This is a genomic window from Nocardia yamanashiensis NBRC 100130 (assembly GCF_001613325.1).
GTDB classification, from domain to species: Bacteria; Actinomycetota; Actinomycetes; order Mycobacteriales; family Mycobacteriaceae; genus Nocardia; species Nocardia yamanashiensis.
In genome coordinates, this window is the sequence record NZ_BDCD01000009.1 from 56,425 (window position 1) to 114,095 (window position 57,671).

Consider the following 57,671-nt stretch of genomic DNA (forward strand, 5'->3'; position numbering starts at 1 on the left):
GCTGAAACGCGACATCGAAAACGGCACCCTCTGAATGATCAGTCGGGCCAGACCGGCTGCCGCTTCTCCAGGAATGCCTGCATGCCCTCTTTCGCGCCCGGGAGTTGGGATGCGGCTGCCATGACTTCGATGGCTATGGCGTAGGCGTCTGCTTCGGGGCGGTCCAGTTGGGCGTAGAGGGTGCGTTTGCCGAGGGCTTTGCTGGCGCGGCTGCCTCGGGTGGCGCGGGCGAGGAGGTCGGTGACGGTCGTGTCCAGTTGGTCGTCGGGGGCGACGGCGTTGATCAGGCCCCAGTCGAGGGCGGTGGCGGCGGTGATGGGGTCGCCGGTGAGGGCGAGTTCCATGAGTTGTTTGCGGGGGATGGCGCGGGCGACGGGGACGGCGGGGGTGTGGCAGAACCAGCCGCCTTTGCCGCCGGGGAGGGCGAATCCGGCGGAGGCGGCGGCTACGGCCAGGTCGCAGGAGGCTACGAGTTGGCAGCCGGCGGCGGTGGCGAGGCCGTGGACGCGGGCTATCACCACCTGCGGCACGGATTGGATGGTGCGCATCAGGTCGGTGCACAGTTCGAGCAGTTCGCGGACCTGGTCGATATCCCGTGCGGCTACGTCGGCGAAGTCGTGGCCGGCGGAGAAGACCGGGCCCGCGCCGGCGAGCACGATGCCGGTCGCGTCGGTGTCGGCGGCGGCGCGGAATGCGGTGCGGAGTTCGCCGAGATGGCCGGCGGACAAGGCATTCCGGCGGTCGGGGCGGTTCATGGTGATGTGAATGGTGTCGCCGTCACGCACGGCGAGCACGTGCTCGTACAGTGCCATGTTCCGACGGTAGCCCGGGTGGGAACGTGCGGACCGGAAAAACGGGTGAGCGGCCTCGAACATCAAAAAATTTACTCATGCTAACGAGGTTGGGGGAGAATGTCGTGCCCCCGATTCCTGTGGCCTGCCCGGTCGCGGCCGGGGACCTCAAGATTGCCGTTCGGGCTGTCGGATTCGGACGGCCGGGGGGATCGATGAGAGGGAGATGGCTCGCGTGGGACTGTCGCTGCTGCCTGCGCTGGCGGCGGACGAGGAAGTCGCGCCCCGAACGGTAGCGCACCGTCCGTATCGAATCGGCCTGATCGGTGGAATCGCCGCCGCCGCAATTCTTTTCACGTTTGGCGGTTGGGAGCGGCGCTGGATCGCCGACGATGGTTTGACCGTGCTCCGTACGGTGCGGAATCTGCTGGCGGGCAACGGCCCGGTGTTCAATGCGGGTGAGCGCGTCGAAGTGAACACCAGCACGGCCTGGACGTACCTCATCTGGTTCGGCAGCTGGGTGACGCGGGCGCGACTGGAGTACGTGGCGGTGGGCAGCGGCCTGATCCTGTCGGTCGTGGCCATTGTCGCCGCCATGCTGGGCACTGCTCGGCTGTGGGGCGGCGCTCGCGCCGGATTGTTGCTTCCGGCAGGCGTTCTCGTCTATATCGCCCTGCCTCCCGCCCGCGACTACGTCACCTCTGGACTGGAATCCAGTCTGGTCGTCTGCTGGCTGGCAGTGCTGTGGCGCGGGCTCATCACCTGGAGTCGTTCGGAAAAGCCCGGGATGACAAGCTCTCTCGCGTTGGCATTCCTCGCGGGCCTGGCACCGCTGGTCAGACCGGAACTCGTACTTGTCGGCGCACCAGCGGTTTTCATGATCTGCTGTGCTCCGCTGCCGGAGAGCCGATCGCGGCCATGGCTATTCCGCGTAGCGACCGTGGTGGCGGCAGGTCTCGTGCCGGTGAGCTACCAGATCTGGCGGATGGGCTACTACGGACTGCCCTACCCGAACACCGCCGTAGCCAAGGACGTGAGCGGCTCGAAATGGCGGCAGGGACTCGTCTATCTCTGGAATTTCGTCGGCCCCTACTGGCTATGGGTGCCCCTGGTCATACTGGGCGTCGCCGCCCTGTTCGCACTCCGATCCTGGCTGTCGGACGTTGTTTCGCTGATCTTCGCAGACGTGAAACCGACTGCGCGCGAAGTGATTCGCGGAATCCGCACCTGGCTCCGAACACCGTCCGCCGTGGTCACGCTGATGCTCGGCGCAGGTCTGCTGCTGACCCTCTACGAACTTCGCGTCGGCGGCGATTTTATGCACGGCCGTATGCTGCTGCCCCCACTGTTCTGCCTGCTACTGCCGGTCATGGTGCTACCGCTGAAAGCAATTGCCGAGCATCAAAATTCGCGCCACGGCCGCCTGGCAGCAGCGGGAGCATTCTCCGCCATCGCAGGCTGGGCGCTGCTCGCCGCGGACGTGACCGCCATCGAAACCCCCAACGCGATAACCCCTTCCGGCATCGCCGACGAACGCCTCTACTACGCCCGCTCCACCGGCCACCCCCACCCGATCCGCGCCGAGGACTACCTGGACTACCCGCGCATCCGTCCCATGCTCCGCGAGGTCGCCCGCCACCCGGACGGCGGCCTGCTCATCAACACCCCCTCCTTCCAGGACTGGCGAACGGTCCCGCCCCACAACCCGGACGCCACCGCCCCCAACACCGTGTTCTACATGAATCTCGGCATGATCAGCATGAACCTCCCCCTGGAAGTCCGCGTCCTCGATCCGATGGGCCTGGCCTACCCGCTCGCCGCCCACACCTTCCGTTTCCCCGACGCCCGAATCGGCCACGACAAGAACCTCGACTCCGACTGGGCGGTCGTGGACGCCGGCATGGCGACCGAGCACCCCCGCCTGCCCTGGTATCTCGACGAAGGCTGGACGACCCGCATCCGAACAGCCCTGTCCTGCCCCGAAACCCGCGACCTGCTGGCCTCCACCCGAGCACCCCTGACCTTCGACCGCTTCCGCCGCAATATCCACCGATCACTGAGTTACGCCGGCTACCGCATCGACCGCGTCCCCGAGTTCGAGATAGAGCGCTGCCGCCTGCAGCCGGCTCGCACAGCATCGTGACCGGGCCGGATCACCCGCTGGGGAACGACGGCGGAAACAGTTCACCGACCGGTCGGCGCAGATAGTCGCGTTCGGAGTAGGCCGCCCGCATCCGGTCGAACAGCTCCTGCGCGCGCCGGGTCATCGCGGGCAGGTCGATGCCCGCGATCACGCCGTCCCGCAGCACGATCCGGCCGGCGATCATCGAGAAGTCGGCGGCGCGGGCGGTGCTGTTCATGCACAGCGTGCGGACGGGGTCGTCGAGCACGCCGTCCAGGGGATCATCCAGCCGGAAGGCGACCAGATCGGCGGTGGCGCCGACGGCGATGCGGCCGAGATCGGGTCGTCTCAGAGCTTCCGCACCGCCGAGCGTCGCCGCCGCGAAGTAGTCCGCGTAGCTGGCGGCATCGGTGCGGTGGGCGAGGACCTTGGCCACCGTGACGCCGATATCGATGCCGCGCACTAGATCCGGCGGGAACGAGTCGGTGCCGAGCGCCATCCGCACCCCGGCGGCCCGATACCGCGCGAAGCTGTCCAGCGCCGCACCGTGGCGGGCCATGGTGAGCGGGCAGTGGATGACGGTGACGCCCGCCGCCGCCAGCGTGGCGATATCGGTGTCCGTGTCCGCGTCCACGAGCGGATTCGAATCGACGTAGATGCCGTGCGGCACCAGCAGTTTCGGACCGAGCAGACCCGTCCGCTCCAGCACGGCCAGTGGCGGCGCACCGTATTCGCCGAGCACGAGTTCGCGTTCGAGCAGCCCTTGCAGCGCATGCAGCCGCACGAGCACGCCCGTCCGTTCGGCCAATGCGGCGGTGCGGCGCATGAGCTCCTCGCTCAATGTCTCGATGCGGCACGGCAGCAATGCACCGTGCACCAGATCGGACTCTTGCGTGGCCGCCCACTCCAGATACCGCTCGGCGTCCTCGAACCCCTCGCGCCCCAACGGTTCATTCCAATAGATGGAGCGCGTGCCGTCCGAATCCACCACATTGACCCCCGAGCGGTAACTCGGCCCGAGGTAGACGCGCAGCCCGAGCCGCCGCGCCGCCTCGGCCATGGCGACGGCGTCCTCGAAGGTCTCCGCCCAATCGCTGTGCACCTCGGACGCGATCGGCATGGCCGTCGTCACCCCGTGCAGCAGCAATTGCACGAAGCCGTACTCCCGGATGAAAGCGCGCTCCCCGGCGTCGAATACGGCCCGCCGCCGATGCTCGGCGTAATCCCGCGACCATTGCAACCCCAGCCCGAGCTCGCGGGATTGCCAGGAATCGAGGATGGTGTGGTCGATATCGGTGAGCGCGTCTAGATCCACCAGACCGGGCGTCAGCAACGCGGCGCCGAGTTCGATCACCTCCTCGGCCACCGCCGCACCGGCCGGCCCGACGGCCACGATCCGCGCCCCCTCGACCACCACCTCCGCGTCCGTGAGCAGCACGTGCCCACCGTCCGCGTACGCGAGCACGTGCGCGGCCCGAATACTGCGGCGCCCGTTCACCGCACCGCCCAGCGACCGGGAATCTCGAAGCCCGGCAATGCGGTATCCACGGTGACCACCCGCCCGTGATGGACCACGGTGCGCTCGGCGGGCCGGTCCATCACCGCCGCGGTGGGACTCACCGCATCCACGAGCACGAATTCGGCCGGATCGCCCGGCGCGAAACCGGGATGCGAGCCGAACCGCTCCAGCGGCCGCAATCCGCGATCCAGCACGCTCGCCCCACCCCAGGTGGCGACCCCCAGCGCATGCTCGATCTCCGGATCCGCGGCGAACCCCTGCACGAACGCGAGCTGCCAGGCCCGGTCCAGCATGTCGCCATTGCCGTACGGGGACCAGAAGTCGCGCTGACCGTCCATCCCGACCCCGACCCGCACCCCCGCGGCCGCCAGCTCCGCCAACGGCAGTTCCCAGCCGCGCCCACCGGCCGCATGCGTGATGGCCACCCCGGCGGCGGCCAGCCGGGCGATGGCGGCGGGCACCCCCGGCAGCCCGCTCGCCAGGCAGCGCGCATGCGAAATCGTCACGCGCCCCTGCATACTCAGCGCCTCCACCCGCTCCAGAATGAGCGAGAGCGTGAAGAGCCCGAGCTCGCCCGCCTCGTGCAGGTGAATATCGACCTCCACCTGATGCCGTTCGGCCAGCATGAAGACGGCGTCGAGATGCCGCACCGGGTCGCGGTCGATCTCGCACGGATCGATGCCGCCGATCAGGTCCGCGCCCGCGCGCAGGGCCGCGTCGAGCAGATCCACCACCCCCGGTTCGAGCAGAATCCCGACCTGCGGGAAGGCGACGATCTGCACATCGGCGGCATCGGCATAATGCTCGCGCGCCGCCAGCACGCCCTCCATCTTCTCCAGCCCCGAATCGGCGTCCACCTGGGCGTGCGTGCGAATCCGGGTGGCGCCGTTGGCGATCGCCACCGCCAGGGTGAAGGCGGCCCGTTCGGCGACCGGCCGATCGGCCGTCCGCCAATGCTTGCGATCGTTCATGATGCGCCCCCACCGCCCCGGCTCGCCCGTATAGGCGCGGAACGGCAGGCCGAGGCAGCTGGAATCCAGGTGCAGGTGCACATCCGACAGCGCGGGCAGAATCAGCTGCCCGCCTCCGTCCAGCCCGCCCGCCAATGAGGCATCGGCGGTTGTTTCGGAAACCGCTGCCACCACGCCGTTTTCGATGACGATATCGACGGCCTCGCCACCCCACGGCCGCACATTCGCGATACGAAGACTGTTCACCTGGTTCAGCTCCCGAAGCTCGCGGCGTCCACCGTGATCATCCCGTCGGCCCGCGGCGACCATTTCAGCTCGGGATCCACCGCGTAGTTGGTATCCGGCGTGTACAGCCCGATGAGCAGCGAGTGCGCGTCATTGAACCGGAACAGCTCGCTGTAGGCGTCGATCCGGCCCTGTCCGCCGACCGTGCGCGTCTTGGCGACCAGCGCCGCCGTGGCCGGGAGCATGGCGTAATCGTTCTGCTGCCCGCCGAACATGGACGCCACCGGTGCGTCACCGTCCATGGTGGAGGGGGCGTAGGTATTGAGATACAGCCCCTGCGCGGACTTCGTACCGTAAATGATCTGCGAGAAGCTGCCCTGATCGGTGCCGTTCAGCGTGACGGTGATGCCGACCTTGGCGAGATCGCCCTGAATCGCCTGTGCGATTTCGGAACTCAGCGGAATGCGCCCGTTCGTCGCGTACTGGAACGGAATCGCCTGCCCGGTGTATCCGGACTCCGCGACGAGCTGCTTGGCCTTCACCGGATCGTAAACCGCCTGTGGATAGGCAGGATTGAAGCCGCCGACGCTCTGCGCGATCAGCTGATTGTCGACCTTCGCCTTACCGGCGAGCACATTCTTCACGATGCTGTTCCGGTCGATCGCCAGCGCGATGGCCTCCCGCACCTTCTGGTTGGCCAGCGGCCCCGCCGACGAGTTCATCCCCAGGAACGTGACCCCGTTGGACACATTGGATTTCACCGTCACACTGGATGATCCGCTGACCGCCGACACCTGGTTGGGCGCGATCAACGCCACGTCCAGACTGCCGGACTGCACGCCGTTGAGGCGCGCGTCCGCGTCGGCCACCGTCTTGAAGGTCACCTTCTCCACCGCCGGTGCCGGACCCCAATAGTTCGGATTGCGTTTGACGACGTATTCGACCCCGCGCGTGTAGTGGTCGAACATGAACGGCCCGGAGCCGACCGGTGCGGCCGCGAAGCCGGCGGAACCCAGTGCGGTGTACACCTTTTCGGGCACGATCGAGACGCCGGTGACGATCGAGGGCCAGGCCGAGAACGGCGCGTTCAGCGTGAAGACGACGGTATTGCCCGCGCCGACCGCGGCCTTGTCGAACATCTCCATGTACGAGGCCGGGTCGCCGGAGGGCGTCGCCTTGATCGTGTTGTAGGTGAAGGCGACGTCGGAGGGCAGCACCGGATCGCCGTTCTGGAATTTGGCATTGTCGCGAATCGTGAACGTCCACTGGGTGAAGTCGGCATTGTGCTCCCATGCCGTGGCCAGCAGCGGATTCAGCTTGCCATCGGGATCGAAGCGCGCCAGCTGATCGAATTCGGCGAAGTAGTAGTTGTATCCGGCGAGCGACCCGTCGACGATCGGGTCCGCCACCTTCTCCGGTTCGGTGACCGCGCCGACCACGATCTCGTTGCCGGAGCCGCCGGAGCTGCCCGCCGGTGCGCACCCGGTCAAGGCCAGCGCGGCGGCGAGGACGGTGAATCCGGCTATGGCGGAATGGGTTCGGGATATCACGAGTTCTCCTGGTCGAGGGTGGGGAGGGGGAACAGGCACGCCACGGTGTGACCGTCGGCGCCGGTGGGTTCGAGGGCCGGTTCGCGTTGCGCGCATTCGGGTTTCGCGATCGGGCAGCGGGTGCGGAAGGAGCAGCCGCCGGGCGGGTTCGCGGCATCGGGCATCTCCCCGCGCACCAGCAGCGCGGCGTCGCGAATCCGCTTGTGCGGGTCCGGAATCGGCGCGGAGGCGATGAGCGCCCGGGTGTACGGGTGCCGGGGCCGGGTGAAGATCTCCTCGGTGTCGCCGATCTCGACCAGCTTCCCCAGATGCATGACGGCCACCCGGTCCGCGAGGTGCCGCACCACCGAAAGGTCGTGTGCGATGAACAGATACGACAGCCCCAGCCGCTCCTGCAGATCCTCCAGCAGATTGATCACCTGGGCTTGGACGGAGGCGTCGAGCGCGGAGACGGGTTCGTCGAGCACCAGCACCTCCGGTTCCAGTGCCAGCGCCCGCGCGATGCCGAGCCGCTGCCGCTGCCCGCCGGAGAATTCGGCGGGCCGGCGAGCCAGCGCGTCCTCGGTGAGCCCGACCTGGGCGAGCAGGCGCACCACCCGGTCGCGGGAGTAGCCGCCCGCGATCCGCAGCGGTTCGGCGACGATCTCGTGCGCGGTCATGCGGGGATCGAGCGAGGAGTAGGGATCCTGGAAGACCAGCTGCACCCGGTTCCGCAGCGCCCGCCGCTCCCGGGGACGCAACTGCCGCGGATCGTGCCCGAGCAGGCGGATCCGCCCGGCGCTCGGCTCGTTGATGCCGAAGAGCGTGCGCACCAGCGTGGACTTGCCGCCGCCGGATTCGCCCACCAGACCGAAGGTTTCGCCGCGGCGCACCCCGAAGCTGATGCCGTCCAGCGCGCGCAGGGTGCGCTTGGCCCGCAGGCCGCGGCGGCTGGTGAAGGTCACCGACAGGTCCTCGACGCGAATGACCTCCTCGACGGCTGCGGGGTTCATGACACGTCCTGTCGGATGGCGGTGGCGGCGAGCGCGGGCGGGCAGGCGACGGCGCGGTCCGTACCGAGCGGGATCAGGACCGGCGTGGTGATATCGCAGGCGCCGTCCTTGCCCGCGAAGTCGCAGCGCGGGGCGAATCCACAGCCGGCCGGACGGTCTACAGGCGCCGGGGGAGCGCCGGGAATCGCGTACGCGCGTTCCCGCTCGTCGCCCGCCGCGCCGAGCAGACTCCGTTGCAGCCCACGGGTATACGGATGGGCGGCCTCGTCGAACACCTGCCACACCGTGCCCGTTTCGACGACCCGCCCGGCGTACATGATCGCGACCCGGTCGGCGTGCTGCGCCACCAGGCCGAGATCGTGGGTGATCAGCACCATGCCCGCGCCGCTGCGTTCGCGGGCGGCGGCGAGCACCTCCATGAGCTGCGCCTGGATCGTCACATCGAGCGCGGTGGTCGGCTCGTCGGCGATCAGCACCGACGGGTCGTTCGCCATGGCCATGGCGATGACGGCGCGCTGGCGCATGCCGCCCGACCATTCGTGCGGATAGGCGCGGGAACGCTCCTCGGGCTGCGGAATGCCCACGCCCGCGAGCAGTTCGACCACCCGGCGCTTGCGGGCGCGGGCGTCCAGGCGCTGATGCACGGCCAGCGCCCGCTCGATCTGGACGCCGACCCGGCGCACCGGGTTGAGCGAGGTCATCGGATCCTGGAAGACCATGCCGAGTTCCGCGCCGCGCAATCGGCGCAGCGTCTCGTCGTCCGCGCCGACCAGCTCCCGGCCGCGGAATCGGACGCTGCCGGAGAAGACGGTCAGCGGCGGGGCGAGCAGGCCGAGCACCGCGAGCATGGTCACCGACTTGCCGGAACCGGATTCGCCCACCAGGCACAGCACTTCGCCCTCGTCGAGGGTCAGGCAGACGCCGTCGATCAGGATCACCCGCTCGCCGGCCGGGGTGAGGTATCCGACGGTGAGGTCGGTGACTTCGAGCAGGCGGGCGCGTGGGGTGCCGGTCATGCCGTCACCGCCTCGAGGCCGCGCCGGGACCGCCGCGGGGCGCGCACCGTGCGGCGCAGACCCTGTCCCGTCTCGGTGAACCGCGCGCCGACCAGCAGGGTGCCGGCGATGACCAGCAGCAGCGCCACCGCCGGGACGATGGTCAGGTACGGCGCCTGCCGGATGTACTTCTGGCCGTCGGTGATCATGAGACCCCAACTGGGCGTGGGCGGTTGGACGCCGAGCCCCAGGTAGTCGAACGACGAGATCATGATCATCACGTTGCCGAGGTCGGCGGTGGCCAGAATGCCCACCGGGACCAGCACGTGCGGCACGATGTGCTTGCGCATCACCCAGGTCGAGCGCGCACCGAGCAGACGCGGCGCGATGACGAAGTCGCGGGCGGACAGCCCCAGCGCCACCGACCGGCCGACCCGGGCGTACCCCACCCAGAACGTGAGGCCCAGAATGGTGGCCATCAGCCCGACGCTCGGACCGCGGATCGCCGACAGCGCCATGATGACCAGGCTCATCGGAACCGCCAGCTGCACATCGGCATAACCCATCAGCAGGCTGTCGAGCACACCCCGGAAATAGCCCGACACCGTGCCGATGACCACGCCGATCGCGGCGTTCACCAGCACGATGACCACCACCAGCCCGAGCGTGATGCGGCCCGCCAGCGCCAGGCGGCTGGCCAGATCCCGGCCCAGGGAATCGGTGCCGAGCGGGTAGTGCGCGGTGGTGAACGGCCGGACGAAGGCGTCCGAGAGTTCCTGTGCGTACGGGTCGTAACCCGGTGTGAACGGGTAGGCCAGGGCGAACAGTGCGACCGTGAGGATCATCGCCAGACCCAATCCGGCGGCGATATTTCGGGGTTTCATCGGACTCTCGCTCTCGGGTCGACGATGCCGTACAGCACGTCGACGCACAGGTTGACGACGACGAAAATGACCGCGATGACCACCAATCCGGATTGCACGACCGGAAAGTCGCGGCTGAACACCGAACCGAGCATCAACTGGCCCAAACCCGGCCAGGCGAACACGGTTTCGACGATCACCAGCCCGCCCAGCAGCGTGCCGAGCTGAATGCCGGACACGGTGAGCACGGGAAGTAGTGCGTTGGGCAGCATTTCGCGCAGGATGACGGTGGAGCGCCGCTCGCCCCGGGCGTACGCGGTGCGCACGTAATCCTGACCGGCCTCGGTGGTGAGCGAATTGTCCAGCAGCCGTGTGTAAACGACGAACTGCGCGGTGGCGATGGTGACCGCCGGCATGACGAGCGAGAGCGGATTCGCGCTCGCCAGCGACGGCAGCCAGCCCAGCGTCACCGAGAACACCAGCACCAGCAGCAGCCCGAAAAGGAAGTCCGGCACCGCGAGTCGCGCCGCGCCCAGCCCGAGCGCCAGCCCGCGCAGCGACCAGAACCCGCTCAGGTGGATGGCGAGCACTACCAGGAGCGCGAGCGCCACACCCACCAGGAATCCGGTGCCGCCGAGTTGCAGCGAGGCCGGCAGCCGTTGCAGCACCAGCGTCATCGACGACGTGCCCTGCTGCCGGTACGAATCCCCGAAGTCCCCGCTCAGCACCCCGCCCAGGTAGTCGAAGTACTGCGTCAGCGGCGGCTTGTCGAAGCCGAGCCGGGCGTTGAGCGCGGCGATATCCGCCTCGCTCGCGGTATCCGGCAGCAGCGACGCCGCCGGGCTGCCGGTCAACCGCCCGAGCACGAAGGCCAGCGTGACCACGACGAAGACGGTGACCACGGCCTGGATCAGACGTCGCAGTAGATAGACGGCCAAGCTCAACTCTCCTCGCTCTGTGCCATTCGGTATACAGAATCGAAGCGATGAGTGTCTCTGTCGTGATGATGATGTTTCTACCTAGTGAATTGCGCGGCGTGTCCCATCCGTCGATCAAAACGGTAGACAGAATCCGCTTCGTAGACTGAGCGGGTGCCCCCAGACCCCCGGTCGCCGCGCGCCGTCGACGACACCTCCCAGACGCGCCGCATCTACGACGACCTACGCCGCAGCATCATCACCGGCGTCTACCGCGAGGGCGAGAAACTCCCCGAGGCCCGCCTGGCCGACATGCTCGGCACCTCCCGCCTCCCCGTCCGGGAAGCCCTCACCCTGCTCGAATTCGACGGCATTGTCACCGCGCTACCCCGGCGCAGCGCCGTCGTCCGCCGGTGGGACCGCACCGCGGTGGAGGAACTTTTCGACGTCCGCATCGGCCTCGAACCCTTGGCCGCCCGCCTCGCCGCCGCCCGTATCCGCCAGGGCGCTGACATCACCCCCCTCCTGGCCGCGCTGCGAGAATCCCACGCCGCCATCACGTCTCACGACCCCCGCGACCCCCTGCGCATCGCCGAATCCAACGCCAAACTGCACGGCGAAATAGTCGAACTGGCCGGCAACACCCTCCTCACCCAGCTGATGCGCACCATCCTCGCCCGCATGGCCTGGCTCTTCTTCATCACCACCAGCCGCGACACCGCAGTCCAACTAGACGAACACCAGCACCTCATCGACGCCATCGCCTCCGGCGACGAACGCCTCGCCGAATACGCCATGCTCAGCCACACCGAAGCCGGCCGCGCCCCCACCCTCGCCATCGTCACCGCCCTGCGGCACACCGACTCTCCCGATTGAGAGGGCCGGTGCGCCGAGGGCATTCGCTATTCGACCAGCGATGCGCGGCGCACCTTGCCCGCATCGTCACGCAGCGGTGCGGTGGTGTAATCGAAGCTGCGGGGCACCTTGTAGCGCGCCAGCCGCGCCGCCGTGAAGTCGTGTAGTTCGGCATCGGTGAGGGCGGTCGCGGTCTCCACGATCGCGTGGACCCGCTGCCCGAGATCCTCGTCGGGCAGGCCCAGTACGACGACCCCGCGCACCGCCGGATGCTCGCTCAGGGCGGCTTCCACCTCGGCCGGATAGACGTTCGCGCCGCCGGTGACGATCAGGTCGGTGCGGCGATCCGCCAGGTAGAGGTAGCCGTCGGCATCCAGGGCGCCGAGGTCGCCCACGACCTCCCAGCCGTCCACGAACCGCGCCTCCGCGCCCACGTAACGGTATGTGGGAGTGCCGTTCTCGGGCCGGACCAGGATCTCGCCGATCTCGCCGGGCGCGAGGTCCGCGCCGTCGGGGCCGGCCACGCGGACCCGGCCCCACAGCGGACGGCCCACCGATCCGGGCCGGCGCAGCCATTCCGTGCCGTCGATATGGGTCATCATGGTGCCCTCGGTGGTGGCGTACATCTCGTGCACCGCCGGTGCGCCCAGCAGGTCGATCCAGGCCCGCTTGACCCAGTCCGGGCACGGCGCGGCGCCGTGCCACAGGGATCGCAACGAGGTGATGTCGTATTCCGCCGGGGCGCGCTGTAATTCGCGTGCCATCCGGCTCATCATGGTGGGTACCAGACTGATCCAGTTCACCCGATGACCGGCGACGGCGCGCAATGCGGTGACCGTGTCGAACTTCGGCAGCACCACCAGGTGCTGCCCGGCCAGCAGTCCGTAGACCGAGAAGTTGAACGGCGCATTGTGATACAGCGGTCCGCAGACCAGCTGGGTGTCGCCGTCGCGCTGGTCCAGGATCGTGGCGGTGCTGGTGACGTCGAGCTCTCCGCGCTGGGCCGGCACGATCAGTTTCGGCCGCCCGGTACTTCCGCCCGAGGTGGGGACCTTCCAGGCCGGGGCTATCTGCCCGGAGTCCAGAGCAGCATCCGAAGTGCCCGGGTCGGGTGCGAATCCGACCGGAACCCAGGGCAATCCCGGATCGCCGGGGCGCACCCCGACGACCAGAGCCGGTCGCGCCAGCGCCAGCACTGCCTCCTGCTCCGGTGCGGGCAGCAGCGCCGAAATCGGCTGCGGCACAGCGCCGAGCTTCCACAGCGCGAACAGCGCCGTATAGAACTCCGCCCCGTTCGGCAACGCGACGGTGACCAGATCTCCGGCCCGTACCCCGAGCTCCCGGTAGGCGCGAGCCAGGCGGTTCGCCGCCGCTTCCAGCTCGGCGCGGGTCCAGGTGCCCCGAGCGTCGGTGATCGCGGCCGCCGCGGGGGAGCGGGCGGCCAGCTCGGTCAGCAGCCGCCCCAGCGGCAGAGCCGCAGGTCCATGACCTGCGGCTCTTTGTTTGTTGGCAATGCGCGAACCCGCTAGGCGCCCTACGCAGCATCCGACGTTTTGTAGGCTAGGGCGAGGCATCTCTCTGGAGTCAGAGCAGGCTGCCCGGCTCAAGGCGGCTGTTCCGATTCGTCGAATGCGTTCTCTATCAGGTCTTCTGCCTCGTCCGTGAGCTCGTAAACGACGCTCCGCAGTTGACACTCGATCGTGAGCTCACGGGCTCGAGTATGTAACTCGGCCTCGCTGGCTGTGCCGAGTCGAACCATATGGATCAACTCCATAGCGTCATCGACAAACGGGTTGTAGCCGTGTTCCCGGCACCAATCAAGAGTCCACTTGATAGCAGCTTCCATGTCCACGTCCACATGTTCCGCGCTTCGGTTCGTCGGGACTGAGGAATGACCTTCGGAATGAGCACGGGAGTTGACGCCCCTCGGGCACGTGTTGCGCGACGCAGCCAAGCTCGTCGGCGACTAGCCTGATTACGCACAGATCCAGGCGGTACTGTTCGGCATGACTTCGGATTCCCCAATCGCCATACCGGTTCTGGCTGTTCGCGTCGGCGACACGATCTTCAAGGATCGCGAGACAAGACCGCTGACAGTAGACGAGATCGACTGGGTTCTTGAGCACGAGTACGGCCCGGTCGCGCGGTTCATCGGTGTAGCAGAGGGCCGTGTGCGGCGGACATGGGTGTATCGGCTGTCAGGTGTCATCGGGTGCTTCAACGCGCCAGATGACGAAGCGCTGGAGCTAAGAGAACCCACGCTCCGCAGCGTCGATTTGATAGGTGGCGACTCGTCTCGCGGAGTTGTGTCGCACTATGAAATCGCTGCAAAGGACCTGACCTGCGACCACCTGGGACTCTTCATCAGCGCCCATTCGGATGACGGCAAGTTCAATGTTCCGGCGCAGATCATCGAAATTCACCAGATTCCCAACCGTGCAACGCGCCCCGGCGCAGTCGTCAAGGTGAGAATTGGGGAGACTCCCAGCCAACCGGCCCGTGTTGGTGGCGGGTTGTATCCGCCGGATCAGGTATTCGAGATCATTGAGCTGTATCAAGAGGGTGATCCGAAATACCGTCACCCGCGTTGCTACGCGAATACCCGTGGGGGTTGCTCAGCCACAATCTCGGGTGAGCACTACATATCCCACGGGTTAATCAAACTGTTCACCTTCGATGACCCGAACGTCACGATCCAGCACAATCACGGAGCGGGGATCGTGCGCCCCGTCAAGCCCAAGAAGTTCGTCGCCAATGTGCTCTGCACCAGCCACAACCACGGACTTCACCCTGCGGATGACGCGGCTATCAGTTTTGCTCGGTTCATTCGGGACATCGCGCTTGAGTGGCGTGGTGGGGCGGGTGATTGGGGAGAAGAGGCCGAGGTGCATATCTCGGGCAACGATTTCCAGAGGTGGGTCTTGAAGCTCCTGTTGAACCACGCGGCCGCGAAGGCATTCACAGGAAACGGCGGCCGCGTGCCTACGCCGATACCCCCGGAGGCAGTAGATATCTTGCTTGGCCGTGCCGATTGGCCGGAGACATGGGGAGTGTGCGTGGCAAGTCAAGTAGACAGCCCACTCACCTTCGACCCTTTCAGCAACCCTGAGCGGGTACTTTCCGATTGGTGGTCGGCGCAGCCGTTCTTGGCCAACGGGACCAATGCGATTCGCGGAGGTACGGTTCGCCTTGCTGGCGCTGAATTCGGGATCACTCTGTTCAATCAAGGCCGGGAACTAGAGGAGTTCAACGCACCTGAGAATCCAATTCGGGGGTCGATTCAACGTCCCGGTTTCATGCGCTGGGAGTTTGAGGGAGTCGGCAAGACGGTCCACTTCTCGTGGAAGGACGGCTGGGAGCACAAGACCATCACCTACGCGATGCGGCGCTCGCCTATCGGCATGTGAGTCCCAGGGTTGGCGCTACGACGGGCCTGTGTGACCGTTGAACGGTATGGCGTAAGTGGGCCGACGCGCTCGCCGCACCAAACCGCGACAGCGAGCCACCAATGGGCCAAGACAGGCACGAACGCAATTCTATGGCCATACACTCTGGATATCGCCCTTCGACCGTCAGCGGGTTGGGTTGTGACATGGCGAATTGCGCACCAACCCAACCCAGCTCGCCACCCGCCGTGACCAACTCACCGCCACATTGGCGAACGAACCCACAGCCCGGAACCCGCGGCGCTGGATGGCGTCGCCGACCACATCGCTGACGTCATCACCACCGGCACCCGTACCCAGGCGAAGGCACTGATCGAGGCTCTCGTCGCCCAGGTCGGCATCACCGGCCCCGACCGCCTCGTCCCCACCTCTCGCATCCCCTAACCCGGAAACGACATTGGGGCTGGTACCGCTTCTGCGGTACCAGCCCCAATGGAGTCGGTTCGTGCAATGACACGATTGGTGGACCCGACGGACCAGCACACGAACCGCGCGGTGCTGGTCGACGGGCCGGACATCATGATCAGGGCGGTCGGCGCGCGGCGAACGGTCGGCGGTGATGCCCGATGAACGGCCATCACGACAACACGGCTGCGGATGGGGTGGCGTTTGGTGGCGCGGATGGGTCGTCGGATGCTCGGCGTCCTATAGCCGCCACCCCAAACGCCGAACACGGCTACCGCGTCCGCGCCGCTCAACACCTTGATCAGGGCTGTGGGTCGAAATCCCGACTCAATATCAATACTCATACAAACTCATACCTCCGGCGGCGTGGCGTCCGCGCCGTCCACTGTGGCGGGCACCCGGACGCGGGCCCGTGGTTCCGTCTGCTCAACCGTGACCGACGTCTGCTTGCGATTCTGGCCGAACACAAGGTGCTCACCACCGACCAGATCGCCGCCCTGGAATTCACCTCGACCCGCCGTGCACAAGACCGGCTGCGGAAGCTGCGTGAGATGGGCATGCTGTTCGCCTTCCGTGAATCGCTCTACGGCGGCGGCACCAGCCAAACCCGCCACGCCCTCGGCTATCTCGGAGTACGTCTCATCGCCGCCCAACGCGCCGAGAAACCACCCGCGCCAGGCGTACACGCCCTGATGCTCGAACGACTGGCTTGCTCGCCCACACTCGCCCACCGCCTCGGAGTCAACGACTTCTTCTGCGCCCTGGCTGCCCGTCGCAACCCCGCCCACCACCGCGACTCCGCTAGCCCGGAGCCGGTGGCCGGGTTGACCCACTGGTGGTCGGAGCGCCAGTGCACCGATTGCTTCCAACTGGATCTGTACTCCGGAGAAACCGTCGGACTGCGCCCCGACGGGTACGGCTGCTGGGAACAGCACGATCACACGGTGCGATTCTTCCTCGAATACGACACTGGCACAGAGTCATTGACCACCCTCACCGGCAAACTCGCCGCCTACCAGCGCTTCCCCACCGACGAGTTCGGCATCCTGCTGTTCTCGCTGCACTCGGCCCGACGCGAGACGGCATTCCGGGCAGCGCTGCACCGAGCGTTATCCGGCTATTACCCGGGCATCATGATCGCCACCACGGCCCGCGACCATGCGCATCCCGACGGCCCCGCCGGCCCGGTCTGGGCACTGTGGACACCCCAGAGCGGCACCGCCACCCAACGAATCCATCTTGCCGACTTACCAGAACGTGGCCCCCGCATCGCCCACCACACCGCCATCAATCAGCCCTACAACGAAGCCGCCTTCAACCCCGACGCTCCGGGCATCCGTGCCATTCTCGACTCGAACCGGGCGAGGGCTGGCATAACGGACCTGATCGCGGGTTCTGATCCGTCAGAGCCGATCATCATCTAGAACGACTCCTGAGCCTTCATGTCCCTGGAATCAATTCGGGTCCAGGATCCTATGCCCGTTCGCTCCGTCATCCGAGGGTGCCTACGCGATGTCACTCTCCATCGGCGGGGCCGGATTCTTGCCCTGCACTTTCGGTTTCGGCTTCCCCGTTCCCGAGTTGCCCTGCCGCCAACCACTCGTTCATCTGCTTTCGTTCGAGTGCAGACAACCGTTCCGAACGGATGACGCCGTCCGCTCGGATCAATGTGGGCTCGTAGACTCCGTAGTCGGCAAGCAGGTCCGCTGAGATCTTCATAGCGAGGGACTTCAGCTGGTCGATATCTGTTGTCAATGCCTCCAGGTAGCCGACGTGATGGCACGGTTCACTCGCGTCACTGGTGACCGGTACACCCGGTGTGTAGTCGGTGCTGCCGTTCGGCGGCGTACGGTCCAGATGGACCTGTGGTGACGATGTAGTGCTGGCCATGACGTCGACGTCGCCATAAGCTCCTGCCCACTCCGCGTAGGCGGTGGCGAAGTGCAACGCGCACAGCACTCGATGCTCGAGATGGGTCAGGTTGAGCACAGGTGTGCCACCGAGTGCCGCCGCAGTCGCCACCTCGACCAGCAGCGTGACGCCTCCGTCGGCATGCCAGACAACGCGAATTCCATTCCCGTGGACTTTAATTCGACCGCGCCGAATCTGCGGCGGGTCCGACAGCAGTGCGTTCGGCAGGACGATGGCAGGCCCGGCACCCGTGTTACACAGCGCGCCGACGAACTTTCTGATATCGCTCAGGAATACTCGGTCGATTCGGCGTTCGGCGTTAACCGCGGCCACCAGAGACAGGATTAATGTGACGCCATGAGCTTCATCGCTGGCGAGCCACTTCGAGTCGACCGATAGTTGCTTGCGCACGCGTTCCGCATGCTGCTCTGCCTGCCGAAACCGATCCCTGTAGAGGGTCGCGATCTCAGCTTCGTCAAGCCAGGCGGTGGTGCTGCCGAGCCGACGGGCATACCCGTACCGCAGTTGATCCTTCTCCCCCACCCGGCGCACGGCGTGTGGGGCGATGGGGCTACGCGGCACGCCGATCAAAATGTACCCGAGGTCCGGCGTCGAGGGATCGTCAGTGATCGACCGGATACTGAAATCTGGTGGCAAGAAGGGGAATACCCTGCTTCGCAACCCTTTGACCATAGAATCACAGATGCCCCCAGAGATGTCGACCGGGGTGAGTCGCACCGCATTGCCCTCGCCGTCTTCGGCGACGCCGACGATGATCAGGCCGCCCCTCGCGTTGGCCATGGCGGTGACGTCCTTCGCCAGCTCATCAGGGCCCTTGCGGTATCCGTTGTCCTGCTTGAAGTCGAGGTCTGCGTCCTCAGCGATGGATTGAGAGCATAAGCCCACCAGATGAATTCGCTCCAGTTGATGAAAGTCTGCCCCCAACACCTGTGCCAGCCTGTGGATTCGAATCGTCACACCGAAAGACTAGCTGCACAACACTATCCGGCAACGCCCAATTGTGCTGTGCCAAGTCACTATTCGCATCGTTGCCGCTTGCGCCCGGGAACCGGGCATGTACGATCTTGAACGATCGCCCAGGGTCGGCGATCGTCGAGGGGAGGCGTCGGCGGATGTCATTCGATCCGCAGCAGTTAGTGGCAGGCGCGCTGGTTCGCCTGCCGGGACAACCCGATCACGAGACCGTGGTTCACGTCCGACAGGGCGCCTTCTGGGAATTCGGCCTCGAGAGCCGGGGCGGAAGATACCGCCGGATCAGTTTGCCCGAAGCCGAGCTACCCGGAATCGAAGTCGTCAGTACCGGCCGGGATAGTAGTTTCGATGCCGATCCCCGGGCGTTCCGCCTCGGCATCGAGGCTCGCCGCATCCGCTCCAGGTTTCAAGACGATATGGGTGCACTGGCGGTGTCGAGCATCGATCCGCTGCCGCACCAGCTGGAGGCCGTCTACGGCAAGCTGCTGCAGGAGCCACGCCTCCGGTTCCTGCTGGCCGACGACCCAGGCGCCGGAAAGACCATCATGACGGGGCTTTACATCAAGGAGCTCCAACTCCGCGATGTGGCCGATCGGGTGCTGATCGTCGCTCCCGCCAACTTGAGCTTTCAGTGGCAACGCGAATTGGACGAACGCTTCCAGATCCCTGCTCGCCGGATCACCCGGGAAACCCTCGAGTCGGATCCCATGACGAATCCCTGGGAGCAGGACGGCGTATTCATCGTCTCCCGCGATCTGCTGAAGACGAAGTCGATGCTGGATTCTTTCACCGCTGCTCAACGACCCTGGGATCTGGCGGTTCTCGACGAAGCACACGGGTACACGCTGAAGGTCAAGAGCAGCGGCGCCATCGATTCCCGCACCGATCGGTACAAGGCGGCAGAGCGCGTCGCCAGTCGCGCCGATCGGCTCCTGCTGCTGACCGCGACACCGCACTCCGGACGGGAGGAATCCATCTGGGCGCTGATGCGACTGCTGGACTCTGATGCTTACGGTGATCGCTGCCCGGACCTGGTCGAGATAATGCCCCACCACTACTCGCGAACTACCAAGGAGCAGATGGTCGACCTGCGTGGGCGGCCGTTGTTCCGGCCGCGTGTCGCACATACCGTCACCTACGACCTCGACGGCGCGGAATGGGATCTCTACCAACAGGTTTCATACTTCATCACGCAAGGGCTGGCTCAGATCCGCCGGGAACAAGCTGAAGGTGGCGCGCCTTCGGTCTCCGGATTCGCATTGACCACAATGCAGCGACGGTTGGCATCCTCGATCCGCGCCATCACCCGCACCCTCGCCCGCCGCGTCGAGCGGCTGGAGCGCGAACTCGAGCAACCCGATACTGGCCGATCGGGGCGATTCACCGACGTCGATCCAGATTCGAACAGTGACCGCCCCGAGGACGAGAAATGGGACATCGAGGAACAAGCACTGGATCAGGTACCGGGGTTCCGCAGTCGCGAGGAGCTGGAAGCCGAGCTCGAACTGCTTCGACCGCTGCTCATACGGGCACAGGAAACCGAGCGACTCGATACCGAGACCAAATTCGGTGAACTCTGGACGATCCTGGAAACCTACGGGGTCGGAGACGACCCGTCGAAGAAGCTTCTCATTTTCACCGAGCATCGGGACACTCTGGACTTCCTCGTCGAGAAGCTCAGGACGAGATTCACCGTCGCGACGATCCACGGCAAGATGCGGCCGGCCGAGCGTGTGGCCGCCGAACGCGCGTTCCGCGAGACAGCGCAGATCATGGTGGCCACCGAAGCCGCGGGTGAAGGTATCAACCTGCAGTTCTGCCATTTGATGGTCAACTATGACATTCCGTGGAACCCCAATCGTCTTGAGCAACGTATGGGCCGGATCCACCGCATCGGCCAGACCGAAGACGTCCACATTTTCAACTTCGTCGCCGCCAACACCAAGGAAGGCAGGGTACTCGCGACTGTGCTGGGCAAGCTCGAGGCCATGCGGCGCAACGAGCTGCTTGGTGATCAGATCTTCGATGTGGTCGGGGAAATCCTGTCCGGGTATCGCTTGCGGGATCTGCTGGAATCGGTGATATCTGAACAGCGCACGCCCAGCGAAGTACTCGCAGTGCTCGGCGCCGACAACGGCCGCTTCGACGAACGCATCATTGCACGGATGCAAGAACTGTCCGAGAAAGCGCTGGCAACCGGGCATATCGACTGGCAGTTACACCGTCGAGCCACAGGCCGCGCCGAGGAACGCCGCCTCGCCCCCGGCTATCTCGCCCGGTTCTTCCTGGATGCGGTCGACTACCTGGGTGGTCGCGCCGAGGAGCGGCTCGATCGCGCCAGTCTCCGAGTGGTGAGTACACCGGACATCCTGATTGCGCGCGACCGCGACCGTGGTGGTGTCCGCCAGCTGCAGCCCCGGTACGAGCGCATCACCTTCGACAAAGGCGTCGCGACCAATCCGGTGGCGCAGGACGCGGAGGTCGGCGCACCGCGCCCGGAGCTCTGCGGGCCGGGCCATGTCTTGTTCGATGCGCTACTCGAATACCTCACCGAGAGAACAGATCAAGATCTGGAACGAGGCGCCGTGTTCCATGACTCCACGCTCGACGGTCCAGCGCTGCTGCACGTGCTGGAGGGACAGGTCTTGGACGGGCACGGCAGTACCGTGCACCGCGGTATGGCATGCGTTCTCGAACACGATGGGCAGTTCCAGACGATCGGCGGCGTGCTGTACGACCTCGCCCTCGGCGCCGGGGCCGCGGATATCGGGGCGCCGCCGCAACTCCCGGTGGAGAGCCTGACTGACTGGGCGCGCGCCAATGTCTATGAAGAGCAGGTGCGCCAGGTGCTCGCGCGCCACGAACGCACTGCCGACATCCAAGAAGACTTTCTCCATGCTTCGTTCAGCACCCTGCTAGCGCGAATCGATATGGAACTCCTCGCTATCGAAGCCGAGGTCGACAACGGCGTAAACGGGGCAGGAGGCCGGCTGCGCCGGACTTTGATACAGCGCCGGACCGCGGAGGAACGGCGCGATCGGCGTATCGCCGACACCGTCCGCACGCGTGTAATTGATCGGGGGCCCGTCACGCTCGTCGCCCAGGCGCTGATGTTGCCTGGGCAGGGTCACGACTGGAGCTCACCGGCCGACGGCGCTGTCCGCGACGTCGTCGACGTCGCCCGCCGGGTCGCCATCGATCATGAAAACGATTGTGGTACCGAGGATCTCCGCCAGGCGGATGCCGAAGGTCTCGGCTTCGATCTGGTCTCGGAGCGGCCAGACGGCACCCGATACATTCAAGTAAAAGGGCAGGCGGGTATCGGCGACATAGAGATGACGTGGTCGGAATACATTGCGGCACAGAAGTTCGGGCGAATGTACTGGCTGTACGTGGTCCTCGACTGCGCGACTCCTACTCCACGGATGTACTGCGTGCGCGATCCCGCGACAACTTTGGCCGGCAATATCCAACCCACCCGGGATGTTCGGTACTCCGTCCCCCTCGGGGTGGTCGTCGACCGGGCACATGACGAAACCGAGGACACTTCGTGCGACGCGCGCTGATCGAAGAGAAGCTCCCACTGGCGACGGTCAATGCGATATCGCTGCGCGAGAAGCACCTTCGGCACGGTCACATCTCGACCCTGCACCTATGGTGGGCGCGCCGGCCGTTGGCCATGGCGCGGACGGTCGTCGCCGCGAGCCTATTGCCGGATCCGGGTGCCGAAGCCGATTCGGAACGTAGCGCCCTGCTCGCCGAGATCGGGCACGCGGCCCGTTTCGAGGCCAGCACAGGGGCGGTCCGCGCGCTGCGCAATACGATCTCGGCGGCGTGGCCGCGTCGGCCCAGGGTTCTCGACTGTTTCGCGGGCGGTGGGGCCATCCCGCTGGAGGCCGCGCGCCTGGGGTGCGACACCACCGCCGTGGATATCAATCCCGTCGCCCACCTTATCCAACGCTGCACTTTGGAGTTCCCAGCCCGTTTCGGCGAGGTCGACAGCAGCGGCAATCTTGTTTTCGTCGAAGAACTTTCACGGTGGGCTGAATGGGTCCGCACCAAGGCCGACAACGAGTTGGCCGATATCCTTCCTCGCTACGAGAATGCCCGTCCTGCGGTGTACTTCTGGGCACGCACCATGGTTTGCGCCGATTCCCGGTGTGACCGGATCGTGCCGCTGATCTCCTCCCGCAGGCTAGCCGATTCGAGCAGGCATCGGATTCGCCTGGACTACGACATCCTCGACGATCGTGTCGAACTGCGGCTCGCAGACGGGGTTCCGGACGACGGTAGTGACTGGCAGATCGGCACCAAAACCAGCCGAGGGTCTCAAGTAACAGCGACTTGTCCGGCGTGTGGCACCTCCCGGCCCGACCGCGAGCTACGAGAATACGCCCGAGACAAGGGATTCGGCACTTATCTCTACGCTGTGCTAGAGATCGATAGGGCGGGAGTTCGCGAATATCGCGAAGCGACAGCCAATGACCGCGCTTTCGCTGGCCACGCGGCAATGCGCGCCGAGGAACTGGTGGATTACCCCGAGGGAATCTCGGCCATTCCGGACGAGCAGGTAACCCGATCACAGTATCGGACGCTTCGCAATCTCACATACGGAATAGACACCTGGGCGGGAATGTTTACCCCACGCCAGCGTGTAGTACTTGCAGTCCTGGCGCAGGCAGTGCGTGCAGCCCACATCGCTATGCTTGAGCAAGAAGTCGAGCCTGAGCGGGCACGTGCACTGACCACTTATCTAGGACTCGCACTGGACCGAATCGCCGACTACAACTCGTCCTTCACCTCGTGGGCATCCAGTCGCGAAACGCTACGAAGCACATTTCCTCAGCAGTCGATTCGAATGGCATGGGATTTCAACGAGATTGACCCTTTCGGTGACGGACCGAGCAACTGGACAAGCTCGACAGAATGGATCCTGAAAGTTATCCGACACTGCGCCACAGCAGTCAGGGGAAATCCGGTTCAGGTTCAGCGCGGCAATGCCCAACAACTACCGTTCAATGACGGCGCGTTCGACGCAGTCATAATTGACCCCCCATACTACGACGCATTTCAATACAGCGACCTGTCGGATTTTTTCTACGTCTGGCTGAAACGCTCTATCGGCCATCTTTACCCTGAACTCTTCGCAACGACGCTTACGCCTAAGAAAGCGGAGGTCATCCAAAACCGGGCACAGCCGAACTCCGCCGAATACATCTCGCGCGGGGAGTTCGAGATCCGACTACAACGTGCTCTGAATGAAATCGCACGAGTCGTGTCCGAAGACGGGCTCGTCGCCCTCGTCTTCGCCCACACCGACACCAAAGCATGGGAACACCTTCTCCGCGCTCTGCGGCATTCCGGCCTGGTCGTCACCACCTCCTGGCCGATGCAGTCCGAACGGGCTGGCCGCACCACCGCCAATATCGGCGCAGTGCTGGCGTCCTCGGTGGTTTTGGTCTGTCGCAAACTCGCCACGGAGACCGACGGGTTCTACGACGACATCGTCCGCGACCTTGATGCGCGAATCGCCGAACGGTTGGCGGTCTTCGACGACATGAAACTCTCCGGGGCCGACTATTTCGTCTCTGCTGTCGGTCCCGCCTTCGAGGTGTTCGCCAAATATCGCCGGGTACTTCGCCTTTCAGGCGAGGAGGTGACTGTGGACGAGCTGATGGTGCTGGCTCGGCAGGCGGTCGCCCGGCATGCGACCCGGGCTCTGATCCAGGGGGAATCGCTGGAACGGCTCGACAGCGCCTCCCTGCTCTATCTGACCTGGCGTTGGGCCTACAACGGCAACGCTATTCCGGCGGACGAGGCATACATGCTGTGCCGGGCTTTCGATTTGCGGCTCGACGGGCTCACCACGACCGGCGGCCTGGTCAAGAAGACTGGGACGGACTACAAGTTGCTGGGACCGCACGAGCGAGGCGTCATCGCGCTCGGACCCAGGCCCTCGTGGATCGACATCATGCATCAGGCTGGCCTGTTACACGACCGCGGGAGACGGCAGGAATTGGATTCGCTGCTCGGAACCACCGGTGCTGGTACGGATCCGGCCTTCTGGGCCCTAGTCACCGCGGTGACTGAATTGCTCCCGGAGGGGGCGCGTGAACGAAGTCTGCTCCTCGGATTGGGCGGCAACCGCGATGTTCTGGAGGAACGCGCCGCCAACCACATTCCACAGCTCGATGAACTCACTCTGTTCGGTCTGTAGCAGTCGCTTACCGTACCCCGTTCGAAAGGCATCCTGTGCGCCCGCTACCCGGCTGGACCGAAATCGCCCGTCCGCACGACGATATCGTGGCTGGCACCTTCGACGAGGCGCTGTTCGCGGCCGATCTGGGAAGAGTCAGCAAGGGCGAAGGTCCGAGGGATTATCTGGACGCGGCCCTGTTCGCTCGAAAGACCTATCTCACCGAGAACCTTCGTGTCGCGCTGACCGAGATCGGGAGGCGCCTGGCGGGAGACCCCACCGCCAAACCGGTGCATCGAATGGAAACCGAATTCGGTGGCGGAAAGACGCATACGATGCTGTGCGCCTATCACCTGTTCGGCCAGGCGCACGCTGTCGCCGATACCGAGCTGGCGAGCAAACTAGCTCCAGCCCTTCCGCAGGGAGTACTCCCGCAGGCCACCGTGGTCGTGCTCGACGGCTCGGATCTGACACCCGACCTGGATGAGGAATCCAATGGCTCACCCGGTCGTACCTTGCTCGGGCACTTGGCATTTCAGCTCGGTGGGCGCGCCGCATACGAGTATGTCCGCTCGTCGGACGAGGCCGGCGAGGCAACCTCGGTCAGCCATCTGGCCGGGCTGCTTAAACGCCACGGACCCTGTCTGATTCTCATGGACGAGACGCTGGAGTACCTGGCGAAGACTTACGTCACCGACGGCGGGGTCGGCACTCGAACCACCAATGCGCTGTTGTTCATCAAGGAACTCGCTAGCGCCGTAGCCTCCGTTCCCGGCGCATGTCTGGTCGCGACCCTGACCGCGTCTCACCTCGAGGATTTTGCGGGCGCCAACGACGAGGACCTGCTGGAACGGTTGAGCAAGATATTCGGCCGCACCGAGAGCGTCGTAACTCCGGTCGAGGGCGATGACATCTTCCCGGTCCTGCACACCAGGCTTTTCCAGTCCACCGGGACGGCCGCCGCACGGCGCCGGGTTGCCGATGCCTACGGTGACTACTACGCCGATCAATTCGGTGATGCGATACCCATGGAATTCCGTGAGCCCGCGTATAGGGAGCGCATCGCAACGGCTTACCCATTTCATCCCGAGCTCATCGACCTGCTGACGAATCGCTGGGGGTCACTGTCGGGTTTCCAGCGCACTCGCGGCGCGCTCCGCACCCTCTCCCACACGGTCAAAGCCTTGCACAACTCAACTCGGTCTGCTCCGCTGATTCACCCCGGTGACCTGCCGTTGCACGATCCGGGAGTCCGTGCCGAGGTCCTCAAGATCACCGGCATGTCCTACAAATCCGCCCTCAACGCGGACATCATCCGGGCCGAATCCCGCGCCCGTATGGAGGACAAACGCCGCGGCGGTGAGGTCGAAAAGGCCGGACTGGCAACGGGGCTGGCGACGACGGCCTTCATTCATTCCTTCGGCTCGGACAAGGTCCTCGGTGCGTCCGACGCTCAGATGATCATGGGTGTCGGACGACCGGGCATTTCGCGCGGAACCCTCGAAGACGTTCGCGACACCATTAAGAACGCGGCCTGGTACATGCGCTACGAAGGCGGGCGGTATCGGTTCACGACCGAACCCAACCTCAACAAAGTCATCGTCGAACGCGAAAGCGCGGTCTCCGAGCAGACGATCGCCCAGCTGCTCGCCGAGACGACCGCGACGGTTGCGCCAGCCGAGCCCCCGTGGCGTACCCAGACCGATGTGCTGACCTCCGCGGACGTTCGCGACGAACCTCGGCTGTGCCTTGCCCTGCTGCATCCCGATCATCGCGTCGGGCTCGCGGATCCCAAGGCGTCGATCGAGGTGCCCACCAAGATTCTCCATGAGTTCGACCGGTCCGGACGAACCAATAAGAACACGCTGGTTCTGGTCGCTCCCGACGCCGGTGAATTTGGGCGGGCACGTTCAGTGGCGCGGACCCTCGCCGCGATGCGCGATCTGCACGGCGACACTCCTCGGCTGAAGAAGTTCACCAAGGAGCAACAGGATGATCTCTCGAAGCGGATCGTACGTGCTGAACAGCGCCTCCCCGCTCTCCTCGTGATGGCCTACCGCCATGTCTACCAGCTCGCCAACGGGGTCGAAGGCGGCACGCCCGCGCTCGACCATCTGGATCTCGGCGCTGCCCGGGCCAGTGAGACCGTCACGTCCAGAGTCTCCGACCGGCTCCGGTCCTCGGATGGCCTGCTGGACAAGCTCGCTCCGGCCGCGTTGCTGTCGGATCGCTTCGGGTTGGTCCCCGCTGGCGCCGACGCCGTGGAGATCGAAGTCTTGCTCAAGGCGTTTCAACGGTTCCCCCGGTTGCCGAAACTCGCCTCGGAGAACGTGATTCGTGACTGTTTGACGGAAGGAATCCGGCGCGAAGTCTTCGGTTTGGTATCCGGCTCACATTGGCAGGCTCCGGACTCGGTGGTGCGTATCGGTGTGACCGTCGAGCCGGACGAAATCCAGTTCCAACCGGGTACGTGGCTTGTCCGGGCAGCTGCCGCGAGAAATCTGCACGACTCCCGCCGTGGCGAAACGGAACCCGAACCGGAGCCAACCCCGGCAGATCCCCGGCCTCAGCCCAGACCGCACCCGAATCCACCGGGTCCGTCGAGGGCATTGCCGTCGGTAGGCCCGACCACGCTAGAGTTACGGATCGCCGACATTCCGGCCGAGAAGCTGCGGGATGTGGTCAGGATCGCCGCCCTGCAGTTCGCCGCGCAGGGCGCGCAAGTGTCTGCGATCTTGGAGGTTACCGTCCGCTCGGCCAAGCCGATTCCCGCGCACGTCATCGATTTGGTCGTAGAAGAGGGCCTGGGTCAGCTGGGTCTGCGCGCGGAGATATCTGAGTAGGTTCGACGCAGAGTTCGACAGGCCGATAGACCCGGGGAACCTCACGCATCGAACTGGACGCCGTCACCGCCGAGCTCGCCAAAGCTCAGCAGGCGATCGACCGGTACCTAAGCGCCTTCGAAAACGGCACCCTCGACCCCGAGCTCCTCGCCGGAAGGCTCAGTGAATTGCGCGCCAAGACAGGCCAACTCATCACCCGGCGCGACGAACTCACCGATGCCCTGACGAACGAACCCACCGCGCCGAAACCCGCAACGCTCGACGGCATCGCCGACCAAATTGCCGACATCATCACCAATGGCACCCGCACCCAGGCCAAGGCGCTCATCGAGACCCTCGTCGCCCAGGTCGCCATCGCCGGACCCGACCGCTTGATCCCCACCTTCCGCATCCCCCAACCCGGAAACGACATTGGGGCTGGGACCGCTTCTGCGGTACCAGCCCCAATGGAGTCGGTTCGTGCAATGACACGATTGGTGGAGCTAAGGGGAATCGAACCCCTGACCTTCTCGATGCGAACGAGACGCGCTACCAACTGCGCTATAGCCCCGCGAAGTCCGTCTCCGGCCTGCGCTTGCAGAACTTTATCAGGTGGTCGGGCGGGAAAACGAATCGGCAGGTTAGGGGTGGTTTTCCTAGGATGGGGCGGTGGATATGAGTGCGCATACGGAGACGGTGGCGGATTGGGCGGAGCGAGTGCGGGGGATGTTGGAGGGGTCGCCTCGGCGGGAATTGGCGGCGGGGCGGTTGTCGGTGCTGGGGGCGGGGATGGATTCGCTGGCGGTGCTGGTGGAGGCGGGGGACGGGCGGTGGGTGGTGCGGCTGCCGAAGGGGGAGGACGCGGTGGAAGGGATTGCGCGGGAGGCTCGGTTGCTGCCGGAGTTGGCGGGGCGGGTGCGGTTGCCGATTCCGCGGTTCGCGTTCACGGCGGCCAATCCGCTGGGGCCGGGGGAGTGCTGTGTGTATCCGGCGGTGCCGGGGGAGTCGTTGAGTGACGACGAGTGGGTGGCGCGGGGGCTGTTGGGGAGTGGTGCGGTGGCGGAAGCGGTGGCGGAGTTCTTGGATTCGGTGCATGGGTTCCCGGTGCGGCGGGCCGTGGAATTGGGGGTGGAGGAGGTGGACTTCCGGAAGGATTTCGCGGCTGATCTGGAATTGGTTCGGGCGCAGGTGATTCCGTTGCTGCCGGAGCGGGAAGGGCGGCGGCTGGCGGGGATCTGGGAGGAGTATCTGGCGGAGGATGCGAACTTCGAGTACGAGCCGGCGCTGATTCATGCGGATGTGAGTTTGGATCATCTGCTGGTCACCGGTGAATCGATCAGTGGCGTCATCGATTTCGGGGATGTGCAGGTGGGGGACCCCGACTACGACCTGTGTTATCTGTGGTCCGATGCGGGCGCGGGATTCGTCGAAAGAGTACGGGCGGCACAGGGATTGGGATTCGACGCCCGATTACGGGCCAAGCTGGACTTCTGGGCGTGCGCCGATCACGCGGTGGATGTGCTGCATGCCATCGAGCACGAGATGACGGAATTCCGGGAGATCGCGATCGCGGGGGTGTGCGAGGCGGTGACGCGGTTCGGGGGTCAGGCGAGCGGTTCACTGTAGGACTCGACCACGCGGCGGAACAGCTGGACCCGATGGTCGCGGACCGCGGGATTGTCGGGCTCCAGCAGGCATTGGGTGAGGGTGCCGTCGTGCACGGCGATCAGGGAGCGGCCCAGGGCGACCGGGTCGGGGACGCGGCGGCCCGCACGTTCCAGGAGCGTCACCACCACGGGGGTCAGCGCATTGCTGATGGCTTCCTCCCGCGCCACCATCACCCGGCGCAGTTCCGGATTGCGCAGTGCGTGCGCGGTGAATTCGGCGGTGATGCGAAACCATTTGTCGTCCATGGGGACCGCGTGCAAAGCGAATTCCACCGCCTGGCCGGGGTCGCCGACTTCGATATCGACATCGAGCAGTGCGGTGACCTGGGTCAGCATTTGCGCCGAGCGCTGCTCCCACATGGCGAGGAACAGTTCCTCGAGCGATTTGAAGTTCGAATAGAACGCGCCGCGCGTGAATCCGGCCCGCTCACAGAGCTGTTCGACCGTGCACCGGCCCAGCCCATCCTCGGCGAAAGCATCGAACGCGGCATCCAATAGCCGCTGCCGAGTCGCCGCCCGCCGCCGTTTCGGTGGTGCACTCACCGCACCCGTCTCGTCCGTCATCACGCCCCCGCGATCCGCCGCCCCGGCCCCGGCACCATCGATGCCGCCGCCCACTCCGGAGTTATCGGCCCTGCTCACGACCAAATAGTAGCTAAGACAACTCTCGTGACTCTCAGGGGCAAGCCCCTGAAACCCCGCATCAGCGGGAGCGTGACTCTCCGGGACAAGCCCTGAAACCTCGAATCAGCGAGGGGCGGACCGAACTCGGCGGGGCACGCACAGGCAAGAGCGCGGACTGGACCGGCGGCCGCGGTGAATGCGCGAGTTCTTACCTATCGTGCGGGAAGTCCGGCGGTGCGGGCCGCTTCGGCGAGCACAGCTTCGAGCATGGCCGGGGTGAGGCGGCCGGTGAAGGTGTTCTGCTGGCTGGGGTGGTAGGTGCCGAAGAGGTGGAGGGGTGCGCGGCCGGGGCGGGCGGGGGCCAGTTCGTAGTGGGCGCCGTGGCCGAACTTGGGCTTGGGTTTGGGTACGGTCCAGCCGGATTCGGTGAGGGCGGGCAGCAGCGCCTGCCAGCCCCAGCCGCCGAGGACGACGATCGCGCGGAGGGTGGGTGCGAGCAGGCCGAGTTCGGTGATCAGCCAGTGGCGGCAGTTGTCGCGTTCCGACGGCAGGGGTTTGTTGTCGGGCGGGGCGCAGTGCACGGGCGCGGTGACGCGGGTGCCGAGCAGGCGCAGGCCGTCGTCGACGCTCAGGCTCGTCGGCTGGTTGGCGAGGCCGGCGCGGTACATGCAGGCGATGAGGACGTCGGCGCTGCGGTCACCGGTGAACATGCGCCCGGTGCGATTGCCGCCGTGCGCCGCGGGCGCGAGACCGACCACGAGCACCCGGGCGTCGTCCGGACCGAAGCCGGGAACCGGTTTGCCCCAGTAATTTTCGTCACGAAAGGCGGCACGCTTGTCATGTGCGACCTGTTCCCGCCACTCCACCAGGCGTGGGCAGGCGCGACACGCTGTGAGCTGGGCATCCAGCTCGGCAATTGTGCGGCACACGGGTCGATTCAAGCGCACCCGGGCCGGAACCGGGGTGTGAGGTCCCGGCGTGGCGGCAACAGCATAGGGTTCGCGGGTAGCCGAGAGTTTGCGATTGCGAAGGGAACCCGCACACATGGCTGATTTGGTGGAGCTCGGCACCGCCGTCGACGCGGCACAGCGCGCCGGAAACCTGCTGGGCGTGTTCGCATTCGGCGTGTCGGGCGCCCTGCTGGCCGTGCGGCGGCGGTTCGACGTGGTCGGCATCACGGTGCTCGCCATCGCCACGGCCACCGGCGGCGGCATCATCCGGGATCTGATCATCGGCCGCACGCCCCCGGCCGCCTTCGTGCAACTGAGCTACGGCGGCGTGGCGCTGCTGGCCGCCGCGCTCATCTTCTTCTGGCATCCCCCGGTCCGCCTGGTGCGCACCCCGCTGCTCGTCACCGACGCGATCGGCCTCGGCATCTTCTGCGTGACCGGCACCGTCACCGCCTTCCAGTTCGGCATGTCGGCCACTTCGTCGGCGGCGCTCGGCGTGGTCACCGCGGTGGGCGGCGGCGTCATCCGCGATGTGCTGGCCGGTGTGACGCCCAGCGTGCTCAGCGACGGGGAGCTGTACGCGGTGCCGGCGCTGCTGGGCTCGGTGGTGACCGCGCTGCTGCTGCACTACGGCCAATACACCTTCTGGACAGGCGGTTTGGCGGGCGCCGGCGCGGTCGGCCTGCGCCTGCTGGCGCTCTGGCGGCACTGGCGCGCCCCGCTCGCCCGCCCGCACCGCCGGCGGATCGAAACACCGGAGCACGGACCCTCGACTTAGCCCATCCTCAGTCGTGTCGCCGAACACCCTTGTGCTCGATTGATAGCATGGCTGAGGCCGCCCGACGGGCTGTGGAAAACACCCAGAGAGAGCTACTACTTCCGATGCAGTTTGAGATCGTCGAACGCGACGAGACGTGGGTCGCGGGGTTGCCGGTACGCAGCCCCAAACGCGCCCTCGGAGAACTGCGCGACCACGATCTGGAAGTGGCCTGGGCCGCCGTGCTGCATCAGGAACTGGGCGGCCCGCTGGCGTCCGCGTACACCGATTACGCGGCCGAACTGGGCACCTACAACACCCAGATCGTCGGCTACCAGTGCGATTCCTTCGACCGGGTGACCCGCGGCCATATCGTGGCCCGCATCCCCGCCGGCACCTACGCGCGCTTCTCCTCGGTCGGCAACTTCCCGCGCGTCATGACCGACCTGTGGACGCAGATCGCCTACGCCGAGGAGCACAACCAGATCAAGCGCATCCACACCGGTGATTTCGAGTGCTATCCGCACGCCTACAAGATCGACCTGTACCTGGCGGTGGAGCCGTGAGCTATTCGATCGTGGTGCGCCCCGGCGGTGTCTACGGCGGTCTCGTCGTCCCGCGCGTACGCCCCAGCTTCAAGATCAGCACCAGCGACCTGATCGAGTTCCTCCGCGACCGCCTGCGCGACCGCGACGGCGTCGAACGCCCCCTCGCCACGGTCTACGTCCCCGACCCCGCGGGCAACTACAACGTGCTGGTCTCCTACGAATACGCGGACCCGCACCAGGCCCCCGTCGGCGATGTCCTGATCCGCGTCCCCAAGGGCGTCTACGCCCGCTTCCGCCCCAATGGCGACTATCACGATCCGGCCGAGGATGTCTGGGCCCAGGTCGACGACGCCACCGCATCGGCCGAGATCACCCGCGCCTACCGCGAGGAGATCGAGATCTGGACCGGTCCCGCGGATCTGGAGCTCTTCATCTCGATTCTGGTCTGACCACCGACCGTTAACCAATTGTTAGCTAGACGAGAACCAACCAGTCTTGTCGTTGCTTTTCATGACTAATAGCAATGGTTTGACCAGGGGGGATTTCTTGATACACATTCGGGTATCGGACCGTTTGCCGGATATCTGGACAATTTTGGTCACCTGACGGATACTCCCCTAGGTGCCCAAGCCAGGAGCGGTCGATACATGACCGTATCGGGCGGGAGCGCGCTCGTCGCGCGAAGTCAGCAGTAGTGGAGTGGGAACTATATGGCAGTCGAACCGATCTCGCTCATCCCGGCCGAAGGTGCAGGTCGCGGGATGCTCCGTTGCCGTGATGCGCGATCCGGGTGCACGATCTTGATCGGTCCACCGGCCGCGGATCCGCGGCTCTGGCGCGAGTACCTGGACGGCGCGCTCGAGGTCTACCGTTCCTTCGGCGCCGAGGAGGCGGTCGAGTACGACGCCTGGCTCGACGGCCGCACCACCTCGCTGTTCTGCGTCGCCCTCGATTCCGATGGCCGGGTGGTCGCCGGCGTGCGCGCCGAGGGCCCGCACCGGCACGTGGATCAGGTGCACGCCGTGCGCAGCTGGGCCGGCCGCCAAGGCGACGCCGCCTTCCGCAAAATGGTCGCCGACCAGATCCCCAGCGGTGTGGTCGAAGCCAAGACCGGCTGGGTGGCCCGCGATGCGGAACATCGCCACGCCCTGGCGGATTGGGTGGCCCGCGCCATCGTGCAGAGCGCATTGCTGCTGGGTGTGCGCTATTCGACCGGCATCGCCCCGTCTCACGTGCTCGACCGCTACGCCAGCAGCGGTATGAAAGTGGTCTGGTGGGTGCCGTCCTCGGGCTACCCGAACGAGCGCTACATCACCCATCCGGTGTGGTGGGACATGCAGACGTATAAGTCGGTCGGAACCCCCGAGCAGGTGCGGTTGATCGAGGCCGAGATGGCCGAACTCACCGCCGGCGGCACGGTCCATCGGACCCGGGGCGAGGGACTGGCGCAGGCATGAGCGCCGGCTCGTTCGCGGCCGGTGCGTACCGACCGCTGCTGCTCGATGAATTCCATCCGGATGACGCTGTACGACTCGCGGCATTACGCGCCGATCCCGCAATCGAATTCACCGACCGGCGCGATTTGCTGCGCGCCGAATTCGACGGTCTGCTATCCCCGCCGGAATTGTCCGAAGGGCCGGAGCTCGATCGCTGGGTTTATTACCCATGGCGTCGCTCGGTCATTGCTCTACCCGGTCCGGGCATACTGCGCACGCTCCGGCTGGACCGCAATCGCAATCACCTCACTCGCGCGGAACAGGAAAAGCTCGGCGAGCTGACCATCGGCGTGGTCGGGCAGAGTGTCGGTCACGCCGTCGCGTACACCCTGGCGCTGGAAGGCATTTGCGGTGGGCTGCGGCTCGCCGACTTCGACACCATCGAGCTGTCCAATCTGAATCGCATTCCCGGCACGGTGTTCGACATCGGCGAGAACAAGGCCGTGGTCACCGCCCGCCGCATCGCCGAACTCGATCCGTACCTGCCCGTCGAGATCTTCGAAACCGGTGTCGGCGAAGACAATATGGATGCCTTCCTGTCCGGCCTGTCGATCGTGGTCGAGGAATGCGATTCGCTCGATATCAAGCTCGCCGTGCGCGAGGGCGCGCGCCGGCACCGGCTGCCGCTGCTCATGCAGTCCAACGATCGCGGACTGCTGGATGTGGAGCGTTTCGATCTGGACCCGAACCGCCGCCCGTTCCACGGAATGCTCGGCGGTACCAGCTCGGCCGAGCTGCGCGGTCTGTCCACCCGGGACAAGGCCCCGCACGTGATTCGAATCCTGGACGGCCGCAACCTGTCCGAGAATCTGGCGGCCAGCATGGTCGAGGTCGGTGAAACCCTGAACAGCTGGCCGCAATTGGGCGGCGAGGTGCAGCTCGGCGGCGCCAGCGTGGCGAGTGCGGTGCGCCGGATCGGCCTGGGCATCAAGCTGCCATCCGGGCGGACCCGGGTGGATGTCGAACGCGCCCTCGACGAGATCGTCGAACCGGAGGCGTTCGAGGATCTGGTGTGGCCGGAGGAATCCGACGCCGAGCCGGAACCGGAATCGGGGATCGCGGCCGTGCTGGCCTGTGCGCAGCGCGCCCCCTCCGGCGGTAACGCGCAACCCTGGAACCTGCGCGCGGATGCCACGGCGATCACCATTTCGCTTGCCCGCGAACGCACCTCGATGATGGATATCGGCTACCGCGGCAGTGCGCTGGCCCTGGGCGCGGCGCTGTACAACGCGCGCGCTGCGGCTGCCGCGCAAGGCCGCCTCGGTGCGGACGAATTGCGTACCGGCGGACCGGAACTGCTCACCGCGGTGCTGCGCCTGGGTTCGGACTCGGATCCGCAACTCGCCCAGGACTATCCGGCGCTGCTCACCCGGCACACCAATCGCCGGGACGGGTCCGGCGCTCCCTTGCCCTCGGCGGTGCGCGACGCCCTCGACGCCGTCGTGACTCACGCGGGCGGCGGGCTGCGCTGGATCTCGGACCGGACCGAGGTCGAGTACGCAGCCGACATGCTGGCCGCCTCCGAGCGCACCCGCTACCTGACCCCGGCCATGCACACCGAGATGATCTCCGAGCTGCGCTGGCCCGGCGATGATCTGCGCACCGGCATGGACCTGCGCACCCTGGACCTGGCCCCCGACGAGATCGCCAAGCTGGAGATCGCCCGCCGCGCCGATGTAATGGCCCTGCTGCGCACCTGGTCCGGCGGCAGCGCCCTGGTCGACGGCACCCGCGACAAACTGCGCACCAGTTCGGCGCTGGCGGTGCTGACCATGCCCGCCCCGCCCCTGGACGACCCCGCGGAGCTGGCGGCCTACGCGCGCGCTGGCGCGACGCTGCAGCGCGTCTGGATCGAGGCGGAACGCCGCGGATTGGCCGTTCAGCCCGTTTCGCCGGTATTCCTGTTCGCCCGACGCCCCGAGGAACTGCATACGGTTTCCCCGGAGTTCGCCGATACACTAGCGTCACTTCAGGGCCGCTTCCTGGAGCTGTCGGGAGTGCCTGAGGACGAAACGGTGGTGTCGGTTCTGCGATTGGGATACGCACCGAAACCAGCGGTTCGGAGCAGGCGACTTCCAATACCGGGCGCGGACACCCGCGGTTTGTGAGATCGGAGAAAAGGTGCCTCGGCGAACGCTCGACTCACTGGTGACCCAGGTCGCCTCCGAGTTGATGTCGGTCGATGCCACCACGATGACGGCGGCCAGCGAGCAGGTGCTGTCCTGGCTGGTGGAGCACTTCGACGTCGATTTCAGCTTTCTGCGCTTCACCGATCAGGTCCGCCGGGTCTCGGTGATGGTCGCGGAGTGGCCGCGCCGCGTCGTGCCCGACCCCGACGACGAAGATCCGCTGCATGTGGCCCATCTCGACGACCCCACCTCGGCGCTCGGTCAGCTCTCGCACACCACCGAGCCGATCATCATCCGGCCGATTCCCGAATTCGCCGACTATCAGCAGCTGATCCAGCAGGCCACCGGTATCGAATCGGTGTCTGTGGCCGCGGTGCCGCTGGTCTCGCGCGGCGAACCCACCGGCATTCTGGGCTTCATCAAGGCGGGCGACCGCGAGTGGAGCAATCGGGAACTCAATGTGCTCAAGGCGATTGCCGCGCTGTTCGCCCAATTGCAGGCGCGCGTCGTGGCCGAAGAGCGGTTGCGCTACATCGCCATGCACGACGATCTGACGGGGCTGGCGAACCGCCGGTCGCTGCTCGAGCATATGGAGGACCGGCTCAAACCGGGCAGTCAGGGCCCGGTGGCCACCTTCTTCCTCGACCTGGACCGCCTCAAGGCGCTCAACGACTTTCTCGGCCACACCGCCGGGGACAATTTCATTCGCACACTGGCCACACGGCTGCGCGAGAATCTCGATCCCGGTGACATGATCGCCCGGCTGGGCGGCGACGAATTCGTCATCGTGCCGGCCAAACCCCTCGATGCCGCTGCCGCGGATCAGGAGGCCACCCGCATCCAGCAGCTGATCGGCCGCCGCGTCACTGTCGGCGAGGAGACCGTCAGCCGCGGCGCGAGTGTGGGTGTGGCGCTGGGGATTCCGGGGGAGACCACGGTGGCGGATGTGCTGCGCCGGGCCGACCACGCGCTGCTGTCCGCCAAGTCGAGCGGCGGCAATGGCGTCGCGGTGTTCACCGATGCGATGCGGGCGCAGTTCGAGTTGCAGGACGATGTCGAGCTGAACCTGCGCGGCGCGGTGTCGGACGGGTCGCTGCTGCTGCATTACCAGCCGGAGGTGGACCTCAGGACCGGGCGGGTGGTGGCGCTGGAGGCGCTGGTGCGGTGGCAGCATCCGACGCGCGGCGCGGGCTGTTGCCGCCGGGGGCGTTCGTGGGCGTCGCCGAGGCCACCAATCTGGCGGGGGAGCTGGGGCGGTGGGTTATTCGCACGGCGTGTGAGCAGTTCTCGCAGTGGCGTAAGCGCGGGCTGGCCTCGAATGTGGTCATTCGCATCAATGTGTCTCCGGTGCAGCTGGTTTCGCTGGATTTCGTGGAGACCATGGAGGATATTCTGCGGCGGTTCGGCATCGACGGGTCGTCGGTGTGCCTGGAGATCACCGAGCACGTGGTGGTGCAGGATCTGGCGCGCACCCAGGTGACCTTGCGCGGGCTGAAGCGGATGGGCGTGCAGATCGCCATCGACGATTTCGGCACCGGGTATTCGTCGCTGTCGCATCTGAAAGCGCTGCCGGTGGACGCGGTGAAGATCGACCGCGGCTTCGTGCAGCGGCTGGGCGCCAGCGCCGACGATCTGGCCATTGTGAAATCCATTGTGGGACTGGCGGGTTCGTTCGGTTTGGGCGTGGTCGGCGAAGGCGTCGAAACCACCGTGGCGGCGCGTACCCTGGTGGCATTGGGATGTTATCGGGCGCAGGGATTCTTGATCGCGCGGCCGATGCCCGCGGAAGAAGTCGAAGCACATTTGAGCGCGGGCCGGATAGCGTTGGATCTGGATCTTCCGGGTACCGGCCGCAACTCGGCCCCCTGAAATTAGGGGCATATACCTGAGAATGACCGACTCGCGAACAATAATGTTCGCGAGTAGCGTGCCGTCTGACAGAGCTGTCAAATTCGAGGATGGATCGGCGTGGGTGATCGAAGCCTGAGCGGCAAGAAGACATTGATAACCGGGGCCGCGAGCGGCATCGGCCGAGCGACCGCGCTGGCCGCGGGACGCAAGGGGGCGCGGCTGGTCCTGACCGACCTGAACGCCGAGGGTCTCGACGACACGGTGGCCGCGGTGCGCGCCGAGGGCGGGATCGTCGAGTACTCGCAAGCCCTCGACATCAGCGACTACGACGCGGTGACCGCGTTCGCCAAGCAGACGCACGAACTGCTCGGGTCGCTGGACGTGGTGATGAACATCGCGGGCGTGTCCACCTGGGGCACGGTCGAGAATCTCGAGCACCGGCACTGGAAGCTCATGGTGGACGTGAACCTCATGGGCCCCATCCACGTGATCGAGAACTTCGTGCCGCCGATGATCGCGGCCAAGCGCGGCGGGGCGCTGGTGAACGTGTCCTCGGCGGCCGGGCTGCTGGCCTTCCCGTGGCATGCCGCCTACAGCGCCAGCAAGTTCGGCTTGCGCGGGGTGTCGGAGGTCCTGCGATTCGATCTGGCGCGGCACGACATCAAGGTGCACCTGGTGGTGCCGGGCGCGGTGGACACGCCGCTGGTGCAGTCGGTGGACATCGTCGGCGCGGACCGCGACGATCCGCGAATCCAGGCCTGGATCAAGCGATTCCGCCGGCACGCGCGCCAGCCCGAGCAGGTGGCGGATTCGATCCTCAAGGGCGTGGAGAAGGGTACCTACCTGATCCACACCCAGTTCGACATACGCTTCGGCTACTGGTGGGCGCGCAAGTTCGCCTGGCCGTACGAGTTCGCCATGGCCAAGGCCAACGACCTGTTCACCACGTTCCTCCCGAAGGATCAGCGGTAGGGGCCGATCCTCCGCGACAGGGGGGAAGGGGGTCAGGCGGTGGCGGGACCGCAGGTCTTGGTTTCGGCGCAGTTCTCCGCGGCGTGCACGTCCAGCACCCGCGCCCCCGGGCCCGCCGCGCCCAGATGATCGTGTGCATTGACGAGTTTGCAGCTGCCCAGCGACAGACATCCGCAGCCGATGCACCCGGTCAGGTTGTCGCGCAGGCGAATCAGCTGCTCTATGCGCTCGTCCAGGTCCGCGCGCCAGTTGGTGGACAGCGTCTCCCAGTCGCGGCGGGTGGGGTTGCGCCCGTCGGGCAGCGTGTCCAGGGCCGCGCGGATCTCGCCGAGCGGAATCCCGACACGCTGGGAGATGCGGATGAAGGCCACCCGGCGCAGGGTTTCCCGCGGGTAGCGGCGCTGATTGCCGCTGGTGCGGCGGGCTGTGATCAACCCCTCACGCTCGTAGAAATGCAAGGCGGACACCGCAACTCCGGCCCGTTGGGCCAGCTGGCCCGGCGTCAATTCCTTCGCTTGCCACGACGCGGTCTGCATACCTGAAGATTACTCGAGGTTTTTCCCGGGTGCGAATTGCATGCCATCTTTGCCCAGGGGAACTACCGTCAGGATATGGGAACAAAGGCTGCGCCGACGGCGCGACCGTTTTCCGTGACCTCGGAGGTCGGCGCGTTGCGCACGGTGCTGCTGCACCGTCCCGGTGACGAGCTGCGCCGGCTCACCCCGCGCAATAACGATCAGCTGCTCTTCGACGCCATTCCCTGGGTGGAACGCGCGCAGCAGGAGCACGACACCTTCGCCGAGGTGTTGCGCGGGCGCGGGGTCGAGGTGCTGTTGCTCGCGGATCTGCTCACCGAGACCATCCAGGTGAGCGGGGCGGCGCGGATACAGGGCATCTCCGGCGCGGTGGACGCCCGGCGGCTGGGTCACGGGCTGGCCGACGAACTGGCCGCCTATCTGCGCACGGTGCCCGCACCCGAACTCGCGCACATTCTCACCGCGGGCATGACCTTCGACGAACTGCCGTTCAGCGCCGACGCGACCTCGCTGGTGCGGCGCATGCACCACGGCCACGATTTCGTGATCGATCCGCTGGCCAATCTGCTCTTCACCCGCGACTCCTCGTTCTGGGTGGGGCCGCGGGTGGCCATCACCTCGCTCGCCTTGCCGGCCCGCGCGCGGGAAACCTCGCTGACCGATCTCATCTACGCCTTCCACCCGCGTTTCCTCGGCGTGCGGCGAGCCTACGAATCGCATACCGCGCCCATCGAAGGCGGGGACGTGCTGCTGCTCGCGCCGGGCGTGGTGGCGGTCGGGGTGGGCGAGCGCACCACGGCGGCGGGCGCGGAAGCCCTGGCGCGCAGCCTGTTCGAGGACGAGCTGGCGCACACCGTGCTGGTGGTGCCGATCGCCCAGACCCGCGCCACCATGCATCTGGACACCGTGTGCACCATGGTGGACGTGGACGCGGTGGTCATGTACCCGGCCGTTCAGGATTCGCTGTGCGCGTTCACCATTCGCCGGCAGGACGGCGGCGGGGTGAGCATCGCCGGACCCGATCCCTTCCTGAAGATGGCCGCCGAGGCCATGGGCATCGGCCGGCTGCGGGTGGTGGACACCGGCCTGGACGGCGTCACCGCCGAACGCGAGCAATGGGACGACGGCAACAACACCCTGGCGCTGGCGCCGGGCGTGGTGGTCGCCTACGAACGCAATGAGATGACCAATGCCCGGCTGCTCGACGCCGGAATCGAAGTGCTGCCCATCCCGGGGTCCGAACTCGGTTCCGGCCGCGGCGGCCCGCGCTGCCTGTCCTGCCCGTTGTCGCGTGACGAGGTGTGAGAAGCCATGCTGGACATCCCGGTCGACCACCACTCGACGGTTCCGCCGTACGAGCAGCTCCGGCAGGGGCTGATAGCCCGCGTCCGCTCCGGTGAGCTGGCGGCCGGGACGAAGATTCCGACGGTGCGGGCGCTGGCGGCGCAATTGAAGCTCGCGCCCAATACGGTGGCGCGGGCCTATCGCGAGCTGGAACAGGACGGGGTGCTCGAAACCCGCGGGCGGCTGGGGTCTTTCATCGCCTCCTCCGGCGATCCGACCCGCGATCTGGCCGGGCGGGCGGCCACCGAATACGTGTCGGTGATCCGCCGCCTCGGCCTGGACGACGAGGCCGCGCTGCGCTACCTACGCGCGGCGCTGGGCGAAACCCGCTCCGCGCCATAAATACTGGAGGCCGGGGCGCTGCCCCGTTCTTTTCCTACGGGGGTGTGGGGCGCAGCCCCGCGTTATTTCCAGCTCGGCAACCACAGATGGTCGTGCCAGCTGGCCGGGGTGATGGGCATGGCGGTGAGAATCGGCCACAGCCAGATGAAGTTCGCTATCACCAGCGCCAGGTAGATGCAGACCGCGAGCAGCCCCAGGCCTTGGCGTTCGCTCGGTGGCGTGAACTGCTGTAGATTGGTCGCACCCGAGAGCCGTCGCCCGCTCGGCGGCGCGTGCCCGAGGATATCGCCCAGCGCGAGAGCCACTCCCATCACCAGGAACGGGGCGAGCGGGACGGCGTAGAAGAAGTACATCTGCCGATCCAGCGACAGGAACCAGGGCAGCAGCCCCGCGCCGTAGCCGACCAGCACGGCCGCGTAGCGCCAGTCGCGGCGCACGATACTGCGCCACATGGCCCAGGCGAGCATCGGGAACGCCACCCACCACAGGGCGGGGGTGCCGATCGCCATCACGGCCTTCACGCACTGGGATTGGCCGCAGCCGCCCACATTGGTGTCGGCGTAGTAGTAGAGCATGGGCCGCAGACCCATCGGCCAGGTCCACGGCTTGGATTCCCAAGGATGGTGATTACCTGCGGAATTGGTGAGTTCCTTGTGGAAGGTCAGTACTTCCCCGCCGTAGAACCAGAGCGAGCGCAGCGCCGCCGGCACCCATGAGAAGGCTCCGTCCCGGCCCACCTTCACGCCGACGGCCCAGCGGTCGTAGCTGGTTTCGCTGGCGAACCAGGCGTAGAAGGAAGCGAGGTACACCGTCACCGGCACCACCGCGAGCGCCCAGACGGTCGGCCCCAGGTCGCGCACCGCGACGCCCGCGAACGGCCGCCGCACCCGGTAGCCGCGCCGGGCCGCGAGATCGAATCCCAAACTCAGCGCGGCGAATCCGACCACCCAATACGCGCCGGACCATTTGGTGCCGCAGGCCAGGCCGAGCATGAGGCCCGCGCCGAACCGCCACCAGCGCACCCCGAAGCGGGGCCCGAAATCGCTGTCCCCCAGGCGTCCTTCGGCGGCGACCAGCGCCATGCGGGCGCGGATATCGTCGCGATCCACGATCAGGCAGCCGAAAGCCGCTGTCACGAACAGGGCTTGGAAGATGTCGAGCATGCCGAGCCGCGACGAGACGAAGGTGAGACCGTCGCAGATGATCAGGATGCCCGCGAACGCGCCGATCAGGGTGGAGCGGGTCATGCGCCGCACGATGCGAATCACCAGCAGTACCAGGATGGTTCCCGACACCGCGGCCGTGAACCGCCAGCCCCAGCCGTTGTAGCCGAAGAGCCATTCGCCGAGCGCGATCATCTGCTTGCCGACCGGCGGATGCACCACCAGCCCGTAGCCCGGATTGTCCTCGGTGCCGCCGCCGTTGAGCACCTGCCAGCCCTGCGGCGCGTAATGCTTCTCGTCGAATACCGGCGTCTTACCGTCGGTCGGGTAGTTCAGCATGATGAATCGGGTCAGCAGCGCGACCGCGGTGAGGAACAGCGTGACCGCCCATCCGCGCGCCCGATCCAGCGGACCGTAGTCCGGCGAGGGCAGCAGCGGTGCCGGACTGGACAGCGCCACACCCGCGTCTTCGGAGGCTTGCGGTCGCGTGTCGGTCACCTGGGTCACGGCCTCGATCGTAGGCGGTGCGGGGTGCTCGGGTCCGCCACGGTGAGAACCTCGCCGCCCGGCCGCCCCGGCGCCCGCCCGTATGCTGGGGCGGATGCCCGCCCGGGCCGCGGTGCCGACCCGCCCGGGTTTCCGCGATATCCGCGCCGGGTTTCACCGACGACAAGGAGTGCGATGTGAGCGGCGAGCCGACCTCGACCGGACGGCTGGTGCTCGCGGCGACCCCCATGGGCGATATCGGCGACGCCTCGCAGCGCCTGCGCGACGCGCTCGCCACCGCCGACATCGTCGCCGCCGAGGACACCCGCCGCACCCGCTCCCTGGCCAAGGCCCTGGACGTGGAGATCACCGGCCGCGTGGTCAGCTTCTACGACCACGTCGAAACCGCCCGCATCCCGATGCTCCTGGAGGAAATCGAATCCGGCAGCACCGTCCTGCTGGTGACGGACGCCGGCATGCCGTCGGTCAGCGACCCCGGCTACCGCATGGTCGCCGCCTGCGTCGAGCAGCACCTGCCCATCACCTGCCTGCCGGGCCCGTCGGCGGTAACCACCGCGCTCGCCCTGTCCGGCCTCCCGGTCGAACGTTTCTGCTTCGACGGTTTCGTCCCCCGCAAGTCCGGTCAGCGCAAAGAGTACTTCCGCACCCTCCTGACCGAACCCCGCGCCGTCGCCTTCTTCGAAGCCCCCCATCGTCTCGCCGACTGCCTGGCCGACGCCGTAGAAATCCTCGGCCCCGACCGCCGCGCCGCCGTCTGCCGCGAACTCACCAAAACCTACGAGGAAGTAGTCCGAGGCCCCCTCGCCGAACTGGCCGCCTGGGCCGTCGACGGCGCCCGCGGTGAAATCACCGTCGTCCTCGAAGGCGCCCAACCGATTTCGACCGCCCCCGAAGACCTGGTCGACCAGGTCGAAGCCCTCACCGCCACCGGCATGCGCCTCAAGGACGCCTGCGCCGAGGTAGCGGCGGGCACCGGCGCCTCGCGCCGCGAACTCTACGACGCCGTCCTGGCCGCCCGCTCCGCCGACTGACGCGCTCAGCGCCTGCGAGATCGTGCCCTGCCGTGTCAGGTCGGTGATCTGCTCGGGCCGATAGGCGCTGTTGAGTTCCGCCTAGTTCGGACCCTGACACGCCGATTGGGGCGATGCTGTGGGTGGGCGCGTCGCTGAGCGGCAATGCGGGTGATCTTGGATACCGTTCGGGAATGGGGTTGACCAGCTGGGTTGCGGGGGTCGCGGCCGGACTGTCGATCGTGGTGAGTGGGGCTGGGACGGCTGTTGCGGAGCCGGATTCGGTGGTGGGGGTGCAGGTGGGGGTTACCACCATGCATTTGGTGGATGGGCAGCGGGCGGATCCTTGGCGGCGGGGGGCGCGGCGGGAACTGATTGTCACGATGCACTATCCGGCGGTGGGCGGGGGGTCTTATCCGGTGGCCGACAATCGGCTGGTCGGGTTGCCGCAGCCGCTGGTGGCGGCGCGGGCGCGGGTGGGTGCGCCGGCGGCGGGCGGGGCGAGAACGCTTCCGGTGGTGTTGTTCTCGCCGGCGGTGGGGTTCCCCGCGCGCACCGGGACTTCGATGGCCGAGGATCTGGCGGGGCGCGGGTATGTGGTGGTGTCGGTGGAGGACACGCATGGCGCGTTGCCCGGCACGGTGCTGCCGGACGGGCGGGTCGAGTGGTACGACCTGCGCAATCTGACCGATATTCGTGCGGCGGTGCGTACTTCGTCGGAGGCGCGCGCCGGAGATATCCGGTTCGTGCTCGACGAATTGACGGCCATGGCGGACGGCGGGCATCGGACACTGCCGACCGGATTGGCCGCGGCGATGGATCCGGGGCGGGTGGGCATGGTCGGTCATTCGCTGGGCGGGACCATGGCGGTGGTCGGCGACGCGCGCATTCGCGCGGGTATCGACCTGGACGGCTATCCGCCGCCGTCGTATCTGGCCCCCGGGCTGGTCGCCGATCCGCAGCGGCCCCTGCTGTTCCTGTTCGGCGACACCCCGGATCCGGAGGTGCGCCGGAAGTCGATCGATCAGCTGCTGGCCGGCCGTACCGGGTGGACGCGCCGCCTCGCACTCGCGGGCGCGGGGCACTGGTCGTTCTGCGATATCGCCTTCGCGCCGCGGGTGATCACCGAATCTCCGCTGCTCACCAGGGCATTCGGCACCATCGGCCCGGAGCGGGCGCACCTGGTGACCAGAACGTACGTGGCGGCCATGTTCGATCGCTTCCTGCGCGGGCTGCCCGCCCCGGAGCTGGATGCGCCCGATCTCTTCCCGGAGGTCAGCCCCGCACCTTGACTGCGTCCTCGGACTCGAATACCTGTGCGGGAACGGGCTTCCGGCGTGCCGCAAGCGGGGCCCACCAGTTCGCCGGTCCCATCAGCTTGACCAAGGCCGGGACCAGCAGCATGCGGACCAGGGTGGCGTCGATGATCAGGGCGATGACCATGCCGAGTCCGAGGAAACGCATCGGTGTCAGCGGCGAGAGCGTGAATGCGCCGGTGATGAGAACGAGAAGCGTTGCGGCGGCAGTGATCACGCGGGCCGTCTGCACGGTCCCGGTGTGAACGGCTTGCTCGGTGTCCGCCCCGGCATCGTGCGCCTCCACCATGCGGGAGAGCAGGAAGACCTCGTAGTCGGTGGAGAGGCCGAACACCACCGCGATGATGAGGACGAGCATCCCGGCGGAGAGCGGGCCGGGGCTGACGGCCAGCGCGCTGGCCAGATGCCCCTGGTCGAAGATCCAGGTCAGGACGCCGAAGGTGGCGGCCAGACTGAGAAAGGCCATGAAAACGGCCTTGATCGGCAGGACCACCGACCGGAACGCCAGCGCCAGCATGAGCAGGGTGGCGGCGACCATGACGATGAGCATGAGAGGGAGCCGGGACAGGACGGCGGTGACACTGTCCGCCGTCGCCGCGCTCTCGCCGCCGACCCGCAGGTCCAGGCCGTCGATGGCGAGCGCTCGGAGCCGGTGGACGGTGTCCTGGGAGGCGGGGGAGCGGTCGGGGGTGGTGAGTGCCGCGTGAATTACGGCGGTGTCGTCCCGGGTTTCCAGGTGCAGCGCCTGTTTGACGCCGGGGACGCCGCCGATTTCGCGGAGCGCCTTGGTGATTGCCGTGGATGGCAGTGGGCTGCCGTCGGATTCGCGGATCAGGATGGTCGCACCGCTGTTGGCGGCGGGGAAGCGAGAGGTCAATTCCTCTACCGCGGCGCGGGTTTCGTTGCCGGCGGGCAGGGCCGTGTGGTCGACGTCGCCGAGACGGACGCTGGTCACCGGCGCGGCCAGGACGAGCAGGATCGCACCGACCACGATCGCGACCGTGCCGGGGCGGCGCATCACCGCCGTCACGACACGCCCCCAGAAACGCTGGGCGCGCGCTTCGGAACGCTCGAAAGCGTCCGCGCGCCAACTCCATTTGCCGATGCGCGGGCCGAGCAGCACGAGCGCGGCCGGCAGCGCGGTGACCGACAGCAGCGCCGCCAGCGCCACGGCGGCGATCGCACCGAAGCCCAGCGAGCGCAGGACCGCCTGCGGGAAGACGAACGTACCCGCGAACGCGCAGATCAGCAGTAGCGCCGAGAACAGCACCGTGCGCCCGGCGGTGTGCAGCGTGCGGGCGATGGCCTCGGTTGGCGTGCGACCCTGCCCGAGCTCCTCCCGGTACCGCCCGACCACGAAAAGCCCGTAGTCGATGGCCAATCCGAGCCCGAGCAGCGACACCACGTTCATGGCGAAGATGCTCACCTCGGTGAACCGCGCCAGCAGGCCCACCGTGCCCAGCGCGCCCACCACTGCCAGGGACCCGACCAGTACGGGCAGCGACGCCGCGACCACGCCGCCGAACACCAGTACGAGCACCAGCGCCGTCAGCGGAATCGAAATCGACTCGGCGACGATCAGATCGTGCCGGGACTGCGTGCTGATCGCGTCCGCGAGCGCGCTGTACCCCGTCAGCTTCGTATCGACCCCCGGCACGCGAAGATGCTCGGCCAGTTCGGGATACACCGCGATCCGCCGATTGTCGTCACCGGCCGCGAACACCACCGCGACGGCCTGCCGCCCGTCCGCCGAGCGCAGGTACTGCTGCCGTGAACTGTTCCAATAACTCTCGACCGGCCGATCCAGCAGCGCCGGATCGATCCGTCCCACGGCGGCGGTCACCTGCGGGCCGATATCGGCGAGCGACTTCCCTTCGGGCGCAGTGTAAATAGCGATCACGTCCGGGTTCTGCGGCCCCAGCCGCTCCTTCACCCACTGATCCACCGCACTGGATTCCCCACCCGGATCGGTGAACCCGGCCGCACTCACCCGCTCCGCCAGCCCGGTCCCGAACAGCCCGCACGCCAGCGCGAACAACACCGCCGCCACCAGCACCGTCTTCGGCCGGGCGACCACCAGTCGCGCCCACGTAGTCATCAAGCACTCCGATCGGTATTGCTGCGCTGCCATTCGGGCGTGCTGCTCCATCAGCTCACGCTGGTATCCGCTTCCGCCAGTTCGGTTTCCAAGGTGCGGACGATGCGGTCCAGCAGCGCGTCGAGTCGCTCCTCGATGCCCCGCCCGTTGCGCGCCGACACCGTGAGCTCGGTGCGCCCGCCACCTTCCGTCATACCGATGAGCAGCGGCATGGCGACGCTGTGCTGCGGCAGGATACGGATAGAGATTGGCGTGAAACCGGGTACGGCGAGGGCGTCGTAGTCGTAGCGGCCCATGTGGGAGACGGTGGCGGAGGCCAGGTTTCGTCCCCAACGGGAGCCGAGCGCGTTCAGCGTGTGCAGCAGTCCGCGACCCACAGCCGGCGGCAGCGCGGTGAGCCCGCCATTGTCCATCTGGTCGAGTTCCCGGCGTTCCCGCAGCCCGGTGCGCTTGATCTCGGCGATCTCCTGCCAGGTCATACCGGGCGTGGCATCGATGAAGAGCGGCAGCGCCAGGTTCCCGGTAGACCGGACCGAGGGATCGTGGCGGCGCAGATCCACCGGCACCATGATGCGGGAGACCGGTCCGCCTTCGGAGGCGAGCACGGCCGCGACCCGTTCCAGCGCCCCGCGCCCGGTGGCCGCGATGGTGCGGTGCCGCAAGAGATGCCGGTGCACGCCCGGCTCCTGCCGCCCGCGCCCGGTGGCGGAGCGATAGCGCGGCAGCATGAGCGTCGGCCGCCCGGGCGCTCCGACCTTGCGCACCAGTTCGGCATCGGCGATGGGATCGGGCGCGCCGAGCGGTTCCTCCCCGCGCAGCACCCGCAGCACATCGGTGAACCACATGATCAGTCCCATGCCGTCCATGACGCCGTGGAAGACCCGGAACACCAGCGTGGTGGTGTCGCCGGTCAGCAGCAGCAGTTCGACGGTCGCGTCCGGCGTCGGCCCGATCGGCGAGGTCAGCACCGGATCGCCTTCCAGCAGCGGGTATTCCAGGCGATGCTCGAGCACCCGCACCGCCGGCGCCACCCCGCTGTCCACCCAGTACTTCCCGTCCCGCACCAGGCGCGCACCGGGATTCGCGGCCGCCGCCACGGCGACCGCGCGCCGCAACTGCTCGGCGTCGATCGTGCCGACGCCTTCGACGGCCAGTTGCATGAGGAACGGCGGAGCAAGATCCCGCATGGGGAAGTAGATGAGTTCGGTGGGGGTGATGGGTCGGCGGAAGGTGCTCACGATTCCCTCTCCTGCACGGCGGCCGGCGAACCGGCTACCGCAGCTCCTTGGTCAATTCCACGACGCCGCCCTGGGTTTCGAGCCAGGCCAGGAACTCGGTGAGTCCGGTGGCTCGATCCACGACCGCGCGATAGCCGAAATCCCGGGCGGCGGCCGAGGTGTCGTAGGTGGCGGTGCGGGTCATCAGCGCCACCACGTACCGCGACAGCGGCGGCGACCAGCGGGTGGCGACATACGGTATGCGCCAGATGGTTTCGATGAGCGCGACCGCCGCGTTCACCACGACGGGATTGGGCTGCCGTGACGGCGGTGCGTACCCGAGCCCGCTCGCCACCTCGCCCAGGAAGCCCCAGACATCGGTCTGCTCGGCGTCGGCGATGAAATACGCCTTCCCGCCGACGTTCTCGGAGCCCGCCGCCTTGACGGCCGCGTCCACGATATTGTCCACATGGCACAGCGAGGCGTACACCTTGTTGCCGAACGACAGGTCCGGCAGGCTGCCCGCCGCCGCCCGGCTCAGCAGCCGCACGATCGGCCCGGACCGGTCACCCGCGCCCCAGATGGCGCGCGGCCGCAGCGCGGTGGTGATGAAACCGTCCGTATTCGCCGCCAGCACAGCGCGTTCCGCCGCCGCTTTGGTCTCGGAGTACAGGTTCAGGTACCGGGTCGGATAGGGCAGCGATTCGTCCACGTTCACCTGGTCGCCGCCGTCGCGGTCCATGAGCGCGCTGGGGCTGGAGATGAACACGAACCGGGAAGCCCCGTTGCGGCGCGCGGCGCGCAGCAGCGATTCGGTGGCCGTCAGGTTCTCGGCCACGAACTGCGCTCGCGTGCCCCGTTCGTCCACCCGCGCGGCGCTGTGGAACACCACGTCCACGTCCTTGGTGGCGCGTTCCAGCGAAACCTGGTCGGTGAGATCGCCGGTGATCACCTCGATCCGGTCGATCACCTCCTCCAGATCCCGCAGCTTGCTGCTCGCCCGGGCGAGGATCGCGACCTCGTATTCGCCGTCCGCCACCAGCCGGCGCACGATCGCCCCGCCCAGGAACCCGGACGCCCCGGTCACCAGCGCCTTCATGCCGCCTCCTGCGTCTTCCACCAGGTGAGCCCGAAAATCTGGGTCAGCACCGCGGTTTCGACGGCCGACCGGTCACCGCCCTCGGCGGCGCGCAGCGCGGCGGGAATCTGCGCCGCGTGCACCACGATGCTCAGGAACGCGTCGATCCACCACACGGCGCGCAGGAATCGATTGGCGGGCGCGCGCTTCGCCAGCACCGCCACCAGCCCGGCGAACAGGTACAGCCAGCCGAGTACCGGAACAGCCCGCAGCACAACAGTTCTCATTTTCCCTCGTCCTTTCCAAGCTGGCCCGTAGCCCAGACGGCCAGCTGTTCCCGGCCGATCTTGGCATTGTGGCGGATGTCGACCGGGAACTCCGGGTGGAACAGGAAAACCGAAACCGCTTGGGTAACTTCGAATTCCAGCGCCAGCTTGCGCAGTTCCACCGATACGGAGTCCGGGTCGGCTCCGGCTTCCAGTTCCACGCACAGCACCGGCTGCTGCTCACCGCGCGCGCCGACGCCGACCAGCGCGGTGCGCGCCACGCCGTCGACCGTGTTGAAGACCTGTTCGACCTGCACACTGAACATGGGCCCGGCCGCGGTCTCCACCCGCTGACTCTTGCGCCCGCAGAACCAGATCCGGCCTTCGTCGTCGATCCAGGCCAGATCCCCGGTGCGATGCCAGACGGTCTCACCGTCGCGGATCTTGCCCGCGATATTCGCCGTCCGGGGCCAGTAGTACTCGGTGCTCACATTCGGCCCCGCCACCACCAGCTCCCCGATGCCGCGCGTGCGCACCAGATCGGCTTCGCGCGCCGCCGCCTGCTCCCAGGTCGGCAGCGGTTCTTCGGTGATCGCGACCAGCCGCGCCCGCACCCCCTCCGCCGGCCGTCCGATGCAGGTGCCTTCCCCGCGATGGGCGCGCTCGACCAGCCCTCCCAGCAGCTCCCGCGATTCGATGGTCGACATGGGCAGCGCTTCGGTGGAACCGTATCCGGCGTGCACCTGCGCGTCCTCGGCCAATACCCGCCGCAGCCCGGCGATGCACCAGTCCGGGACGGGCGCGCCACCGGAGTAGATGCTGTGCAGCGTGGGCAGTTGCGTGCCGGTGCGCTCCAGATGCCGCAGCAGCGGGATCAGCACGGCGGGGGAGGCGAACATGGTGCGCACCCCGAACCGGTTGATCGCGTCGGCCACGTGCGCCGGATCGGTGGAGCCGACCGCGCTCGGAATGAGCGGCGGCAGCACGCAGCGCGAACCCATCAGCATGTCGAGAATGCCGACCAGCGGCAGGGTGATCAGCGAGGTGCCGGGCGCGACCCGATCGCGGGCGGCATCCACCTGATCGACCATGGCGCTGAGATTGCCGTGCGTCATCTGAACGGCCTTGGCGGGCCCGGTGCTGCCGGTGGTGAAGGCGATGAGCAGCGGCGCGTCCGCCGGTGCGGGCTCCGGAAGCTGCTGCGACACAGCGCCGTTCGGTTCGCGGCCCCAGCTCGCCAGGGTCGGTCCGCCCCAGCCCCAGCGGCGGCCGACCGTGACGACGGTGCGCACGTCCTTGAAGTAGCGGCGGAACGCCACCCGCGCGGCGTGCGCGGCCGGAATCCCGATGAACGCCTCCGCGTCGGCGGCGCGCAGGCAGCGCAGCATTTTGCGCACGCCCATGCCCGGGTCGATCACCACGGGCACCGCGCCGATCTTCAACAGCCCCAGCATGATCGCGTACAGCTCGGGGCTGGGCAGCACCAGCACGATGGTGCGGGTGCCGGTGCCGACCCCGGCGGCGGTGAGCCGCTGGGCGATGGTGTCCGACCAGCGATCCAGCTCGCGATAGGTGAGCCGCCGGTAGTCGGGCAGGCCCGCGGCGGTGGTGCCGTCCGGGTAGATGACGGCTTCCCGCTCGGGCTCCGCGGCCACGACCGCCCGGAAGCGGTCGATGGCCTGCCAGTAGGTCGCCACGGTCACGCGGCGGCTCCCACCGGCGCCGGGAGGCGATAGACCACCGCCGCGGCGGACGGACCGGCGCCGGCGGCGACGAACAGAACATGCTCGTACTCGCGCAGTTCGTCCGCCTCGGCGGCCAGGTCGTACGCCAGCGGCAGCGCCGCGGTGTGCGGATCGCCCTGGGACAGATCGGGCCGGAAGACCGCTTCGGACCGGATGCCGAGCGAGTCGGCGAGCTCGGCCGGGAAGCTGTCGCTCGGCGTGGACGCGATGAGAGCCGTTGTGCCCGGGTCGATTCCGGCTTCGGCGAGCGCGGTGCGGCCCACCTCGGCGGCCAGTTCGAGCAGCCTGGCCTCGAAGTCGGGCTCGCGCTCCACGGTCATCAGCTCACGCCCGCGATTGCCCATGGTGTTCACGTCCACGTAGGACTGCACGCCCGGCGTACCCGGTGCGGTGAGGGTGTGCACCCGGCCGAACCCCTCGGGCTCGTCGGTGCGCTCCAGCAGCAGCGCGGCACCCGCTGTGGCATAGGGGAATTCGTCATCGGCGGCAGCCCGCTGCAGCGACGGATGGGTATCCCCGGACACGATCAGCACATGCGACGCGCTGCCGGTCTCCAGCACCGACTGCGCCACCTGCACCGCGTTCAGCACGCCGACGCCGGCGTTCATCAGGTCGAAGGAGAACGAGCGCGGATCGGACTTCTCGTAGTCCAGCCCGATTCCGGCGGCCTTCTGGATCAGCGCCGACACTGCGGGCTCCACGGTATTGGAATCGCGGAAGATGCCCGCGTTGATCAGCACGCCGACCTGGTCGGGCCGAATCTCCGCCCGTTCCATGGCCTGTCGCGCCGCCCGCGCCGACAGCTCGACGATGCTGTACTCGTCCGTGGCCCGGCCGACGCCGGTGGATTTGATGCGCACACCCATGACAGACCTCAGACCTTCAGCGACGAAATCGTGGTGGACAGGAATCCCGCGACGACGCCGGACGCGGCGGGGACCATGAGCAGCTTGGAGCCGGTGGGAATGGCCTGCTGGCTCAGCTGATCGTGCAGGACGATGAAATGCGAAGTGGTGGAAGTGTTCCCGTACTTCTCCAGCACATTCAGATCCGGCGGCATGGGCGCGCCGAACTCGCGTTCGGCAATGGCGTTGATGAACGGAATCGCGCCCGCGCCGAACTGGTGGTGAATCATGTAGTCGAAGTTCTCGTCCGCGAACGAACGGCCTTCGCGCTCCAGATATCCGCCCTGCGTATCGGTCCACAGCAGGAAGCGTGATTCGTTGTGCATCTTGCGGTTGTCGGTGTACAGCGCCACGCCCTGGGACTTGTCGCTGGGCATGCCCAGGCACAGGTGCGAATACTCCGAGGCGGTGGTGAGCTCGATGTAGTGGATCTTGTCGTTGTCGTCCACGGCCTGGTCGAGCACCACGGCGGCCCCGGAATCGCCCACGGTTAGCGAGGCGAATTGCAAATCGTATTTCTCGCTGATTTCCGCGACGGCGGTTTCCGCGATGGGTGTGATCGCTTCTCCGCTGACCACAATTCCGCGGCGCACGGCGCCGGAGCGGATCATGCGATCGAGAATGTAGGTGCCGGTCAGCATTCCGGCGCAGGCATTCGACAGATCGAAGGTGATGACATCGGCGCGGGCGCCGATCGCCTTCGCGATGGAACCGGCGAAAGACGGTTCCATATACATTTTGGTGCCGTCTTTACTGCGCGTGATCGAGGTCGAGATGATGACGTCGATATCGTCGGCCGTGTACTGCGACCTGGAAAGACAGTCCTCGACCGCGTTCATGGCGAGGGTGAACGAGTCTTCGTGATGGTCCGGGCTGGTATCGCGGAAGCGCCGTTCCTTGACGCCCGTGATGCGTTCGAGATCGAAGCCCGGGGCCTCTTTCAATTGCGCGATGAGTTCTTGGGTGGTGACGCGTTTCGTCGGCAGATACGCGCCGATCGACTCGAATCGGGAATGCGGCACTGGGGACTCCTGAAAGTGCGAAGAATGGCAATCCGAAACTGTGACCGAGATGAGGCTACCGGACGGTAACTAGACCTGCGACCGGGCGAATACACAGAAATCGTCTGAGACATTGTGCACCGGGACAATGGGGCCGGTAGGGGATAGGAACGCGCGGGTTCCCTGTGAGGGACCTCACCTCGAATCCTGGGGATTGCGAATGTAACTCACGGTTACAGAAAAATTCACCCGAAACTGTCTGGGCGGCACCGGTTTTCGGGCCCGGCGGACCGGTGCCGCCGGGGTTCCGGAGCGCCCGGTGCACACAGTCTTCGCAGGTTGTCGCGAATCCGTCATGGAATTCGTCGGTCGTACTGACTAGTTTGTCCTGATGGGATTGAGGCGGGTACTGGCCGGAAGCATTGTGGCCGTGCAATTGTGCGCGGGCCTGGCGCTGGCCACGCAGGGCACGGCGGCGGCCGAAACGACTCCGGGCGGCTGCGGCGCCTGGAGCAGATCGACGGTGGCGAGCGGTTACGGGCTGCTGGAGAATCTGGCCTTCGACGGCCGCGGCAATCTGCTGCTGTCGGAGACCGCGCTGACCGGATCCGGCGGCGGCGTGCAGCGGCTCGGCGTCGACGGCAAGCGTTCGACTGCGGCACAGGTGGATTCGCCCGGCGGCATCGTGGTGTCGGGCAATACCGCCTACATCAATACCGGCAACAGCACCCGGTCCGGTCTCACCGACACCGCCGACGGCACCGTGGTCGCCCTCGATCTCACCACCGGCGCGCTCACCACCATGGCCACCGGCCTGCGCATGCCCAACGGCTTGGCGCTGCTGCCCGACGGCGGTTTCGTGGTCAGCAAGGACTTCGGGTCCGGCACCACCCTCACCGAGATCGCCCCCGACCGCAGCACCAAGGTGCTGGCGCCCGGCCTCACCTCCACCAACGGCCTCGCCTACGACCCGGCGCGCCGAAAGCTGTTCGTCTCCACCACTTTCGACATGACCACCACCATCGCCGCCGTCGACATCGACCATCCCAATGCCGAACCCACCCGCTACACCCTCCCCGGCTTCGGCCCCCTCAATTCCGCCGACGACCTGACCGTCGGCCCCGACGGCGCCGTCTACGTGGCCCTCAACCTGGCCGGCCGCATCGTCCGCCTGGACCCCGAAACCGCCGCCACCTGCACCATCGCCGACAATCTCCCCCTCTCCAGCTCCATCCGCTTCGGCTCCGGCCCCGGCTGGGACCCCAAGTCCGCCTACGTAACCAGCTTCCTCGGCACCGTCACCCGCCTCACCCCCTGACCATGATCGAAATCCCGGAAGCCTTCGCCCACACCAAAATCGCAGGTGAGGGCGAAGCGGGGCGGGCCTGGATCGCGGCGCTTCCCGACGTGGTCGACGAGCTCCTGCAGCGCTGGTCCTGCACGCCCGCCGGACCGGTCATGCACGGTCAGGTCGGGATCGTCGTGCCGGTCCGGAACCCGGACCTGCCACCCGCGGTCATCAAAGTGTCGTTCCCGCACCCGGGGAACGTCCATGAACCGGACGCCTACGAGGCGTGGCAGGGCCGGGGCGCCACTTACCTCTACGCACGCGCCGACGAGCATTTCGCCATGCTGCTCGAGCGTGCCACCGACCGCACTCTCGCCACCATCGCGAATCATGAAGAGGCGCTGGTCATCCAAGGCGGTCTGTCCCGCCGTCTGGCCGTCGAGGGGCCGACCGGTCTGCCCCGGCTTGCCGATCAGGCGAAGTGCTGGGAACGCGAAATGCGCGCCACCGCGACCGAATTCGGTGATCCGATACCGTCCCGCATCCTCGATGCCGCGCTGGCCACGCTCCGTGACCTCGGCCCGGATCAGCCCGCCACCCTTGTGCACGGTGACCTGCACGATGCCAATGTGCTGGCCTCCGACCGTGAACCTTGGCTGGCGGTGGATCCCAAAGGTCAGGTCGGCGACCCTGCGCAGGACGCGCTGAACGTGATTCGGAGTCCGCGTTTCGCATCCGTGCTTCTCGATGCGCCGAACCTTCGTCCCGCGGTTTTGCGGCTCCTCGAAATCTATTGCGAAGCAGCCGGAATAGAGTTCGATCGGGCGCGCCGCTGGATGCAGGCCGGTGCGGTTCGGGAAGCCCTGTGGGGGCGCGCCCATGGTGATCCCGTGTGGCTCGTGGATTGCACCGAGCAACTGGCCGCTGTACTCACCTCATAGTGGCCGGAAGGCTCGGTCGGAACCGGAATCCGTTGCGGTGCTGACAATCTCACCCAGCACCGCTCGTAGCGTTGCTACCTGGTCCGCGCCGACCTTCTCGATGAGTGCTCGCTCGTACTCGGCGTGAAACGCTCGGACCGTATCGAGCATGTCCCGGCCACGGTCGGAAAGATGAAGGAGCTTGGCTCGCTTGTCGGCGGGGTCGGCGCGGCGTTCGATGTAGCCGTGCTTCACCATCTCGTCGACCACCTTGGCTGCGCCCTGTGCGGTGATTCCGAGCCGTTCTCCCAATTGGCTTGCGGTCAGCGCGGTCTCGGCGAGGCTGCGTAGTACGTATCCGTACGAGGCGCCGAGCGTGCGGTGGCCGCGGGCGGCCAGCTCGGCGTGCATGTCCTGGACGAACGCTTGATACGCCTGGCCGAGCAGGACTCCGAAATCCATCCTTGACTCTTCTCTCCTCGTTCCGATATTTTCAACTTCAGTTGAACACATTAGTTGAACACCTTGGTTGAATACTAGGAGACACAGCATGCCACTCATCAAGTCCGCAGATGCGCCCGTGTTCGAAGGTCCCGGCATGCGTGCCGTGGGGTTGGCTGCGCCCAGTCGTGGTTCCACTGAGAACAGCGTCTGGCGGTTCACCTTGAACCCGGGCAATCCGGGCCACGAGCACGCGGTTTCCCGTGAGGAGATCTTCATCGCGCTCTCCGGTCGCGGCAGCATCACCATCGACGGCGAGACGCGCGACTTCGCGGCCGGCGACGCCCTGGTGATTCCCGCCCACACCGTCTTCCGGCTGTCGGTGCCGGGCGACGAACCCCTCGAGGCTGTCGCCATCCTGCCGGTCGGCGCCTACGCCCAGGCCCCCGGCGGCGACCCGGTCAGCCCGCCCTGGGCGCAATAGTCCGACCCCGATTCCGCACCGCCCCAGGAGGATTCATGCCGCACATCACCGCCGACCAGGCCCCGCGCTTCGAGAACGACCACGCTTCCTTCATCGGCCTGGCCGCCCCCAGCCGCGGCTCCAAGGAGAACTGCGCATGGCGCCTCAGCATCAAACCCGGTGTCGACGCCCCGCCGCACGCCCTCGACCGCGAGGAGATCTTCATCGCCCTCGCCGGGGCGATGAACGTGACCATGGACGGCGAAACCTTCACCGTCGCAGCCGGAGACGCCCTCATCGTCCCGGCCCATCACCAATTCGCCATGGCCAACCCCAATCCTGAGCCCTTCGAAGCGATCGTCGTGCTGCCGGTCGGTGGCCAGGGACTGATCCCCGGGCAGCCTCCTGTCATCGCACCCTGGGCGCGGTAATCGGGGCGCCTCGCAAAATATTCCTTGACAGGAATATTCCCTTGATGGAATATTGTGGGCATGGACGAAATCTCGGCAGCGCTCGGGGACAGTGCGCGCTGGCGCATGGTCGAGTTGCTCGCGGAGCGGCCCCGGGCGGTCGGTGAACTGGCCGAGCTGACCGGGTTGCGGCAGCCGCAGGCGACCAAGCATCTGCAGACGCTCGCGCGGTCAGGGCTGGTCACCGTGTTTCCCCTCGGGCAACGGCGGGTCTATGCGCTGGAAACCGGGCCTTTGCAAGCCTTTTCGGCTCGGCTGCGGGAGCTGCTCGAGACAGCCGAGGCGCATGCGGGCGAGCGGGATGTGATCGCACGGTACCGGGCGGCCATCGATCGGGAAGCCATTGCGGCGGATCGGGATCGGTGGGCGGATGGGCGCGAGTTCGCGTTCGAGCGGACCTTCGACGCGGGGCGGGAGCGGGTCTGGCGGTATTGGACCGATGCGGATCTGCTCGGATCCTGGTGGGCGCCGAAGCCGTTGACCATCGCCGAATGCGTCTTGGAGCCTCGGCCGGGCGGGCGGGTCGTGCTCGAGTATCGCGACGAGGAGGGGCGGCGATACCGCTCCGAAGGGCAGGTGCTCGCGGCCGATGAGCCCGGTGTGCTCGTCTTCGACCTCGCGGTGCTCGACGCCGCCGGGGCAATTTCGTTCACCGGTCGTTACGACTTGAGCCTGGCCGCGGTCTCGCGGGGAACCCGGCTGCGACTGGGGTTGACCATTGCCGAAACGACCATCGGGGCTGCGCCTTTCATCGCCGGTATCGAAACCGGATGGGGGCAGGTTCTCGACAATCTCGCCGAGCTCATCGGCGCACACACCGACGATGAAGGAGCGGAATCATGAATGCGCGCAGAGTTGCGGCCAATATCAGCATCACCCTCGATGGGCGGTACTCCGGGCCCGGAGGCGCGGCTGATCTGGGGCGCATCGTCAAGTATGCGACGACCGAGGTGGCTCGGAATCAGATGAATCGGATGTGGGAGCATGCCACCAC

46 protein-coding genes, 1 tRNA gene and 2 pseudogenes (1 of these 49 running past the window's edge) are annotated in these 57,671 nt (G+C 66.8%); 25 read left to right on the forward strand and 24 right to left on the reverse strand.

Going from position 1 to position 57,671, the window contains the following annotated elements:
- A protein-coding gene (locus NY1_RS45070) for an SRPBCC family protein (protein ID WP_067710508.1) crosses the window boundary here: on the forward strand, positions 1 to 34 show its end. Its footprint begins 599 nt before the window's first position; 34 of the gene's 633 nt are visible here — the last part of the coding sequence; the start codon falls outside the window, past its left edge; the stop codon is at positions 32 to 34.
- A 4-nt stretch (positions 35 to 38) separates the two neighbouring features.
- Here the strand turns inward: NY1_RS45070 and NY1_RS09315 are convergent, their stop codons facing one another.
- Positions 39 to 812, reverse strand: a complete 774-nt coding sequence (locus NY1_RS09315; RefSeq protein ID WP_067710510.1) for an enoyl-CoA hydratase-related protein — start codon at positions 810 to 812, stop codon at positions 39 to 41.
- Positions 813 to 1,017: 205 nt separating this feature from the next.
- On the opposite strand from NY1_RS09315, the gene NY1_RS09320 reads away from it, so the two are divergent.
- Positions 1,018 to 2,934 (forward strand): arabinofuranosyltransferase AftB family protein, encoded by a 1,917-nt coding sequence (locus tag NY1_RS09320; protein ID WP_233434260.1) that lies wholly within the window; start codon positions 1,018 to 1,020, stop codon positions 2,932 to 2,934.
- A 10-nt stretch (positions 2,935 to 2,944) separates the two neighbouring features.
- Here NY1_RS09320 and NY1_RS09325 read toward each other — a convergent pair whose 3' ends face one another.
- The 6 genes and pseudogenes from NY1_RS09325 to NY1_RS09355 all read right to left on the reverse strand — a co-directional run bounded on the left by NY1_RS09325 (position 2,945) and on the right by NY1_RS09355 (position 10,966).
- The gene (locus NY1_RS09325; protein ID WP_067710511.1) at positions 2,945 to 4,411 is read right to left on the reverse strand and encodes a chlorohydrolase family protein; all 1,467 of its coding nucleotides are present in this window, start codon (positions 4,409 to 4,411) and stop codon (positions 2,945 to 2,947) included.
- On the reverse strand, positions 4,408 to 5,649 hold the full coding sequence (locus NY1_RS09330; RefSeq protein ID WP_067710713.1) for an amidohydrolase family protein: 1,242 nt from the start codon (positions 5,647 to 5,649) through the stop codon (positions 4,408 to 4,410). The genes NY1_RS09325 and NY1_RS09330 overlap by 4 nt, the downstream gene beginning before the upstream one ends.
- Positions 5,650 to 5,654: 5 nt before the next feature.
- A complete protein-coding gene (locus NY1_RS09335) occupies positions 5,655 to 7,178 on the reverse strand; it encodes an ABC transporter substrate-binding protein (protein WP_067710512.1) in 1,524 nt (507 codons plus the stop codon).
- Positions 7,175 to 9,186: pseudogene (locus NY1_RS45540) on the reverse strand (dipeptide ABC transporter ATP-binding protein). Before NY1_RS45540 ends, NY1_RS09335 begins: the two are co-directional and overlap by 4 nt.
- Positions 9,183 to 10,049, reverse strand: a complete 867-nt coding sequence (locus NY1_RS09350; protein ID WP_084534805.1) for an ABC transporter permease — start codon at positions 10,047 to 10,049, stop codon at positions 9,183 to 9,185. The pseudogene NY1_RS45540 and the gene NY1_RS09350 overlap by 4 nt, the downstream one beginning before the upstream one ends.
- A complete protein-coding gene (locus NY1_RS09355; RefSeq protein ID WP_067710516.1) occupies positions 10,046 to 10,966 on the reverse strand; it encodes an ABC transporter permease in 921 nt (306 codons plus the stop codon). Before NY1_RS09355 ends, NY1_RS09350 begins: the two co-directional genes overlap by 4 nt.
- Before the next feature lie 153 nt (positions 10,967 to 11,119).
- On the opposite strand from NY1_RS09355, the gene NY1_RS09360 reads away from it, so the two are divergent.
- Positions 11,120 to 11,821, forward strand: coding sequence for a GntR family transcriptional regulator (locus NY1_RS09360; RefSeq protein WP_084534806.1), 702 nt, complete (start codon positions 11,120 to 11,122; stop codon positions 11,819 to 11,821).
- Between the two features lie 26 nt (positions 11,822 to 11,847).
- Here NY1_RS09360 and NY1_RS09365 read toward each other — a convergent pair whose 3' ends face one another.
- Positions 11,848 to 13,374 (reverse strand): AMP-binding protein, encoded by a 1,527-nt coding sequence (locus tag NY1_RS09365; RefSeq protein ID WP_084534807.1) that lies wholly within the window; start codon positions 13,372 to 13,374, stop codon positions 11,848 to 11,850.
- Between the two features lie 29 nt (positions 13,375 to 13,403).
- The gene (locus tag NY1_RS09370) at positions 13,404 to 13,652 is read right to left on the reverse strand and encodes a hypothetical protein (RefSeq protein WP_157762128.1); all 249 of its coding nucleotides are present in this window, start codon (positions 13,650 to 13,652) and stop codon (positions 13,404 to 13,406) included.
- Positions 13,653 to 13,806: 154 nt separating this feature from the next.
- Here NY1_RS09370 and NY1_RS09375 point away from each other — a divergent pair, with 154 nt between their 5' ends.
- Positions 13,807 to 15,207, forward strand: coding sequence for a hypothetical protein (locus NY1_RS09375; protein WP_067710518.1), 1,401 nt, complete (start codon positions 13,807 to 13,809; stop codon positions 15,205 to 15,207).
- A gap of 605 nt (positions 15,208 to 15,812) precedes the next feature.
- On the forward strand, positions 15,813 to 17,075 hold the full coding sequence (locus tag NY1_RS09380; RefSeq protein ID WP_084534808.1) for a replication-relaxation family protein: 1,263 nt from the start codon (positions 15,813 to 15,815) through the stop codon (positions 17,073 to 17,075).
- 91 nt (positions 17,076 to 17,166) lie between these two features.
- On the opposite strand, the gene NY1_RS09385 is transcribed toward NY1_RS09380, so the two are convergent.
- The gene (locus NY1_RS09385) at positions 17,167 to 18,540 is read right to left on the reverse strand and encodes an AlbA family DNA-binding domain-containing protein (RefSeq protein WP_067710519.1); all 1,374 of its coding nucleotides are present in this window, start codon (positions 18,538 to 18,540) and stop codon (positions 17,167 to 17,169) included.
- Between the two features lie 155 nt (positions 18,541 to 18,695).
- Between NY1_RS09385 and NY1_RS09390 the strand changes: the two genes are divergently transcribed.
- From NY1_RS09390 to NY1_RS09400, 3 genes are all read left to right on the forward strand, one after another.
- Positions 18,696 to 22,121, forward strand: a complete 3,426-nt coding sequence (locus tag NY1_RS09390) for a helicase-related protein (RefSeq protein WP_067710520.1) — start codon at positions 18,696 to 18,698, stop codon at positions 22,119 to 22,121.
- Positions 22,106 to 24,772, forward strand: a complete 2,667-nt coding sequence (locus NY1_RS41865; protein ID WP_084534809.1) for a DUF1156 domain-containing protein — start codon at positions 22,106 to 22,108, stop codon at positions 24,770 to 24,772. Before NY1_RS09390 ends, NY1_RS41865 begins: the two co-directional genes overlap by 16 nt.
- Before the next feature lie 86 nt (positions 24,773 to 24,858).
- A complete protein-coding gene (locus NY1_RS09400; RefSeq protein WP_157762129.1) occupies positions 24,859 to 27,594 on the forward strand; it encodes an ATP-binding protein in 2,736 nt (911 codons plus the stop codon).
- A gap of 107 nt (positions 27,595 to 27,701) precedes the next feature.
- Here NY1_RS09400 and NY1_RS09405 read toward each other — a convergent pair whose 3' ends face one another.
- On the reverse strand, positions 27,702 to 27,992 hold the full coding sequence (locus tag NY1_RS09405; protein ID WP_067710523.1) for a hypothetical protein: 291 nt from the start codon (positions 27,990 to 27,992) through the stop codon (positions 27,702 to 27,704).
- 76 nt (positions 27,993 to 28,068) lie between these two features.
- Positions 28,069 to 28,144, reverse strand: a tRNA-Ala gene (locus NY1_RS09410).
- Between the two features lie 104 nt (positions 28,145 to 28,248).
- Here NY1_RS09410 and NY1_RS09415 point away from each other — a divergent pair.
- A complete protein-coding gene (locus NY1_RS09415) occupies positions 28,249 to 29,199 on the forward strand; it encodes an aminoglycoside phosphotransferase family protein (protein ID WP_084534810.1) in 951 nt (316 codons plus the stop codon).
- On the opposite strand, the gene NY1_RS09420 is transcribed toward NY1_RS09415, so the two are convergent.
- Positions 29,178 to 29,804: a TetR/AcrR family transcriptional regulator gene (locus NY1_RS09420; protein WP_067710717.1), complete on the reverse strand. Its 627-nt coding sequence runs from the start codon at positions 29,802 to 29,804 to the stop codon at positions 29,178 to 29,180. The two genes, NY1_RS09415 and NY1_RS09420, sit on opposite strands and share 22 nt — an antisense overlap.
- Positions 29,805 to 30,076: 272 nt before the next feature.
- On the reverse strand, positions 30,077 to 30,793 hold the full coding sequence (locus NY1_RS09425; RefSeq protein WP_067710525.1) for a uracil-DNA glycosylase: 717 nt from the start codon (positions 30,791 to 30,793) through the stop codon (positions 30,077 to 30,079).
- 115 nt (positions 30,794 to 30,908) lie between these two features.
- On the opposite strand from NY1_RS09425, the gene NY1_RS09430 reads away from it, so the two are divergent.
- From NY1_RS09430 to NY1_RS09460, 7 genes and pseudogenes are all read left to right on the forward strand, one after another.
- Positions 30,909 to 31,592 (forward strand): trimeric intracellular cation channel family protein, encoded by a 684-nt coding sequence (locus NY1_RS09430; protein WP_067710526.1) that lies wholly within the window; start codon positions 30,909 to 30,911, stop codon positions 31,590 to 31,592.
- A gap of 104 nt (positions 31,593 to 31,696) precedes the next feature.
- On the forward strand, positions 31,697 to 32,137 hold the full coding sequence (locus NY1_RS09435) for a GyrI-like domain-containing protein (protein ID WP_067710527.1): 441 nt from the start codon (positions 31,697 to 31,699) through the stop codon (positions 32,135 to 32,137).
- Positions 32,134 to 32,568 carry an AraC family transcriptional regulator gene (locus NY1_RS09440; protein ID WP_067710528.1) on the forward strand — a complete coding sequence of 145 codons (435 nt, stop codon included), beginning with the start codon at positions 32,134 to 32,136 and terminating at the stop codon, positions 32,566 to 32,568. Before NY1_RS09435 ends, NY1_RS09440 begins: the two co-directional genes overlap by 4 nt.
- 351 nt (positions 32,569 to 32,919) lie before the next feature.
- Entirely contained in the window at positions 32,920 to 33,576 is a 657-nt protein-coding gene (locus tag NY1_RS09445) for a hypothetical protein (RefSeq protein ID WP_157762130.1), read from the forward strand.
- A complete protein-coding gene (locus NY1_RS09450) occupies positions 33,573 to 35,723 on the forward strand; it encodes an Rv1355c family protein (protein ID WP_084534813.1) in 2,151 nt (716 codons plus the stop codon). The genes NY1_RS09445 and NY1_RS09450 overlap by 4 nt, the downstream gene beginning before the upstream one ends.
- Positions 35,724 to 35,787: 64 nt before the next feature.
- Positions 35,788 to 37,613 (forward strand): annotated as a pseudogene (locus NY1_RS09455) (putative bifunctional diguanylate cyclase/phosphodiesterase).
- 99 nt (positions 37,614 to 37,712) lie between these two features.
- A complete protein-coding gene (locus NY1_RS09460; RefSeq protein ID WP_067710529.1) occupies positions 37,713 to 38,567 on the forward strand; it encodes an SDR family oxidoreductase in 855 nt (284 codons plus the stop codon).
- A 32-nt stretch (positions 38,568 to 38,599) separates the two neighbouring features.
- Here NY1_RS09460 and soxR read toward each other — a convergent pair whose 3' ends face one another.
- Positions 38,600 to 39,103 carry a redox-sensitive transcriptional activator SoxR gene (soxR, locus tag NY1_RS09465; RefSeq protein WP_067710530.1) on the reverse strand — a complete coding sequence of 168 codons (504 nt, stop codon included), beginning with the start codon at positions 39,101 to 39,103 and terminating at the stop codon, positions 38,600 to 38,602.
- Between the two features lie 75 nt (positions 39,104 to 39,178).
- On the opposite strand from soxR, the gene arcA reads away from it, so the two are divergent.
- The gene (gene arcA / locus NY1_RS09470; protein ID WP_067710531.1) at positions 39,179 to 40,408 is read left to right on the forward strand and encodes an arginine deiminase; all 1,230 of its coding nucleotides are present in this window, start codon (positions 39,179 to 39,181) and stop codon (positions 40,406 to 40,408) included.
- A gap of 6 nt (positions 40,409 to 40,414) precedes the next feature.
- Positions 40,415 to 40,789, forward strand: a complete 375-nt coding sequence (locus NY1_RS09475; protein WP_067710532.1) for a GntR family transcriptional regulator — start codon at positions 40,415 to 40,417, stop codon at positions 40,787 to 40,789.
- A gap of 62 nt (positions 40,790 to 40,851) precedes the next feature.
- Here NY1_RS09475 and NY1_RS09480 read toward each other — a convergent pair whose 3' ends face one another.
- Positions 40,852 to 42,459 (reverse strand): dolichyl-phosphate-mannose--protein mannosyltransferase, encoded by a 1,608-nt coding sequence (locus tag NY1_RS09480; protein WP_439956005.1) that lies wholly within the window; start codon positions 42,457 to 42,459, stop codon positions 40,852 to 40,854.
- Positions 42,460 to 42,635: 176 nt separating this feature from the next.
- Between NY1_RS09480 and rsmI the strand changes: the two genes are divergently transcribed.
- Positions 42,636 to 43,490, forward strand: a complete 855-nt coding sequence (rsmI, locus tag NY1_RS09485; RefSeq protein WP_084534814.1) for a 16S rRNA (cytidine(1402)-2'-O)-methyltransferase — start codon at positions 42,636 to 42,638, stop codon at positions 43,488 to 43,490.
- A gap of 173 nt (positions 43,491 to 43,663) precedes the next feature.
- Positions 43,664 to 44,761 carry an alpha/beta hydrolase family protein gene (locus tag NY1_RS09490; RefSeq protein WP_157762131.1) on the forward strand — a complete coding sequence of 366 codons (1,098 nt, stop codon included), beginning with the start codon at positions 43,664 to 43,666 and terminating at the stop codon, positions 44,759 to 44,761.
- On the opposite strand, the gene NY1_RS09495 is transcribed toward NY1_RS09490, so the two are convergent.
- From NY1_RS09495 to NY1_RS09525, 7 genes are read right to left on the reverse strand one after another with little or no spacing between them, the layout of a single operon-like run.
- The gene (locus NY1_RS09495) at positions 44,745 to 46,883 is read right to left on the reverse strand and encodes an MMPL family transporter (RefSeq protein WP_067710534.1); all 2,139 of its coding nucleotides are present in this window, start codon (positions 46,881 to 46,883) and stop codon (positions 44,745 to 44,747) included. The genes NY1_RS09490 and NY1_RS09495 overlap by 17 nt on opposite strands.
- A gap of 50 nt (positions 46,884 to 46,933) precedes the next feature.
- A complete protein-coding gene (locus NY1_RS09500; RefSeq protein WP_233434261.1) occupies positions 46,934 to 48,121 on the reverse strand; it encodes a peptide synthetase in 1,188 nt (395 codons plus the stop codon).
- 34 nt (positions 48,122 to 48,155) lie between these two features.
- Positions 48,156 to 49,199: an SDR family NAD(P)-dependent oxidoreductase gene (locus NY1_RS09505; protein ID WP_067710535.1), complete on the reverse strand. Its 1,044-nt coding sequence runs from the start codon at positions 49,197 to 49,199 to the stop codon at positions 48,156 to 48,158.
- Positions 49,196 to 49,465, reverse strand: a complete 270-nt coding sequence (locus NY1_RS09510) for a hypothetical protein (protein ID WP_067710536.1) — start codon at positions 49,463 to 49,465, stop codon at positions 49,196 to 49,198. The genes NY1_RS09505 and NY1_RS09510 overlap by 4 nt, the downstream gene beginning before the upstream one ends.
- A complete protein-coding gene (locus NY1_RS09515) occupies positions 49,462 to 51,147 on the reverse strand; it encodes a fatty acid CoA ligase family protein (RefSeq protein WP_084534815.1) in 1,686 nt (561 codons plus the stop codon). The genes NY1_RS09510 and NY1_RS09515 overlap by 4 nt, the downstream gene beginning before the upstream one ends.
- The gene (locus NY1_RS09520) at positions 51,144 to 52,055 is read right to left on the reverse strand and encodes a beta-ketoacyl-[acyl-carrier-protein] synthase family protein (RefSeq protein WP_067710537.1); all 912 of its coding nucleotides are present in this window, start codon (positions 52,053 to 52,055) and stop codon (positions 51,144 to 51,146) included. Before NY1_RS09520 ends, NY1_RS09515 begins: the two co-directional genes overlap by 4 nt.
- An 8-nt stretch (positions 52,056 to 52,063) precedes the next feature.
- Positions 52,064 to 53,116 (reverse strand): 3-oxoacyl-ACP synthase III family protein, encoded by a 1,053-nt coding sequence (locus NY1_RS09525; RefSeq protein ID WP_067710538.1) that lies wholly within the window; start codon positions 53,114 to 53,116, stop codon positions 52,064 to 52,066.
- A gap of 370 nt (positions 53,117 to 53,486) precedes the next feature.
- On the opposite strand from NY1_RS09525, the gene NY1_RS09530 reads away from it, so the two are divergent.
- Both NY1_RS09530 and NY1_RS09535 read left to right on the forward strand, forming a co-directional pair.
- Entirely contained in the window at positions 53,487 to 54,413 is a 927-nt protein-coding gene (locus NY1_RS09530; RefSeq protein ID WP_067710539.1) for an SMP-30/gluconolactonase/LRE family protein, read from the forward strand.
- Positions 54,414 to 54,415: 2 nt separating this feature from the next.
- The gene (locus tag NY1_RS09535; protein WP_067710540.1) at positions 54,416 to 55,324 is read left to right on the forward strand and encodes an aminoglycoside phosphotransferase family protein; all 909 of its coding nucleotides are present in this window, start codon (positions 54,416 to 54,418) and stop codon (positions 55,322 to 55,324) included.
- On the opposite strand, the gene NY1_RS09540 is transcribed toward NY1_RS09535, so the two are convergent.
- Positions 55,319 to 55,765, reverse strand: a complete 447-nt coding sequence (locus NY1_RS09540; protein ID WP_067710541.1) for a MarR family winged helix-turn-helix transcriptional regulator — start codon at positions 55,763 to 55,765, stop codon at positions 55,319 to 55,321. The genes NY1_RS09535 and NY1_RS09540 overlap by 6 nt on opposite strands.
- A gap of 88 nt (positions 55,766 to 55,853) precedes the next feature.
- Between NY1_RS09540 and NY1_RS09545 the strand changes: the two genes are divergently transcribed.
- Genes NY1_RS09545 through NY1_RS09555 form a run of 3 tightly spaced genes read left to right on the forward strand, consistent with a single transcriptional unit; the run spans position 55,854 to position 57,520 of the window.
- On the forward strand, positions 55,854 to 56,228 hold the full coding sequence (locus tag NY1_RS09545; protein WP_067710542.1) for a cupin domain-containing protein: 375 nt from the start codon (positions 55,854 to 55,856) through the stop codon (positions 56,226 to 56,228).
- Positions 56,229 to 56,263: 35 nt separating this feature from the next.
- On the forward strand, positions 56,264 to 56,638 hold the full coding sequence (locus NY1_RS09550) for a cupin domain-containing protein (RefSeq protein WP_067710543.1): 375 nt from the start codon (positions 56,264 to 56,266) through the stop codon (positions 56,636 to 56,638).
- A 60-nt stretch (positions 56,639 to 56,698) separates the two neighbouring features.
- Positions 56,699 to 57,520 carry a metalloregulator ArsR/SmtB family transcription factor gene (locus NY1_RS09555; RefSeq protein WP_067710544.1) on the forward strand — a complete coding sequence of 274 codons (822 nt, stop codon included), beginning with the start codon at positions 56,699 to 56,701 and terminating at the stop codon, positions 57,518 to 57,520.
- The last annotated feature ends 151 nt before the right edge of the window (positions 57,521 to 57,671 follow it).

Coding starts and splice junctions, on each gene's coding strand:
- NY1_RS09315 (WP_067710510.1), bottom strand. CDS start 812: ATGGCACTGTACGAGCACGTGCTCGCCGTGCGTGACGGCGACACCATT.
- NY1_RS09320 (WP_233434260.1), top strand. CDS start 1,018: ATGGCTCGCGTGGGACTGTCGCTGCTGCCTGCGCTGGCGGCGGACGAG.
- NY1_RS09350 (WP_084534805.1), bottom strand. CDS start 10,049: ATGAAACCCCGAAATATCGCCGCCGGATTGGGTCTGGCGATGATCCTC.
- NY1_RS09365 (WP_084534807.1), bottom strand. CDS start 13,374: ATGCCTCGCCCTAGCCTACAAAACGTCGGATGCTGCGTAGGGCGCCTA.
- NY1_RS09375 (WP_067710518.1), top strand. CDS start 13,807: ATGACTTCGGATTCCCCAATCGCCATACCGGTTCTGGCTGTTCGCGTC.
- NY1_RS09380 (WP_084534808.1), top strand. CDS start 15,813: ATGAACGGCCATCACGACAACACGGCTGCGGATGGGGTGGCGTTTGGT.
- NY1_RS09390 (WP_067710520.1), top strand. CDS start 18,696: ATGTCATTCGATCCGCAGCAGTTAGTGGCAGGCGCGCTGGTTCGCCTG.
- NY1_RS09415 (WP_084534810.1), top strand. CDS start 28,249: ATGAGTGCGCATACGGAGACGGTGGCGGATTGGGCGGAGCGAGTGCGG.
- NY1_RS09420 (WP_067710717.1), bottom strand. CDS start 29,804: ATGACGGACGAGACGGGTGCGGTGAGTGCACCACCGAAACGGCGGCGG.
- NY1_RS09430 (WP_067710526.1), top strand. CDS start 30,909: ATGGCTGATTTGGTGGAGCTCGGCACCGCCGTCGACGCGGCACAGCGC.
- NY1_RS09435 (WP_067710527.1), top strand. CDS start 31,697: ATGCAGTTTGAGATCGTCGAACGCGACGAGACGTGGGTCGCGGGGTTG.
- NY1_RS09450 (WP_084534813.1), top strand. CDS start 33,573: ATGAGCGCCGGCTCGTTCGCGGCCGGTGCGTACCGACCGCTGCTGCTC.
- soxR (WP_067710530.1), bottom strand. CDS start 39,103: ATGCAGACCGCGTCGTGGCAAGCGAAGGAATTGACGCCGGGCCAGCTG.
- arcA (WP_067710531.1), top strand. CDS start 39,179: ATGGGAACAAAGGCTGCGCCGACGGCGCGACCGTTTTCCGTGACCTCG.
- NY1_RS09475 (WP_067710532.1), top strand. CDS start 40,415: ATGCTGGACATCCCGGTCGACCACCACTCGACGGTTCCGCCGTACGAG.
- NY1_RS09490 (WP_157762131.1), top strand. CDS start 43,664: ATGGGGTTGACCAGCTGGGTTGCGGGGGTCGCGGCCGGACTGTCGATC.
- NY1_RS09495 (WP_067710534.1), bottom strand. CDS start 46,883: ATGACTACGTGGGCGCGACTGGTGGTCGCCCGGCCGAAGACGGTGCTG.
- NY1_RS09505 (WP_067710535.1), bottom strand. CDS start 49,199: ATGAAGGCGCTGGTGACCGGGGCGTCCGGGTTCCTGGGCGGGGCGATC.
- NY1_RS09510 (WP_067710536.1), bottom strand. CDS start 49,465: ATGAGAACTGTTGTGCTGCGGGCTGTTCCGGTACTCGGCTGGCTGTAC.
- NY1_RS09520 (WP_067710537.1), bottom strand. CDS start 52,055: ATGGGTGTGCGCATCAAATCCACCGGCGTCGGCCGGGCCACGGACGAG.
- NY1_RS09530 (WP_067710539.1), top strand. CDS start 53,487: ATGGGATTGAGGCGGGTACTGGCCGGAAGCATTGTGGCCGTGCAATTG.
- NY1_RS09535 (WP_067710540.1), top strand. CDS start 54,416: ATGATCGAAATCCCGGAAGCCTTCGCCCACACCAAAATCGCAGGTGAG.
- NY1_RS09540 (WP_067710541.1), bottom strand. CDS start 55,765: ATGGATTTCGGAGTCCTGCTCGGCCAGGCGTATCAAGCGTTCGTCCAG.
- NY1_RS09545 (WP_067710542.1), top strand. CDS start 55,854: ATGCCACTCATCAAGTCCGCAGATGCGCCCGTGTTCGAAGGTCCCGGC.
- NY1_RS09550 (WP_067710543.1), top strand. CDS start 56,264: ATGCCGCACATCACCGCCGACCAGGCCCCGCGCTTCGAGAACGACCAC.
- NY1_RS09555 (WP_067710544.1), top strand. CDS start 56,699: ATGGACGAAATCTCGGCAGCGCTCGGGGACAGTGCGCGCTGGCGCATG.